General features: G+C 65.6%; 51 protein-coding genes and 1 pseudogene. 24 read left to right on the top strand and 28 right to left on the bottom strand.

Features of this window, described 5'->3' with window-relative positions; all coding sequences use genetic code 11:
* Positions 1-159: pseudogene (locus tag AC1DIO_RS29815) on the top strand (IS481 family transposase); the annotation flags it as partial.
* Between the two features lie 172 nt (positions 160-331).
* Here AC1DIO_RS29815 and AC1DIO_RS29810 read toward each other — a convergent pair.
* Positions 332-529, bottom strand: coding sequence for a Trm112 family protein (locus AC1DIO_RS29810; RefSeq protein WP_441508236.1), 198 nt, complete (start codon positions 527-529; stop codon positions 332-334).
* A 9-nt stretch (positions 530-538) separates the two neighbouring features.
* Complete coding sequence (locus AC1DIO_RS29805) at positions 539-5,383, bottom strand: NAD-glutamate dehydrogenase (RefSeq protein WP_476776987.1); 4,845 nt, start codon at positions 5,381-5,383, stop codon at positions 539-541.
* A gap of 224 nt (positions 5,384-5,607) precedes the next feature.
* Between AC1DIO_RS29805 and AC1DIO_RS29800 the strand changes: the two genes are divergently transcribed.
* Positions 5,608-6,156, top strand: a complete 549-nt coding sequence (locus AC1DIO_RS29800; RefSeq protein ID WP_441493328.1) for a peroxidase-related enzyme — start codon at positions 5,608-5,610, stop codon at positions 6,154-6,156.
* A 336-nt stretch (positions 6,157-6,492) separates the two neighbouring features.
* Positions 6,493-6,861, top strand: a complete 369-nt coding sequence (locus tag AC1DIO_RS29795) for a DUF2794 domain-containing protein (RefSeq protein WP_113513467.1) — start codon at positions 6,493-6,495, stop codon at positions 6,859-6,861.
* On the opposite strand, the gene AC1DIO_RS29790 is transcribed toward AC1DIO_RS29795, so the two are convergent.
* The 4 genes from AC1DIO_RS29790 to AC1DIO_RS29775 all read right to left on the bottom strand — a co-directional run bounded on the left by AC1DIO_RS29790 (position 6,845) and on the right by AC1DIO_RS29775 (position 11,773).
* Positions 6,845-7,393 carry a GNAT family N-acetyltransferase gene (locus AC1DIO_RS29790; RefSeq protein ID WP_441493294.1) on the bottom strand — a complete coding sequence of 183 codons (549 nt, stop codon included), beginning with the start codon at positions 7,391-7,393 and terminating at the stop codon, positions 6,845-6,847. The genes AC1DIO_RS29795 and AC1DIO_RS29790 overlap by 17 nt on opposite strands.
* Positions 7,394-7,479: 86 nt before the next feature.
* Positions 7,480-8,253 carry a Bax inhibitor-1/YccA family protein gene (locus AC1DIO_RS29785; protein WP_476776988.1) on the bottom strand — a complete coding sequence of 258 codons (774 nt, stop codon included), beginning with the start codon at positions 8,251-8,253 and terminating at the stop codon, positions 7,480-7,482.
* A gap of 220 nt (positions 8,254-8,473) precedes the next feature.
* Positions 8,474-11,062, bottom strand: coding sequence for an ABC transporter permease (locus AC1DIO_RS29780; RefSeq protein WP_441508238.1), 2,589 nt, complete (start codon positions 11,060-11,062; stop codon positions 8,474-8,476).
* Positions 11,063-11,071: 9 nt separating this feature from the next.
* The gene (locus tag AC1DIO_RS29775) at positions 11,072-11,773 is read right to left on the bottom strand and encodes an ABC transporter ATP-binding protein (protein WP_069878613.1); all 702 of its coding nucleotides are present in this window, start codon (positions 11,771-11,773) and stop codon (positions 11,072-11,074) included.
* A 192-nt stretch (positions 11,774-11,965) separates the two neighbouring features.
* On the opposite strand from AC1DIO_RS29775, the gene AC1DIO_RS29770 reads away from it, so the two are divergent.
* From AC1DIO_RS29770 to AC1DIO_RS29755, 4 genes are all read left to right on the top strand, one after another.
* Positions 11,966-12,553: an arylesterase gene (locus AC1DIO_RS29770; RefSeq protein ID WP_441493297.1), complete on the top strand. Its 588-nt coding sequence runs from the start codon at positions 11,966-11,968 to the stop codon at positions 12,551-12,553.
* 122 nt (positions 12,554-12,675) lie between these two features.
* Positions 12,676-13,731 carry an aldo/keto reductase gene (locus AC1DIO_RS29765; protein WP_476854486.1) on the top strand — a complete coding sequence of 352 codons (1,056 nt, stop codon included), beginning with the start codon at positions 12,676-12,678 and terminating at the stop codon, positions 13,729-13,731.
* 109 nt (positions 13,732-13,840) lie between these two features.
* Complete coding sequence (gene thpR, locus AC1DIO_RS29760) at positions 13,841-14,419, top strand: RNA 2',3'-cyclic phosphodiesterase (RefSeq protein ID WP_441493299.1); 579 nt, start codon at positions 13,841-13,843, stop codon at positions 14,417-14,419.
* A gap of 2 nt (positions 14,420-14,421) precedes the next feature.
* On the top strand, positions 14,422-14,712 hold the full coding sequence (locus AC1DIO_RS29755; protein WP_043237017.1) for a 4a-hydroxytetrahydrobiopterin dehydratase: 291 nt from the start codon (positions 14,422-14,424) through the stop codon (positions 14,710-14,712).
* Here AC1DIO_RS29755 and AC1DIO_RS29750 read toward each other — a convergent pair whose 3' ends face one another.
* The 3 genes from AC1DIO_RS29750 to AC1DIO_RS29740 all read right to left on the bottom strand — a co-directional run bounded on the left by AC1DIO_RS29750 (position 14,713) and on the right by AC1DIO_RS29740 (position 17,363).
* Complete coding sequence (locus tag AC1DIO_RS29750; protein WP_441508240.1) at positions 14,713-15,876, bottom strand: GNAT family N-acetyltransferase; 1,164 nt, start codon at positions 15,874-15,876, stop codon at positions 14,713-14,715.
* A complete protein-coding gene (locus tag AC1DIO_RS29745; protein ID WP_441508241.1) occupies positions 15,876-16,514 on the bottom strand; it encodes a DUF6875 domain-containing protein in 639 nt (212 codons plus the stop codon). Before AC1DIO_RS29745 ends, AC1DIO_RS29750 begins: the two co-directional genes overlap by 1 nt.
* Before the next feature lie 63 nt (positions 16,515-16,577).
* The gene (locus AC1DIO_RS29740; protein WP_441508242.1) at positions 16,578-17,363 is read right to left on the bottom strand and encodes an RluA family pseudouridine synthase; all 786 of its coding nucleotides are present in this window, start codon (positions 17,361-17,363) and stop codon (positions 16,578-16,580) included.
* Positions 17,364-17,434: 71 nt separating this feature from the next.
* Between AC1DIO_RS29740 and ftsY the strand changes: the two genes are divergently transcribed.
* Together ftsY and AC1DIO_RS29730 are read left to right on the top strand one after the other, a co-directional pair.
* Entirely contained in the window at positions 17,435-18,658 is a 1,224-nt protein-coding gene (gene ftsY / locus AC1DIO_RS29735; RefSeq protein WP_476776989.1) for a signal recognition particle-docking protein FtsY, read from the top strand.
* Positions 18,655-19,281, top strand: coding sequence for a septation protein A (locus AC1DIO_RS29730; RefSeq protein WP_441493304.1), 627 nt, complete (start codon positions 18,655-18,657; stop codon positions 19,279-19,281). The genes ftsY and AC1DIO_RS29730 overlap by 4 nt, the downstream gene beginning before the upstream one ends.
* 195 nt (positions 19,282-19,476) lie before the next feature.
* Here the strand turns inward: AC1DIO_RS29730 and AC1DIO_RS29725 are convergent, their stop codons facing one another.
* A complete protein-coding gene (locus AC1DIO_RS29725) occupies positions 19,477-20,262 on the bottom strand; it encodes an SDR family NAD(P)-dependent oxidoreductase (RefSeq protein WP_441493305.1) in 786 nt (261 codons plus the stop codon).
* A gap of 177 nt (positions 20,263-20,439) precedes the next feature.
* Here AC1DIO_RS29725 and AC1DIO_RS29720 point away from each other — a divergent pair, with 177 nt between their 5' ends.
* Complete coding sequence (locus AC1DIO_RS29720; protein ID WP_069878622.1) at positions 20,440-20,814, top strand: YkvA family protein; 375 nt, start codon at positions 20,440-20,442, stop codon at positions 20,812-20,814.
* A 7-nt stretch (positions 20,815-20,821) separates the two neighbouring features.
* Here AC1DIO_RS29720 and AC1DIO_RS29715 read toward each other — a convergent pair whose 3' ends face one another.
* Positions 20,822-21,796: an NADPH:quinone oxidoreductase family protein gene (locus AC1DIO_RS29715; protein ID WP_441508244.1), complete on the bottom strand. Its 975-nt coding sequence runs from the start codon at positions 21,794-21,796 to the stop codon at positions 20,822-20,824.
* Positions 21,797-22,039: 243 nt separating this feature from the next.
* On the opposite strand from AC1DIO_RS29715, the gene AC1DIO_RS29710 reads away from it, so the two are divergent.
* The 3 genes from AC1DIO_RS29710 to AC1DIO_RS29700 all read left to right on the top strand — a co-directional run bounded on the left by AC1DIO_RS29710 (position 22,040) and on the right by AC1DIO_RS29700 (position 24,445).
* Entirely contained in the window at positions 22,040-22,633 is a 594-nt protein-coding gene (locus AC1DIO_RS29710; protein WP_084651246.1) for a hypothetical protein, read from the top strand.
* Between the two features lie 102 nt (positions 22,634-22,735).
* A complete protein-coding gene (rlmN, locus tag AC1DIO_RS29705) occupies positions 22,736-23,959 on the top strand; it encodes a dual-specificity RNA methyltransferase RlmN (protein WP_441508245.1) in 1,224 nt (407 codons plus the stop codon).
* Positions 23,960-24,019: 60 nt separating this feature from the next.
* The gene (locus AC1DIO_RS29700; RefSeq protein ID WP_441493308.1) at positions 24,020-24,445 is read left to right on the top strand and encodes a hypothetical protein; all 426 of its coding nucleotides are present in this window, start codon (positions 24,020-24,022) and stop codon (positions 24,443-24,445) included.
* 193 nt (positions 24,446-24,638) lie between these two features.
* Here the strand turns inward: AC1DIO_RS29700 and ggt are convergent, their stop codons facing one another.
* Entirely contained in the window at positions 24,639-26,411 is a 1,773-nt protein-coding gene (gene ggt / locus AC1DIO_RS29695) for a gamma-glutamyltransferase (RefSeq protein WP_441508246.1), read from the bottom strand.
* A gap of 166 nt (positions 26,412-26,577) precedes the next feature.
* Between ggt and AC1DIO_RS29690 the strand changes: the two genes are divergently transcribed.
* The 3 genes from AC1DIO_RS29690 to AC1DIO_RS29680 all read left to right on the top strand — a co-directional run bounded on the left by AC1DIO_RS29690 (position 26,578) and on the right by AC1DIO_RS29680 (position 28,655).
* On the top strand, positions 26,578-27,186 hold the full coding sequence (locus AC1DIO_RS29690; RefSeq protein ID WP_441508247.1) for a LemA family protein: 609 nt from the start codon (positions 26,578-26,580) through the stop codon (positions 27,184-27,186).
* A gap of 90 nt (positions 27,187-27,276) precedes the next feature.
* The gene (locus AC1DIO_RS29685; protein WP_441493310.1) at positions 27,277-28,050 is read left to right on the top strand and encodes a TPM domain-containing protein; all 774 of its coding nucleotides are present in this window, start codon (positions 27,277-27,279) and stop codon (positions 28,048-28,050) included.
* Positions 28,050-28,655, top strand: a complete 606-nt coding sequence (locus tag AC1DIO_RS29680; RefSeq protein WP_476854485.1) for a TPM domain-containing protein — start codon at positions 28,050-28,052, stop codon at positions 28,653-28,655. The genes AC1DIO_RS29685 and AC1DIO_RS29680 overlap by 1 nt, the downstream gene beginning before the upstream one ends.
* 4 nt (positions 28,656-28,659) lie before the next feature.
* On the opposite strand, the gene AC1DIO_RS29675 is transcribed toward AC1DIO_RS29680, so the two are convergent.
* The 9 genes from AC1DIO_RS29675 to acnA form a co-directional block, all read right to left on the bottom strand.
* Positions 28,660-29,400, bottom strand: a complete 741-nt coding sequence (locus tag AC1DIO_RS29675) for a DUF1223 domain-containing protein (protein WP_441493312.1) — start codon at positions 29,398-29,400, stop codon at positions 28,660-28,662.
* Positions 29,401-29,467: 67 nt separating this feature from the next.
* Complete coding sequence (locus AC1DIO_RS29670; protein WP_441493313.1) at positions 29,468-30,448, bottom strand: lipid A biosynthesis lauroyl acyltransferase; 981 nt, start codon at positions 30,446-30,448, stop codon at positions 29,468-29,470.
* Between the two features lie 103 nt (positions 30,449-30,551).
* Complete coding sequence (locus AC1DIO_RS29665) at positions 30,552-31,574, bottom strand: zinc-binding dehydrogenase (protein ID WP_113513425.1); 1,023 nt, start codon at positions 31,572-31,574, stop codon at positions 30,552-30,554.
* 39 nt (positions 31,575-31,613) lie between these two features.
* The gene (locus AC1DIO_RS29660) at positions 31,614-32,360 is read right to left on the bottom strand and encodes an SDR family NAD(P)-dependent oxidoreductase (protein ID WP_441508249.1); all 747 of its coding nucleotides are present in this window, start codon (positions 32,358-32,360) and stop codon (positions 31,614-31,616) included.
* Entirely contained in the window at positions 32,357-33,640 is a 1,284-nt protein-coding gene (locus tag AC1DIO_RS29655; protein ID WP_476854484.1) for a beta-ketoacyl-ACP synthase, read from the bottom strand. Before AC1DIO_RS29655 ends, AC1DIO_RS29660 begins: the two co-directional genes overlap by 4 nt.
* A 10-nt stretch (positions 33,641-33,650) precedes the next feature.
* Positions 33,651-34,781, bottom strand: coding sequence for a beta-ketoacyl-ACP synthase (locus AC1DIO_RS29650; protein ID WP_441493316.1), 1,131 nt, complete (start codon positions 34,779-34,781; stop codon positions 33,651-33,653).
* Position 34,782: 1 nt separating this feature from the next.
* Positions 34,783-35,244 carry a 3-hydroxyacyl-ACP dehydratase FabZ family protein gene (locus AC1DIO_RS29645; protein ID WP_069878634.1) on the bottom strand — a complete coding sequence of 154 codons (462 nt, stop codon included), beginning with the start codon at positions 35,242-35,244 and terminating at the stop codon, positions 34,783-34,785.
* A 146-nt stretch (positions 35,245-35,390) separates the two neighbouring features.
* A complete protein-coding gene (locus AC1DIO_RS29640; protein ID WP_043242327.1) occupies positions 35,391-35,672 on the bottom strand; it encodes an acyl carrier protein in 282 nt (93 codons plus the stop codon).
* 221 nt (positions 35,673-35,893) lie between these two features.
* Positions 35,894-38,593, bottom strand: coding sequence for an aconitate hydratase AcnA (gene acnA / locus AC1DIO_RS29635; RefSeq protein ID WP_441508250.1), 2,700 nt, complete (start codon positions 38,591-38,593; stop codon positions 35,894-35,896).
* A gap of 195 nt (positions 38,594-38,788) precedes the next feature.
* On the opposite strand from acnA, the gene ccmA reads away from it, so the two are divergent.
* The 5 genes from ccmA to AC1DIO_RS29610 all read left to right on the top strand — a co-directional run bounded on the left by ccmA (position 38,789) and on the right by AC1DIO_RS29610 (position 41,721).
* A complete protein-coding gene (gene ccmA, locus AC1DIO_RS29630; RefSeq protein ID WP_441508251.1) occupies positions 38,789-39,445 on the top strand; it encodes a heme ABC exporter ATP-binding protein CcmA in 657 nt (218 codons plus the stop codon).
* Positions 39,442-40,110 (top strand): heme exporter protein CcmB, encoded by a 669-nt coding sequence (gene ccmB / locus AC1DIO_RS29625; RefSeq protein WP_441481041.1) that lies wholly within the window; start codon positions 39,442-39,444, stop codon positions 40,108-40,110. The genes ccmA and ccmB overlap by 4 nt, the downstream gene beginning before the upstream one ends.
* An 89-nt stretch (positions 40,111-40,199) precedes the next feature.
* Positions 40,200-40,958: a heme ABC transporter permease gene (locus tag AC1DIO_RS29620; RefSeq protein WP_441508252.1), complete on the top strand. Its 759-nt coding sequence runs from the start codon at positions 40,200-40,202 to the stop codon at positions 40,956-40,958.
* Positions 40,955-41,128, top strand: coding sequence for a heme exporter protein CcmD (ccmD, locus tag AC1DIO_RS29615; protein WP_441493321.1), 174 nt, complete (start codon positions 40,955-40,957; stop codon positions 41,126-41,128). The genes AC1DIO_RS29620 and ccmD overlap by 4 nt, the downstream gene beginning before the upstream one ends.
* Complete coding sequence (locus AC1DIO_RS29610; RefSeq protein WP_113513409.1) at positions 41,125-41,721, top strand: DsbE family thiol:disulfide interchange protein; 597 nt, start codon at positions 41,125-41,127, stop codon at positions 41,719-41,721. The genes ccmD and AC1DIO_RS29610 overlap by 4 nt, the downstream gene beginning before the upstream one ends.
* 69 nt (positions 41,722-41,790) lie before the next feature.
* Here the strand turns inward: AC1DIO_RS29610 and purQ are convergent, their stop codons facing one another.
* From purQ to purC, 4 genes are all read right to left on the bottom strand, one after another.
* Positions 41,791-42,486 carry a phosphoribosylformylglycinamidine synthase subunit PurQ gene (purQ, locus tag AC1DIO_RS29605; RefSeq protein WP_441508253.1) on the bottom strand — a complete coding sequence of 232 codons (696 nt, stop codon included), beginning with the start codon at positions 42,484-42,486 and terminating at the stop codon, positions 41,791-41,793.
* 4 nt (positions 42,487-42,490) lie between these two features.
* The gene (purS, locus tag AC1DIO_RS29600; RefSeq protein WP_043242342.1) at positions 42,491-42,733 is read right to left on the bottom strand and encodes a phosphoribosylformylglycinamidine synthase subunit PurS; all 243 of its coding nucleotides are present in this window, start codon (positions 42,731-42,733) and stop codon (positions 42,491-42,493) included.
* A gap of 84 nt (positions 42,734-42,817) precedes the next feature.
* Positions 42,818-43,402 (bottom strand): hypothetical protein, encoded by a 585-nt coding sequence (locus AC1DIO_RS29595; protein WP_441508254.1) that lies wholly within the window; start codon positions 43,400-43,402, stop codon positions 42,818-42,820.
* Between the two features lie 14 nt (positions 43,403-43,416).
* Positions 43,417-44,214: a phosphoribosylaminoimidazolesuccinocarboxamide synthase gene (gene purC, locus AC1DIO_RS29590; protein WP_043242352.1), complete on the bottom strand. Its 798-nt coding sequence runs from the start codon at positions 44,212-44,214 to the stop codon at positions 43,417-43,419.
* A 309-nt stretch (positions 44,215-44,523) separates the two neighbouring features.
* On the opposite strand from purC, the gene AC1DIO_RS29585 reads away from it, so the two are divergent.
* Both AC1DIO_RS29585 and AC1DIO_RS29580 read left to right on the top strand, forming a co-directional pair.
* The gene (locus AC1DIO_RS29585; RefSeq protein WP_113513401.1) at positions 44,524-44,847 is read left to right on the top strand and encodes a DUF1476 domain-containing protein; all 324 of its coding nucleotides are present in this window, start codon (positions 44,524-44,526) and stop codon (positions 44,845-44,847) included.
* Positions 44,848-45,009: 162 nt separating this feature from the next.
* Complete coding sequence (locus AC1DIO_RS29580; RefSeq protein ID WP_113513399.1) at positions 45,010-45,795, top strand: HpcH/HpaI aldolase family protein; 786 nt, start codon at positions 45,010-45,012, stop codon at positions 45,793-45,795.
* A 70-nt stretch (positions 45,796-45,865) separates the two neighbouring features.
* On the opposite strand, the gene AC1DIO_RS29575 is transcribed toward AC1DIO_RS29580, so the two are convergent.
* Positions 45,866-46,507 carry a DNA-3-methyladenine glycosylase family protein gene (locus tag AC1DIO_RS29575; protein ID WP_441508255.1) on the bottom strand — a complete coding sequence of 214 codons (642 nt, stop codon included), beginning with the start codon at positions 46,505-46,507 and terminating at the stop codon, positions 45,866-45,868.
* 119 nt (positions 46,508-46,626) lie between these two features.
* On the opposite strand from AC1DIO_RS29575, the gene gluQRS reads away from it, so the two are divergent.
* On the top strand, positions 46,627-47,523 hold the full coding sequence (gluQRS, locus tag AC1DIO_RS29570) for a tRNA glutamyl-Q(34) synthetase GluQRS (protein ID WP_441508256.1): 897 nt from the start codon (positions 46,627-46,629) through the stop codon (positions 47,521-47,523).
* A gap of 89 nt (positions 47,524-47,612) precedes the next feature.
* On the opposite strand, the gene AC1DIO_RS29565 is transcribed toward gluQRS, so the two are convergent.
* Both AC1DIO_RS29565 and AC1DIO_RS29560 read right to left on the bottom strand, forming a co-directional pair.
* A complete protein-coding gene (locus tag AC1DIO_RS29565) occupies positions 47,613-48,530 on the bottom strand; it encodes an AEC family transporter (RefSeq protein ID WP_476854483.1) in 918 nt (305 codons plus the stop codon).
* 134 nt (positions 48,531-48,664) lie between these two features.
* Positions 48,665-50,689, bottom strand: a complete 2,025-nt coding sequence (locus tag AC1DIO_RS29560) for a M23 family metallopeptidase (RefSeq protein WP_441508257.1) — start codon at positions 50,687-50,689, stop codon at positions 48,665-48,667.
* Positions 50,690-51,144: the final 455 nt, after the last annotated feature.

Genomic DNA, 51,144 nt, shown 5'->3' with positions numbered 1-51,144 from the left:
GCGCACCTCACAGACTTCGTTGTCGCCTACAATTTCGGCCGCCGGCTGAAGACCCTTAGGGGGCTCACACCCTACGAGTTCATCTGCAAATGCTGGACTTCAGAGCCAGAACGATTCAGGCTCGATCCAATCCATCAAATGCCGGGACTAAACATCTAGATCATCGGACCGGATATCGTATCCAGTCCGATGATCTAACTCTTTGTCTTTGCATCGGCCTTCCCGAAAACCGCAATCCACTTTTCGGGCCGATGCTTTAAGAAGAGGCGTCGTGGTCGGACAGGCCCGACCATGACACTGATCGCTCCGAAGTGGGCCTCGAGAGCGGGGTCTATCCCTCGATCTGCCGTGCCTCTTCCGGCAGCATGATCGGAATGCCGTCGCGGATCGGATAGGCGAGCTTGGCAGGGCGGCTGATCAGCTCCTGCCTTGCTGCGTCGTATTCGAGCGTGCTCTTGGTCACCGGGCAGACCAGGATCTCGAGCAGTTTCGGGTCGATCCGGGTGGCGGGCATGTCGCGTTCGGTCATGATCTCGTCTCAGTGCTTTCTCGGAAGATCGGCGAGCATGCCGGCTGCGACCATCAATTTCGGCAGGGACAGGCCCGACATCGTGATGGCCGAGACGGTCGCGCGGGTGCGATCGGCCTCCGCGCCACGCTCGGCCAGCCAGCCATCGAGGGTGTCGGATCCGGTTGCGCCCGAGGCGATCTCCTGAGTCAACCCGGCATGAGCATCGACCAGCGTTTCGATGGCGCGGTCGCGGGCCAGGCGCTCATAATCGTCGGTCGCCGGTACGGCTGCTGCTGCTGCCGCCAGGCTGGACAGGCCGAAGACCGAATCGGCGCCGAAATGAATCCGCGCCACCTCGGAAATCGACTGTTTGGTCCGGTCGGCGATGTCGACGATGTCGGTCGCCTGGGCAAGTGCGGGCAGGCTGGCAATCCGCGCAGCGAGGGTTTCGGGCACTGATTCCGAGACGAGAACGGCGATGCGGGCCGTACGCGCCTGGGCGGCTGCCTCGGGCAGCAGGCTGTCGAGTTCGCCGGCGAGTGCGGAGACGCCCCTCGCGTAATGCGCAACCGTTTGCTCGATGGAGCCCGGTTTGGCGACGCCCCGACGCAGGAACCAGCTCATCCGATCGGTGACGAGTTCCTGGGCCGCGGCATAGAGACCGATCTGGGTCTTGCCCGGGATCTTGGCGTCGAGCGCATCGATCGCCCCGTTCAGGGCGATCAGATCGAAGGAGTCACGCGCAATGGCGTAGGCCGCGGCGATCGCCGGTGCGTCGGCGCGTGTCTGGCCGGCCAGGGTCGAGACGATGGCCGGGCCGCCACGGTTGATGATGGCGTTGGCGAGCTGGGTTGCGACGATCTCGCGACGCAGCTTGTGGCTGGCAATCTCGGCGCCGTATTTGTCGCGCAGCGCCTTCGGGAAATAACGGGCGAGCTCGTTGTTGAGATAGAGATCGTCCGGAATGGCCGATTCGAGCAAGGCATCGTGCAGCGCGAGCTTGGCATAGGCCAGCAGCACGGCAAGCTCCGGCCGGGTCAGGCCCTCGCCGCGCTTCTCGCGCTCGGCCAGCACCATATCGGTCGGCAGGAACTCGACCGAGCGATCGAGGCGGCCCTGGGCTTCCAGCGTCAGCATCAGGCGACGCAGCGCGGGCGTTGCCGTCGCGCCCTGAGCCTCGGTCAGCGAAAGCGCCAGCGTCTGCAGGTAGTTGTTGCGCAGGACGAGGAGGCCGACCTCATCGGTCATGTCGACGAGCAGGGCGTTGCGCTTCTTCTCAGGCAGGCGCCCGTCGCGGACAGGGCCCGCGAGTGCGATCTTGATATTGACCTCGACGTCGGAGGTGTTGACGCCGGCGGAGTTGTCGATGGCATCGGTGTTGATCCTGATGCCGTTGCGGGCGGCTTCGATGCGTCCGCGCTGGGTGCAGCCCAGATTGGCGCCTTCGCCGACGACACGGGCCCGCAGATCGGCGCCCGCAATCCGGATCGCGTCATTGGCGCGGTCGCCGACCTGGGCATCGGTCTCGTCGGTGGCTCGGATATAGGTGCCGATGCCGCCGAACCAGAGCAGGTCGACCCGCGCCTTGAGGATTGCGGTCATCAGTTCGGGCGGGGTGACTTCCGCCTTGTCGAGATCAAGCAGCGCGCGCAGCACCGGGGAGAGTGGGATGCTCTTGGCCTGGCGCGAGAATACGCCGCCGCCCTTGGAGATCAGCGACTTGTCGTAGTCCTGCCACGAGGAGCGGGGCAGCGCGAACAGGCGCTGGCGTTCGGCGTGTGACGCTGCCAGATCGGGCTCCGGATCGAGGAAGATGTCGCGGTGGTCGAAGGCGGCCACAAGCCTGATCGCCGGCGAGAGCAGCATGCCGTTGCCGAAGACGTCGCCCGACATGTCGCCGACACCCGCCACCGAGAAGGGGGTCGACTGGATGTCGATGTCGATCTCGCGAAAATGCCGCTTCACGGCCTCCCAGGCGCCACGTGCGGTGATGCCCATCTTCTTGTGGTCATAGCCCTGGCTGCCGCCAGAGGCGAAGGCATCGCCGAGCCAATGTCCCTTCTCGATCGAAAGCGCGTTCGCGATATCGGAGAAGGTTGCGGTGCCCTTGTCGGCGGCGACGACGAGATAGGGATCATCGCCATCATGGCGCACGGTGTCGGCCGGCGGAATGACCGTCTCGCCGTCGAGATTGTCGGTGAGCTCCAGCAGGGTGCGGACGAAGATGCGGTAGCTCTCGGTGCCTTCCGCGATCCAGGCCTGGCGATCACTCGCCGGCGGCAACTGCTTGGGGAAGAAGCCGCCCTTGGCGCCGACCGGAACGATCACGGCGTTCTTCACCTGCTGAGCCTTGACCAGGCCCAGCACCTCGGTGCGGAAATCCTGCGGCCGGTCGGACCAGCGCAGGCCGCCGCGCGCGACCTTGCCGAAGCGCAGGTGCACACCCTCGACGCGGGGCGAATAGACGAAGATCTCGTAGAGCGGATGCGGCAGCGGCAGATCGTCGAGCCTGGCGCATTCGAATTTCAGTGAGATCGTGCTGCGCGGATAGCCATCCGGGCCGATCTGGAAGAAATTGGTGCGCAGCGCCGCTTCGATCAGGTTGACCAGGCGCCGCAGAATGCGGTCCTCGTCTAGGCTGGTGACGTCGTTGAGCGCGGCTTCGATGCTGTCACGCTCGGCCTGCATCGCCTTCTCGCGCTTGCTCGCATCGAAATGCGGGTCGAATTTGGCGACGAAATAGGCGATCAGCTTCGAGGCGATGCCGGGGTGTCGGGTCAGCGCATCGGCGATGTAGTCCTGGGCGTAGGGCGCGCCGACCTGCCTGAGATAGCGCCCGAGCGCACGCAGCAGCGCCGCCTCGCGCCAGGCGATTCCGGCGGCAAGGACGAGCTGGTCAAAACGGTCCGATTCCGCCAGCCCACGGAACTGGGCCATCAGCGCTGCTTCGATCGTCGGATCGAGGCGGGCGACATCGATTTCGCCTCCGCCGGCACGCTCAAGCGTCATGTCGTGCAGCCAGACACGGGCGGCCTCAGGCGCTTCAACTCCATTGGCTGCCGGCGTCAGGTTGAAGGTCCGCTCGTTGACGACGCGGAAGCCCATGTTCTCGAGCACCGGCACGCGGGCGGAGAGGGAGATCGGCGAACCACTCGAGAAGACCTTGAGATTGGCCCGCGCCGCGGTATCGCCCTCGCGGCGATAGAGATTGACCGCGCGCGACCGCTCCGGGGTGAGCTTCTGCAGCATGTCGATGTCTTCGAGCGCATCGGTTGCCGAGAAGCGCTCGCGATAGGCCGCGCCAAAGGCCTCGGCATAGCGCTCGGTCAGCGACCGCGCTGCCGGGCCCGCCTTCTGCTCGTCGAGAACGTCCTTGAGGCCATCCGCCCAGGTTCGGACGATCGCAGCAATGCCGGCTTCCAGCGTGGCGCGATCGACCCTTGGTGTGCGGCCTTCGTCGCGGCCGATGATGTAATGGGTGCGGGACAGCGGGCCTTCCGGATAGGCCGGGTAAGCGGCCGACAGGCGCCCCTCATAGATCCGCGCCAGGAATTCGCCGACGCGACGGCGGACCTGCGTGTCGTAGCGATCCTTCGGAATGAAGACGAGGATCGAGACGAAGCGGTCGAACTCGTCGACCCGGGCCAGCGCGCGGATGCGCGGGCGCTCGGTCAGCTGCAGGATATCGAGCGCGAAGCGTTCGAGTGTCTCGCCGTCGATCTGGAAAAGCTCGTCGCGCGGAAAGGCATCGAGCACGTTGAGCAGCGCGCGGCCGGAATAGCTCGCCGCGTCGAAGCCCGTGTTCTTGGCGACGCGCGCGACCTTGAGCCGCAGATAGGGAATGGCGCGGGCGCTGCCCGTATAGGCATTGGAGGTCAGCAGGCCGACGATGCGCATCTCGCCGTCGAGATGGCCATCAGGTGTGAACAGCTTGACGCCGATATAGTCGAGATGGACGCGGCGATGCACGCGGCTCTTGACGTTGGCCTTGGTGATGATCAGCGCCTGCGGTTTGGCGAGGAAGGCGCGAATCTCCGGCGTCATCACCACCATTTCGCGATTCTTGCGCAGCATGCGCACGGAGGGATCGCGCAGGATGCCGAGACCCGAGCTGTCGATCGGGTCGGCAGCCGCATCACCGCCCGGGAAACGGTAGGCTCGAATGCCGAGAAGCGTGAAATTGTCGCCGGCGATCCATTCGAGGAATTGCAGGGCCTCAGCGACCTCGTCCTCGGCAAGCGGGGGCGGGTTGGAGCGATAGGCTTGAATCACCTCGGTGATTCGCCCGCGCATGGCCGCCCAATCGTCGACCGCTAGGCCGACATCGACATAGACCCGCTCAAGACCGGTCTTCAGGCGCTCGCGCGCCTCGGGCGTGTCGATACGGTCGAGATGGATATGGATCAGGCTTTCGCGGCGAGCGCCTTCCGGAGCCCGTCCGGTCGCTTCGCCTGCAAGCGAGTGAAAAGCGCCGTCGGCATCGCGCACGACCGCCAGGATGGGGTGGGCGACGAGGCGAGGCTCGTAACCCTGCTCGGTCAGCTCAGCCAGCGTCGAATCGAGCAGGAAAGCCTTGTTATCGTTCACGACCTCGAGAATCGTGATCTGGCGTTCGCGGCCATGCTCGCTGAACGCCTCGTCCCGGAAACGCAGATTCGGCGTGCCGGGCCGGCGCTTCGCGGTCAGATGCTTGTAGGCGGCGGCAGCGGCACGGGCGAGGAGATCCGGCGGGAGTGCGACGATATCTTCGGCAACGACGCGGCCATAGAGCAGCTTCGGAAACTCCGCCGGCATGCCGGTTCCGCTCTGGGAGGCTGCGGCCTCGACCGCGGCCAGAGCCTCGATCGTTGCATTCGTCACTCGTTTAACCATCCCCAGAACCCTCAGTTATTTTGCCGCAGCGATGACATAGGCTGCGGCGCCTTTCAACTTTCGTCGCATCATGCACACGAACAAGGGCGCCCGTGCGAACATCGCGGCAGATCCTGTCGAAAGTTCAACCCCGCCGACACATCAGGAAACGGACCATGTCGAACAAGCATGACAAATCGAAGGTCGGAGAGCTTCCGACTCGGCAGGATGAGTCGCCAAGGGTGATGGCGCTGGCGTTGCCGGAAGTCGAACTGTCGGCCGAGAATCGGGCCTATTTCGCCAAATGCCAGGAGAAGCTCGGCTTCGTGCCGTATGTGCTGCTGGCCTACGCCCATGACGATGCCAAGCTCACGGCCTTCGCCGCGTTCTACAACGACCTGATGCTCGGCCCTTCGGGTCTCTCCAAGCTCGAGCGCGAAATGATCGCCGTCGCCGTGTCGAGCGTGAACCGTTGCTATTACTGCCTGACGGCACATGGCGCCGCGGTCCGTCAGCTCTCGGGGGATCCGGTGCTCGGCGAGCTGATGGCCATGAACTATCGCGCTGCCTCGCTCTCGCCCCGCCATCGTTCGATGCTCGATTTTGCGGTGAAGCTGAGCGAGACGCCCTATCTCGTCGAGGAAGGTGATCGCGAGGCGTTGCGGGCGGCGGGATTCGGCGAACGTGACATCTGGGATGTCGGTGCGGTCGCTTCGTTCTTCAACATGTCGAACAGGATGGCCTCGGCCGTCGATATGCGGCCAAATGCCCAGTATCACGGACAAAACCGCTGAAGAGCCTGCATTTTCGCCAAAAGAAAACGGCCAGCGGAAACCGCCAGCCGTTGAGGTAGCCTCGAACCGATAGGCCCGACCTCACCAAGCCCGGGGGGCTGGGGGGCTGACGTATCCGGAACTCAATGAGGCCGGGCCGTCGAGGCAACGAGGGGAGTTGAGCCCGGCAACTTGGCCATCGCTTGGCGCGTTCGCGGCGAAAATGCGGCGTGGCTGACGAAGGCGTGATTCTTTTCGGCCTGCCTCGATCTCTTGCCAGCGCAGCATCCGGGGCGCATCATCCTGCCCAACGGGAAGTGCGATCGGGCCCTGCTCGACCGCCGATCGGGAGGCGCTATGAGCGAAAGCGAAACGCCGCAATCGCACGGGGCCGGGGCGGTGGTTGCCTTCCCCGGTCCGGCCAAGCCGGCGGCCGTTACTTTTGATCGCCGGGAACTCTCTGAGCTTCTCAATCTCTACGGCCGGATGGTCGCTGCCGGCGAATGGCGCGACTACGCCATCGATTTCCTGAAGGACAAGGCACAGTTCTCGGTTTATCGCCGAACCTCCGAGGTCCCGCTCTACCGGATCGTCAAGGATCCCGCCCTTGCCAAGCGCCAGGGCGCGTACTCGATCGTCGCGGCGACCGGGCTGATCCTGAAGCGCGGCTCGGATCTCAGCCGTGTCCTGCGGGTGGTCGACAAGAAGCTCAGCGTGGTGAGTTGAGGGGCGGCGCGGTTCGGTTGCCGTCGCCGATTTCCTTCTGCATCAGCATCTGGTCGAGCCAGCGGCCGTGCTTGTAGCCGACGGCCCTGGCGACCCCGATGAGCGCGAATCCGGCGTGTTCATGCAGCCGGCGCGAGGCGGCCGAGGCGCCGTTCCCATCGCCAATGACCGCGACCATCTGCCGGAAGCCCCTGACTTCGCACGCGGCGATCAGCGCGCTCAGCAGAGCGCGGCCGATGCCGAAGCCCTGTGCTTGCCGCGAGAGATAGATCGAGTCCTCCACCGTGCTGCGATAGGCCGGGCGCGGGCGATAGGCACCGGCATAGGCATAACCGAGCAGATCCTCGCCTCTGGTCGCGACGAGATAGGGATAGCCATCGGCAACGAGCGCCTCGAAGCGCCGCTGCATCTCGCCGGTCGAGGGCGGTTCAAGCTCCCAGGAGGCGGTGCCGTTCGAGACGGCATCGGCATAGATCGTGGTGATGACGGGGATGTCGTCGATGCGACCGTCCCTGATCGTGATGGGGTCCATCCGATCAAGATGGACCGCGAGGAACGCAAAAGAAAAGCCCCGGCTTTGCAGCCGGGGCTCGCTTGATCCGCAAGGCGGACGATCGATCAGCGACGATCGCCAAACAGCTGAAGCAGCATCTGGAACATGTTGATGAAGTTCAGGTAGAGCGACAGAGCGCCGTTCACCGAGAGCTTCGCAGCCGATTCGGCGTCCAGATCCGAGTAGAGAAACATCTCCTTCAGGCGCTGGGTATCCCAGGCGGTCAGGCCGGCGAAGACCAGCACGCCGATCGCCGAGATGGCGAAAGAGAGCGCGCTCGAGGCCAGGAAGATGTTGACCACCGAGGCGATCACCAGACCGATCAGGCCCATGATCAGGAAGGAGCCCATGCCCGAAAGCGACTTCTTCGTGGTGTAGCCGGCAAGGCTGAGCGCGCCGAAGGCGGCGGCCGTGATGAAGAAGACCTGAGTGACCGACGCGCCGGTGAAGACGACGAAGATCGAGGACATCGACACGCCCATCACCGCCGCGAAGGCGAAGAACATGGTGCGCGCGGTCGAGGAGCTCATGCTCTCGGCCTTGAACGAGAAGAAGAAGATGAAGGCGAGCGGGGCCAGCATCACAACCCATTTGAGCGGGCTGAGATAAAGGGCCTGGCCGAGCGGGGTCAGTGCGGTGATCTTGCCTTCCGCCGAGACGCCGCCGATCGCGAGCATGCTGATGCCGAGGGCGGCAAGGCCGGTGATGGCCAGACCGATCGACATGTTGTTGTAGACGCCGAGCATGAACGAGCGCAGGCCCTGATCCATCTCGACGGCGCTGGTCTGCTGTGCGCGGCCGGCACCCCAGACTGGAGCATTGCGGTCGAAGTTGCTCATAGAGCGATTTCCCTCACAGGTAGAATTCCGGGGCGGACATCGCCTCCGCGATCTCCACCATCGCCCAAAATCGTGGCGACAACGCGGAATATGAGGGGGATTGAGCGACCTTACAAGAGGCCGCCATGGTTAAGAGCGCCGCCTGAATAGATCACGGGCCCCAGAATGATGCAATGCGGCGAACGCTCCATGTCTATTTCGGAGGCAAGAGCGACAGTTCTCATAAATTCCGCAGATGAGAAGCTGGCGCCTTCGATAGTATTTTTAGGGTTCCGAACAATCCGAACAGGACGGTGACCATGATCGCGGCAGTCGCAGCGAGGATCGCGCCGGTTGGATCGCTGACGAATTCTATCTTCATCACTTGGGTGACGACCCCCCAGCCTGCCAATGCGCCGGCGACAACGCCGAACAGGGCGGAGACAAAACCTATTCCGGCATATTCGAGGGCGTACGACGAAAGTATGAAGCGACGTGTCGCGCCGAGCGTCTTCAGGATCATCGCGTCGTATAGCCGCGCATGCTGCCCGGCCGCGAGAGCGCCTGCCAGGACCAGCAGGCTGGAGGCGATCGCCAGGCCCGAGGCGCCGCGAATCGCGGTCGCGAGCTGGCTGACGATGGTGTTGACCGCTTCGAGCGCGTCCTTCACCCGCACGGCGGTGACCGATGGGAATTCGACCGCCAGCCGGCGCAGCAGCTGCGCATCGGCGCCGGCCGTCGCGTCGGTCCCGGAGGTGACAGTTGCGAGATTGGTGTGCGGCGCGCCGGCAAAGGTGTTGGGCGAGAACACCATGACGAAATTGATGCCGAGCGAGCGCCATTCGATGGTGCGCAGATTGGCGATCCGCGCCGTGATGTTGCGGCCCAGCACGTTCACGGTGACGCTATCGCCGACCTTGAGCCCAAGCCCGGCGGCGATCGGCGCATCGAAGGAGACGAGCGGTTCGCCGCGGTAGCCTGCCGGCCACCATTCCCCGGCAGTGATGATCGAGCCCTCGGGCATGGTTTCCGCATAGGTGATGCCGCGATCGCCATCCAGGACCCAGGCTGCCTGCTCGGAGGCCTTGATCTGCTCGGCACGCACGCCGTTGAGACTGGTGATGCGGCCGCGCATCATCGGGACGCGTTCGAGCGTGGCGCCTGGCCTCGTTTCGGCGATGAAGCTGTCAAAGCGCGCGCTCTGGCCGTTCGGGATATCGAGGAAGAAGAAACTCGGCGCCTTGTCCGGCAGCGACTGGGTCAACTGCCGGGTGAGGCTGACATCGATGAAGGCGAGCGCCGAGAGCAGGGCGACTCCGAGGCCCAGCGAGAGCACGAGCGACGGCGTCAATGCGCCGGGGCGATGGGCATTGGCGAGCGCCATCCGCAGGGCCGGGTTCCGCGGTCGCGGGCTGCGGCGAGCGAGAGCCATCAGACTCCAGGCGACGAGGCGCAGCAGCAGGAAGATGCCGGCGGCCACGGCGATATAGATCAGTGCGATGCGGCGGTCATAGGCGAAGGCGACCGCGACGCCGACGAGGCCGATGAGAGCCGCAAGGAAAACACCGAGATAGACCAGCCTGGGCCGGCGCAGATCCGGCTCGATCTGGTCGCGGAACAGGGCCGAGACTGGCACGTCATGCGCCCGGCCGAGCGGCAATATCGCAAAGACCAGCGCGGTCAGCAGGCCATAGAGCGCCGCGATCACCAGCTCTCCTGGCGCCAATGTCGGCTCGAAGGGCAGGGGCAGCAGGTCGCGAAGCGCATAGCCGAGCGCGAAGGGCGCGGCGGCGCCCAGCAGAAGACCGATCGCGATGCCAAGCGCCGCAACGATCATGACCTCGGTCAGATGGATCGCGACGACATGCCCGCCGGTTGCGCCGATCGCCTTCAAGGTCGCGAAATCGAGCTTCTTGGCCTCGACGAAGCGGCGCACCGCATTGGCGACGCCGACACCGCCAACCAGCAGGGCGGTCAGTCCGACCAAGGTCAGGAACTGCGTGAAACGCTCGAGATTGCGCTGAAAGCTCGGCGCGGCATTGGCGCGCGAGCGGATTTCCCAACCAGCGTCCGGCTGTTGGTGACCGGCATCGGCGGTGAGGCGCTCGAGGGCCGCATCATCGGACGCCGTGGGGGGCAGCGAGACGCGATAGGTCCAGCGCACCAGGCTGCCCGGCTGGAGCAATCCGGTGGCACGCAATGCGTCCTGGGACACCAGAAGACGAGGACCGAAGCCGACGCCCGACGCGATCTTGTCCGGCTCTGAGACGAGGCTGGCGCGCAATTGCACGCGCGCGCTGCCGACCGAGATCGTGTCGCCGATCTTCAGGTCGAGGCGACCAAGCAGCACGGGATCGGCAATGGCGCCAAAGCTGCCATTGCTCTGGGACAGCAGATCGGAAAGCGGGCCAGCCGGCTCGCTGACGACCTCGCCGATGCTCGGATAGGCGGAATCCACCGCCTTGAGCTCGATCAGGGCCGCGCCCTTGTCGCCGGCATTGGCCATGCCGCGCATCGTGGCGATGGTCGAGAGGGCGCCACGTCCTTCGAGAAAGCTCCGCTCGACGGCGGTGGCCTCGCGATGGATCAGGCTGAAGGCGACGTCACCGCCGAGAATGCGTCGCCCTTCGCGATGCAACCCTTCCGTCAGGCCGCGCGACGCCGAGCCGACGGCTGCGATGGCCATGACGCCGAGAGCGAGACAGGCGATGAAGACGCCGAAACCGCGCAGGCCACCACGCAGATCGCGCCAGGCGAGCCGCAGGGCGAGTGCCGGGCCAAAAGGGGAGCGGGGAGGGGTGGCAGCGGTGGGCTTGACCGGAGCGTGCATGGCGAGGGCTCAGGCGACGGCGAGATCGGCATCGGCTTCGATCCGCCCGGCGCGCAGGCGCACCGTCCGGTCGCAGGCCGCGGCAAGCGAGAGGTCATGCGTGACCAGCACGAGGGTGGCGCCCCGCTCGCGGCGCAGCGCGAAGATCAGATCGACGATCGAGCGGCCGGTGCTCTCGTCGAGATTGCCGGTCGGTTCGTCGGCGACGAGAATGGCCGGATCAGGCGCGACGGCGCGAGCGATCGCGACACGCTGCTGCTCGCCGCCGGAGAGCTGGGCCGGATAATGGTCCATGCGATCGCCGAGCCCGACATTGCGCAGCTCGGCTTCCGCCCGGGCGAACGCATCGTCTGCGCCCGCAAGTTCGAGTGGCAGAGCGACATTCTCGCGCGCCGTCATGGTCGGAACGAGATGGAAGGACTGAAAGACGATGCCGATCTGGCGCCCACGAAAAACCGCAAGGCCATCTTCCCCGAGCTGACCAAGATCCTGGCCCGCTACCTTCACCAGTCCGGAATCGGGTCGTTCGAGCCCGGCCATCGTCATCAACAGGGTGGATTTGCCTGATCCCGAAGGACCGACCAGCCCGGTCGCCTCGCCGGCAGCCAGTGACAAAGAAACGCCCTTCAGGATATGGACGCGGGCGGCTGCACGCCCCAGACTAAGATGGACATCCCGCAATTCGATCGCCGGGGCTGACTTATCACTCATCGCCACATGATCCTGTCTTCAATGCCATCGACGCCGTCCATCCGCATCGCATCGCGATGGGGATGGGGTCTCGGCGCGTTGCGCCCCGCCGCCCGATATGGGCGCGGTCGCGCGCTTGTCCAATCATTTGCCCGTGCTTTTTGCGCTGCGGCCTTTTGGCTGGCGCTTTTGATGCTCCTTCCGGTTTCAGCCATGGCACAAGCCCAGACACCGCGCCCGCTCAAGCTTGTCGTGCTGGGCGACAGCCTCAGCGCCGGCTATGGCCTGCCAGCGAGCGCGGCATTTCCGGCGGTGCTGGAGCAAGCCTTGCGCCAGAAGGGACATGCCGTCGATATCGCCAATGCCGGTGTCTCGGGCGATGTCGCCCAGGGGGGCCTCGAGCGGCTCGACTGGTCGGTGCCTGACGGGACCGATGGTGTGATTGTCGAGCTTGGCGCCAATGACGCGCTGCGCGGTTTCGATCCGGCGGTGACGGAAAAAGCGCTCGAGGACATCATCACGCGGCTGAAAGCGCGCGGTATCCCGGTGCTGCTGGCCGGGATGTATGCGCCGCGCAATCTCGGCGCGGAGTACACCGGCCGTTTCGACGGGCTGTTCAGGGCACTCGCCGAGAAACACGCGCTGGTGTTCTATCCGTTCTTCCTAGAGGGCATTGCGGGCGATCGTGCGCTGAACCAGCCGGATCTGCTGCATCCGACAGCCGAAGGCGTGCGCGTCATCGTCGAGCGGATTCTGCCGACGGTCGAGCGTTTCCTGGAGACCATCCGCTCGAAATCCTGATCCCTTCCGTTCCGGACCGATGCGCCGCCACGGAGCAGGGCGTTCGCATCATGCCGGTCGGCCCGAAAATCGCTTCCCACCCCATGAGCGCCCCTGCGCGCAATCTCCGGAGTTGTCTGACCATGCAATATCGCCGTCTTGGGCGCACCGACCTCCAGGTTTCGGTCATTTGCCTTGGAACCATGACCTGGGGCCAGCAGAACACCGAAGCCGAGGGCCATGAGCAGATGGACTACGCTCTCGCGCAGGGCGTGAATTTCTTCGATACGGCAGAAATGTACTCGATTCCGCCGCGGCCGGAGACGCAGGGCTCGACGGAGCGGATCATCGGCAGTTGGTTCAAGGCGCGGAAGAACCGCGACAAGGTCATCCTGGCCTCCAAGATCGTCGGCCGCTCGGCCAATGACTGGTTCCGGGACGATCGCGGACCGACCCGCATCAACCGCAAGCAGATCTTCGAGGCTGTCGACAAGAGCCTGAAGCGGCTTCAGACGGACTATATCGACCTCTACCAGCTGCATTTCCCCGAGCGTGCGATGCCGTGGGGCTCGAATCCAACGCGCTTCAACAAGGCCGCTTTCGAAACGCCCGATGGCGAGACGCCGATCGCCGAACAACTCGACGCCTTCGGCGAGATCGTGAAGGCTGGCAAGATCCGTCATCTCGGGCTCTCCAACGAGAGCGCCTGGGGCACGATGAGCTTCGTGCGCGATTCCGAAGCGCGCGGAGGGCCTCGCGTCCAATCGATCCAGAATGCCTACAACCTGCTCAACCGTACCTTTGAGACGGGGTTGGCCKAGATAGCGATGCGTGAGCAGGTCGGCCTGCTGGCCTATTCGCCGCTGGCCCAGGGCTACCTCACCGGCAAATATCTGGACGGTGCCAAGCCGGCCGGCGCGCGCTCGACGCTGTTCAATCGCGGCCAGCGCTACGAGGCTGTCGGCGCGGAAGATGCGGTGAAGCGCTATATCGCGGTTGCCCGCGAGGCTGGTCTGGATCCGGCGCAAATGGCGCTGGCCTACGTCAATTCGCGCCCCTTCGTGACGGCCAACATCATTGGCGCGACGACAATGGAACAATTGCGGGCCGATATCGGTTCGATCGATGTCGCACTTTCGCCCGAGGTCGAAGCAAAGATCGACGCGATTCACCAACTGGTCGGAAACCCCTGTCCCTGAAACCAGCGCGGCTCATGGCGGGGCGGGAGGGCGAAGGTTTGCAGAGGTTTTCCTGCGCTCCATCGCTTTTCGTCTCGCCAGAGTCACAAAAACTTGGCACTGATTCGCCATGCCGAGGCTGTTCACAGCTCTGGAGATACCCGCCGAGGTCGCCTCGACGCTGACGCTGCATCGGGGCGGACTCGTTGGTGCGCGCTGGATCGAGCCGGCCGACTATCACGTTACCTTGCGCTTCCTCGGCGATGTCGACCGCCGCATGGCCCATGATGTCGACAGCTTTCTCGCCGATCTGCAGACACAGCCCTTCGAGGTGACGCTCGACGCATTGGGCAGTTTCGGGGGCGACAAGCCGCGCGCCGTGTTTGCGCGGGTGCAACCCAGTCGCCAGCTCAGCGAGCTCCAGGCCGATATCGAGCGCCTGATGCGCCGCCTCGGATTACCGGCGGAAGGGCGCAAATTCGTGCCGCATGTCACGCTTGCCCGGCTGCGCGATACCTCGCCTGTCGAGGTTGCGCATTATCTGGCGATGCATCCTATCGTCCGGCCGATCGCCTTCACGGCCCGGCGCTTCACCCTGATGTCATCGCGGGATTCGATCGGCGGCGGGCCTTATGTGCTTGAGGCCGCCTATCCGCTTGGCCCATCCTACCCCAACCGGCTGCCGCGAAGCGATTTCCAGCGGAGATGATCATGCGCAAGCGACTGAGTGCCGAAGCTCGCAACGAAGCGCTCATGACGCTGGTGGGCTGGAAACTGGTCGAGGGTCGTGAGGCCATCGCCAAGCGCTTCATCTTCCATGATTTCAATGAGGCCTTCGGCTGGATGAGCCGCGTCGCGCTGCTGGCCGAAAGGATGGACCATCATCCGGAATGGTCGAATGTCTACAAGACGGTCGAGGTGACGTTGGCTACGCATGATGCCGGCGGGCTGACCGAGCTCGACGTCAAGCTCGCCCGCGCCATGGACGCCATGGCCGGCTGATCAGCCAGCCCTGCCCCAGATCGCGACACGGCGCGCAATACCGGGTGGAAGTCGCTTGGCCGCGCTCTTCAGAACGGGCCGCAAGCGTTGGAAACCGACGCTGCAGGCGAGCCGCCCCTTGAGGGAGAGCGGCAGCAGGAGGTCGCTGACACCGGTCTGCCCGTCGGCGTGTTCGAGCTTGTAGGCATCCGACGGGGCCAGCAGGTCGAACACGGCATTGCCGCGTGCCCTGGCGCTGGCGAAGCTGTGATGAATCAGGATGCTGCCGACGCCGCCCCGCTCGAAATCGGGATGGGCTGCGAGGACATGGCCGAAGCTGCGGCCCTTGCAGTCAAGCGAGAGGTCGATGCCGACCGGGGCGCCATCGCAGCATATTGCGGAGACGCGCAGCGAACTCCCCCCGTCCGCATCTCCGGCAAAATCCCGAAAGAAGGCCGCGAAGCGAGGATCGTCGATCGTCGGCGCGACGGTGCCATGGCGCAGCAGCGAGGCTTGCTTGAACGCCACGGCGTCGCCGGCGAGGGCTGCGGCGGCGGGACCGGGCGGCGGCGCCTCGAAGCTGATCGTGCCGCGTTCCTCGAGCCGGCGCAGGCGCCGACGGTAATTCGAGCGCTCGCGGGCCGGGTAGGCGCTGCTCGGGCCGTTCGTGCCGACCCGCCAGACCAGATCGGCAAAGGGGGCGTTGAGCTGCTCGATCGGCATCGCTTCACCGAGCAGGCCGGAGGCGGCGAGAATGGAGTCTGCTCGCAGTTTGCGCGCCTCGAACAGATCGGCGCCCAGTGCGCGCACGGCGCGCCATGCTGCCCGCACCAGAGTATCGCGGTCGGGGCCGGGCTCGACGAGGATGTCACCGAACTGCGCGACCGGGATGCCCATGAAGCGGAGCGTCTCGAGGCTGCAGCGGCGCTGCCGGACGAGTGGCCAGATCATCGCAAGGACACCGTGGCGGCGTGCAATGACGATACTGAGCCGGCCATGCCCCTCGAGATAATGCGCGGCCCAGTGCTTCAGGAAGACGTGGCTCTGGAAGACCTGATGCGGCAGGGCCGCACGTGCAAAGAACGCGTCCCATTCCGGCTGGAGTGCGAGGAAACCATCGCGCTCGGTTATGACCTCTGTCGTCACGGCTCCGCCGATCTCAGAGCCTTCCCGCCGCTTGCTCATCATTGGGCTCCGGCGCGCAGATGCGCGATCAGCCGCCTCGACCCTGTGATCGGGAAGCGGGCGAGATAGGGCAGGAGCAGCAGGGGGTGCCTGGCCGCGAAGGGCGCGTCATGCTCGACCATGTGGCGGATGGCGATGACAGGCAGAGGCGCGCGCAGCGGCCGGAAATCCGAATTCCAAAGGCCTGGCGCCTCCGACGTCGCATGCATCAGCCCGATCATGCGGTTGCGCCGCAGCGAGTAGAATTTGTGACGGTCCTGGACGCGCTTGAGCATGGCGATGCCGTCCGGGCTGTCGCATTTCGGAAAGCCGATGATCACCGTGCGGAAGTGCTGCATGCCGGCCTTGCAGGGGATGGCGTCGAGTGCACCGAAACCGCTCCGAACCAGGGCGAAGGCCGCATCCTCATCCGTGGCGCGTTGATTGGAAATGCCGAGGCGGACCGTATCGAGCCGGGCCGCCTGGCGTGTGAAGGGGCAGACGGCGCCGGTCCTGCCGAGATCGGCATGACCTCTCATCAGATAGTCTTCGACCCAGGAGAGCAATGTCGCCAGTGGTGCATCCGGGGCGGCCTCACGCGCGGATTGGCGTGCAGCTTCGAGCGTCATGAGCCCATCGGGGCTGGCTCTGCTGCTCAAGGTCGCTGTCTCCGGCATCAATGCACGCTCCGGTTGCTGTTCCCTAGCGATAGCAAGCTCAAATTAGCGAAGGGTTGATGACGGTTCGCCCTGTTCGACAGCGGCGTTAGGATTCCCGAAAGATTTGCTCCAGCCGCAGCGCCCAAGCGCCTCCAGCATGTGCGAAGGCGGGGGCGCCTCGACTCTGACCGGCTCGCGCTTGCGATAGAGCGGAACGCTGACAGCGCGGGCATGGAGCTGGAGTCCAGGTCCGCCGTCCCGCGGCGCCGAGCCGTAGACTTCGTCGCCCAGCATCGGCCAGCCGGAGGCCGCGCAATGCACCCGCAATTGATGCGTGCGGCCGGTGAGCGGCTCGAGTTCGAGCCATGTCAAACCCTCCGCGCGACCCAGCACCCGATAACGGGTTTGTGAAGGCAATCCCTCCGGGTCGACCTTCATCCACCAGCCGCGTTCGGGAGAGCGCCTGGCGAGGGGCAGATCGATCATGCCTTCGTCGTCCTGCGGGGCGCCCTCGACGATAGCCCAATAGGTCTTGTCGATGCGGCCGTCGCGGAACAGCTGGTTGAGCTCGGCCATTGCGCGTGGGTGGCGGCCGAGGATGAGGCAGCCGGACGTATCCTTGTCGAGCCGGTGGGCGGCTTCTGGCCGTCGCGGCAGACCAAAGCGCAGGGCGTCGAGATAATCGGTCAGCACGGGAATGACGCGGCGCTTTGCCTGCGGGCCGCGATGCGAGGGCAGGCCGGCGGGCTTGTCGATCACCAGCATCATCGCGTCGCGATAGAGCAGTGGCACCGGCAGGGCGGCTTCTGGGGTCTCGCGCGAAATTGCTGGTTGATCCGGTCTGCTCATGGCATTGCGCTATCCAAACCAGCGGTGTGGCGCAACTCGGGCGCCTGGCCTGCAGGATGACGGGACGAGTGATGAGCGAGAGCGAACCGAAAAAGCGCGGCTTCTTTTCGAGGCTGTTCGGGCTGGAGCAGGAACAGTCCAAGCCCGCTCCTGAGAGCGCAGCCGAGCCCTCCCCGGATTTGCCGGATGCCGCAGCCGAGCCGGCTCCTGACGCTGTACCCGATGCCCCAATCGCCCCCGATCTGCTGATCGGCGAGGCTGCGCCCTTGCCGATCGCGACGCCGGAGGTTGAAGCCGAACCGGAGCCCGCGCCGGTTTCGCCCATGGCATCCGGACAGACCGCGGAGCCGAGCCCGGCGCCGCAGCCGAAGCGCAGCTGGTGGCGCAGGCTGGCGGACGGGCTCTCCCGTACCTCCTCGGCGCTGACCACCGGCATCACGGAGCTCTTCACCAAGCGCAAGCTCAATGCCGCGACGCTGGAGGATCTCGAAGACATCCTGATCCAGGCCGATCTTGGCCTCGCCACCTCGGCGCGCGTCGCCAAGGCGGTGGGCGAGGGACGCTATGACAAGCAGATCGAGCCGGAGGAGGTGAAGGCCATCCTGGCGCGCGAGGTCGAGAGCATTCTGACGCCGGTGGCGCACCCCTTGACGATCGATGCCACGAAAAAGCCGTTCGTGATCCTGATGGTCGGGGTTAATGGCTCCGGCAAGACGACGACGATCGGCAAGCTGGCTGCGAAATTCCGTGCCGAAGGCAAGTCGGTGATGCTCGCTGCGGGCGATACGTTCCGCGCAGCTGCGATCGAGCAGCTCAAGGTCTGGGGCGAGCGCACGGGTGCGGAGGTTGTATTTGGTCAGCAGGGTGCGGATGCGTCGGGTTTGGCCTTTGAGGCGCTGCAGAAAGCCAGGGCCAACGGGGTCGATATCCTTCTCGTGGACACGGCCGGCCGGCTGCAGAACAAGGCAGGGTTGATGGACGAGCTCGCCAAAGTGGTGCGGGTGATCCGCAAGCTCGACGCGGAGGCGCCGCATGCAGCCTTGCTGGTGCTCGACGCGACGGTGGGCCAGAATGCGATCTCGCAGGTCGAGGCCTTTCGCGAGACGGCTGGCGTGACCGGGCTGGTGATGACGAAGCTCGACGGCACGGCGCGTGGCGGCATCCTCGTGGCGCTCGCCGCCCAGTTTGGCTTGCCGGTGCATTTCATCGGCGTCGGCGAGAGTGTCGAGGATCTGGAACCATTCTCCGCACGTGATTTTGCACGAGCGGTTGCTGGATTGGGAGAAGCCGCGTGAGCGAGAGTCTGGCCGAGACGACTAAGGACAAGGGCGTTAACCCGCTGCTCAAGCTCGGCCTCGAGTTCGGGCCGCTGGCCATCTTCTTTTTCGCCAACTCCTATGGCGACCGCCTGTTCGGCGTCGCCGAAGACCGGCGCATCTTTGTTGCGACCGGCATCTTCATCGTGGCGTCGCTTGTCTCGCTCGCCCTGTCGCGTGTGTTGCTCCACCATCTGCCGCGCATGGCGATCGTAAACGCGGTCGTGGTGACGGTCTTTGGTGGGCTGACGCTGGCGCTCGACGATGCCTTCTTCATCAAGGTGAAGCCGACCATCGTCAACACGCTGTTCGGCTGCATCCTGCTTGGCGGACTGTTCTTCGGGCGTTCGCTGCTGGCGCTGGTGCTCGAAACTGTCCTGCAGCTCGACGAGGAGGGCTGGCGCAAGCTCACCTTCCGCTGGGGCCTGTTCTTCTTCGTCCTTGCCGCGTTGAACGAGATCGTCTGGCGTACGCAGACGCAGGATTTCTGGGTCGCCTTCAAGGTCTGGGGCGTGATGCCGCTGACCATGGCCTTTGCCCTGGCTCAGACGCCGCTGATCCTGAAGCATGAGATCAAGCCGCCAGCGACGCCCGGAAAATAGGGCGTCCCTGCAAGGGGCGGCACGGCTGCCCGCTGCGTTGTGGCCTCGTCCGCCAGCGATGAAGAGGCTGGCGCCATGTTCTGCGCCGCGCTCCCTTGAGCCTCGGGCGTAAGCACGAGGCGGCGACGCGATGCGGTGGGACCTCTACCGCGACAAGACGGGTGCAAGGTCTTCAGGATTATTTGACGCAGCGCGCTATTTCGGTGCCAGCCGGATCGCGCCATCGAGGCGGATTGCCGTGCCGTTCAGCATGTCGTTCTCGACGATGCTCCTGACCAGCGCGGCATATTCGGCGGGGCGGCCGAGGCGCGAGGGATGCGGGATCGAGGCTTCCAGCGCCTGGCGATAGTCGTCCGGTACCGACGCGAACATCGGAGTCTCGAACAGGCCGGGCATGATCGTCATGACGCGGATGCCAAGCTGGGCGAGGTCACGCGCGATCGGTAGGGTCATGCCGACAATGCCGCCCTTCGAGGCGGAATAGGCCGCCTGGCCGATCTGGCCATCCTCGGCCGCGACCGAAGCCGTGCAGATGAAGACTCCGCGCCCGCCATCGGGCGTGACCGGTGGCTCCGCGGCGAGTGCGAGCGCCGAGCGTGCGATCATGCGGAAAGTGCCGGCGAGATTGACGGCGAGCGTCTTCTCGAAGGTCGCGAGGTCGTGGGCCACGAGTTCGCCGGTCTCCCGCTTCTTCGAGACGACACGGCGGCCCGGGGCGATTCCGGCGCAATTCACCAGGATGCGCTCGATGCCATGCGCCTGACGAGCCGTGAGCAGGGCTTCGTCGACCGAGGCATCGTTCGAGACATCGCAAAGGGCAAAGATGCCGCCGATTTCGCTCGCCACCTGTTTGCCGCGCTCGGCATTCATGTCGAAGATGGCGACCTTCGCGCCCTGGGAGGCGAGCATGCGTGCGGTGCCTTCGCCGAGGCCGGACGCGCCGCCGGTGACGACGGCCGCGATGGACGAATCGAGCTTCATGTCAGGTCCCTGTTCGCAAAAATGGCTGGACCAGCCTTAATCCGCGCCATCGGCTGCTCCAAGGACGATTCTTGGCGCAACCCTTGTGCAGCCTTGCGTCCGGGGCCACATTTTCGGCGTGGGAAATGTGTATTCCGCACTGGGCCGGGGTTTTCAGGTCCTTCCACGGAGTGAGGAATGAGCGAGGGTTTCAGTTCGCGTTTCAGCGCCGAAGAGATGGCGGCGATCCGGCGGAGCCTGCGCGACGAAGCGCGTTTCGGCGCCGATCTGATGAGCCTTCTCAAGCGGGTCGCCAAGCGCATCCCCTTTGCCGAGGATCTGCTGGCAGCCTATTTCTGCACCCGCGATCCGGCGACGCCCCGGCGTGTCCGGCTGACATTGCTGGCCGCGCTCGGCTATTTCGTGCTGCCGATCGATGCGATTCCCGACATCATGCCGATCCTTGGCTTTAGCGACGATGCGGCCGTGATGGCGGCTGCGATCGCCGCGGTCGCGGGGTCGATCACGCCGGAGCATCGCCAGAAGGCGCAGGACACGCTGGCGGGGCTTTGAGCCCCGTTCAGGGCGTCAGGACGATTTTGCCCTGCGCCTTGCGATCCCCGATCATCGCAAACGCTTCCGCAGCGCGTTCGAGCGGGAAGGTGGCGTGGACATGGGCGCTGATGCGCCCGGCTGCGGCCCATTCCAGCAGTCGTTCCATGTTGCGGCGATGCGCCGCCGGTTCGCGCGCGACGAACTCACCCCAGAACACGCCGCGCAGGTCGCAGCTCCTGAGGAGCAGCAGGTTGAGTGGAATCTTCGGGATCGCGCCGCCGGCAAAGCCAACAACGAGGTAGCGCCCCTCCCAGGCCATGGCGCGCAATGCCGGCTCGGCGAGATCGCCGCCAACCGTGTCGTAGAGCACGTCGACGCCACGATTCTCCGTCAGGCGGCGCAGGCCCGCCTTCACATCCTCGATGCTGTAGTCGATCTCCTCCTGGGCGCCATGTTCACGTGCCAGCGCCAGCTTCTCCGGCGATGAGGCGCAGGCGATGACATGGCCGCCGAGCAAGGCGCCGATCTCGACGGCGGCCAGGCCGGCGCCGCCGCCTGCGCCGAGAATGGCCAGTGTTTCGCCGGCCTTGAGCCCGGCGCGCTGGATGAGACCGTGCATCGCGGTGCCATAGGTCACGAAAAGCCCGGCGGCCTGCGCGTCATCAAGGGTATCCGGCACGCGTACGATCGCCCGAGAGGAGACCGCGACCTTTTCACGCGCTCCACCATGCCCGAGCCATACGGCGACACGCTCGCCGATGCGCCAGCCTTCGACATCGCGGCCGATCGCGCTGATGATGCCCGCGCATTCGCCTGCTGGCGAGAAGGGCAGGGGCGGCTTGGTCTGGTAGCGATTCTGGATGATCAGCGTGTCGAAGAAGTTCAGCGCCGCCGCCTTGACGGTGATGACGACCTCGCCTGGGCCCGGCTTCGGATCGGGCAGTTCACGGATCACCAGGTTTTCTGCCGGCCCGTGGGTCTCGCAAAGCAGTGCTTTCATCTCGTCGCACCGTCCTCAGCCTGGCTTGTGCCCGCGATACCATCCGGACAACGCTGGTCACCGCCTGTTTCCCGGCGGATTGTGCCACGGCCCCGGTGCGGACGGAACCTTGTTCGCGGCAGCGTCATATTCGCATTTTCGCCAGGATCGTGACATCCTATGGTTCAGGCATTCTTGAGATTCCGCGCAAAATGCTTCGGAAATAGAGATGCTGTTAACATTTCTGCTGATTGATGGCGGTCGATGATTCTCAACTACTTCCGAACCGGCGTCACCGCCACCCGGCATGCGAAACTGGCTTCGGCGCTGGTCGCGCTGGCTTTGCCGTTTCTGATTTCCCCGGCCCAGGCGCAGCGAGCGCCTGCTCCGGCCCAACGCGCTGCGGCTTCGGGCCAGGCCCAGGCGATGCTGCTCGAGACGGCCGGAAAGTGGCAGGCTTTCTCGTCGCAGCAGGGGCGATCCAAGGTCTGCTACGCGCTTTCCAAGGCGGAAACCCGCATTCCCGCCAATCTCAAGGATGTCGAAGGCATGCTCTTCGTCTCCAGCCGCCCCACCGAAGGGGTGCGCAACGAGATCAGCCTGGTGATGAATTTCGACCTCAAGGAAGATGTCGAGCATCAGGCGATCATCGGCAATGAGCGCTTCGCGCTGGTCGCAAAGGGCCAGAACATGTGGCTCAAGAACCCGGCTGAGGAAGGCCGCATGCTCGACGCGCTGCGCAAGGGCGCGAGCCTCGAGGTCAAGGGCATGTCGAAACGCGGCAATCCGACCAGCGACAAATATTCGCTCGCCGGCCTCAACCAGATCGTCAAGCGCGCCGAAGACGCCTGCAAGTAGCGCGGGCAGGCGGCGCATTTCCGCCGATTTCGCGCTTTATGCGGATTATGATATGAGCCCGCTGAGCGCGGGCGCATGATGCCCGCTTGAGCCCGAGTTCCGATGTCCCTGTCCGTCCCTGCTTCCCCCGCTCCGGCGGCCGAACCCGTTTTGCGACCTGCCTCGCTGGTCGGGCGCACACGCGCCGGCCTGTCCGATGCGCTGGCTGAAATCGGCGTTTCCGAGAGGGAGCGACGCATGCGCGTCGGCCAGCTCTGGAACTGGATCTATCATTACGGCGTCCGCGATTTCTCCGCGATGACGACGATCAGCAAGGTCTTGCGCGCTGCGCTGGCCGAGCGCTTCACGCTCGATCTGCCGGAGGTTACAGCCGAGCAGGTCTCGAGCGACGGCACACGCAAATGGCTGCTGCGGATGCCTCCGGTCGGTGCACGCGATCGCGGTGCCGAGATCGAATGCGTCTATATCCCCGAGGTCGACCGCGGCACGCTCTGTGTCTCGAGCCAGGTCGGCTGCACGCTCAGCTGCACCTTCTGCCACACCGGTACGCAGCGCCTGGTGCGCAACCTCACCACCGAGGAGATCGTGGCGCAGCTGATGGTGGCGCGCGATCGTCTCGGCGACTTCCCCGGGCGCACCCCGCCCGAGGGTGCCTTCGTGCCGAATGATGGTGGCCGCTTCGTCTCGAACATCGTCTTCATGGGCATGGGCGAGCCGCTCTACAATTTCGACGGCGTCCGCGATGCGATCGACGTGATCTCGGACAATGAGGGCTTATCACTCGGCCGTCGCCGCATCACGGTTTCGACCTCCGGCGTGGTGCCGCAGATCGAAGCGCTCGGCGCGGAGATGGGCACGATGCTGGCGATCTCGCTGCATGCCGTGCGCGACGACCTGCGCAATGAACTGGTGCCGCTGAACAAGAAGTATCCGATCCGCGACCTGCTCGAAGCTTGCCGCAACTATCCCGGCCTGTCGAACGCCAAGCGCATCACCTTCGAATACGTGATGCTGAAGGGCGTCAACGACAGCGATGCCGAGGCGCGCGAGCTCGTCAGGCTGCTCAAGGGCATTCCGGCCAAGATCAACCTGATCCCGTTCAATCCCTGGCCCGGCACGCGCTATGAATGCTCTGACTGGGACCGGATCGAGCGCTTCTCCGAGATCGTCTACCGCGCAGGCTATGCCTCGCCGGTGCGTACGCCACGCGGGCGCGACATCCTCGCCGCCTGCGGCCAGCTCAAGAGCGAGACTGAAAAGCTCTCGGCGCGTGCCCGGCTGATGCTGGAGCAGAGCGAGGCCGAAGCTGCGGCGCTGGCGGGCTGACATATGCTGCGTTGGCTGCTGTTGATTCCATTCGCGTTGCTCGTTGCGATGGGATCGGGGATGTTTGCCCTGCTCATCGCCAGCGTGGTTTCGCCTGACATCGCCCTGCTGATCGGCGGCGGCTTCGAGCGCCTGCTCACAGCGCTCTTCGCCCAGGCCGAGAGCGGCTTCGATCCCGGCCCCACGGCGGAAGCTGCCTTCACACTGCTCGGCCGGCTGGGCTTTGCAATCATGGTCGCGCCGGTCGTGCTCGTCGCTATCGGCTCCGAGCTCTTCCGCATCCGCAGCGGGCTCATCCAGAGCGGGCTGACAGGCACCCTCGCGGCGCTGCTGCCGCTCGCCATGCTGCGGCTGTCACGCGCACCGACGGCGAGCGAGACACAGATCATCGCAGCGCTGTTCCTGGTCGGGGCCGCCACCGGCTTCGTCTACTGGCTGATCGCGGGGCGCGGCGCGGGTGGGGAGCGCCCGGTCGGGCAGGTTTAACGCCTGCCGCCTGTCTCGGGCGCAGCGCCGACCCGAGACACTCCGAAGCCGATGAGGCCCGGAATTCGCCCGGGCATGATGTGCCGGACCCGCTACATCATCGGACCGGATATCGTATCCGGTCCGATGATCTAACCTTCTGTGTTTGCATCGGCTTTTCCGAAAACCGCAATCCACTTTTCGGGCCGATGCTTTAGTCGCCGATCGCCACCCCCTCGCGCCGGCCATCGGCTCCCCCGACAAAGCCTTCAGGGGTCTTGACGATCGCCTGGATGCCGGAGGTCATTTCCAGCAGCCTGACCTCATGGCCCTTGGCCTCGAGCGCTGTCTTCCAGGCCTCGGCCTCAGTGCCCTTTTCAAGCTCGGTGGGGCCATTGCGGCTGCCGAAATTGGCGAAGTCGACGGCGGCCTGCGGATACATCTTCCAGTCCAGCAGGGCGACCAGTGTCTTGCCGACAAAGCCAATGATCTGGCTGCCGCCGGGGGAGCCGACCACGGCGTAGAGGCGGCCAAAGGCATCGAACACCAGGGTCGGCGCCATCGACGAACGCGGGCGCTTCCCGCCCTCGACGCGGTTGGCGACGGGCTTGCCCTCCTCCTCCGGAGCGAAATTGAAATCGGTCAGCTCATTGTTGAGCAGAAAGCCGCCCTTGGTCATCTGCCGCGAGCCGAAGCCATCCTCGATCGTCGTAGTCATTGAGACCGCATTGCCGTCGGCGTCGATCACCGAGATATGGCTCGTGCCGTTCTCGATGCCGTCCGAGGGGGCAAAGAGCTGAGCCCGCTTGTTGGGAGGATCGCCGGCTTTGGCGCGGCCCATCGACTTGTCGGGACTGACGAGCCCGGCGCGCGAGCGGATGTAATCGCGGTCGATCAAGCCGCTGACGGGCACGCTGACGAAGGCCGGGTCGGCGAGGAAGAGCGCGCGATCGGCGAAGGCGAGGCGACCTGCCTCGCTGAACCAGTGTGCACTTTCGGCAGAAGGGCCGAGCCGGGCCATGTTCTGGGTTTCGAGGATGCCGAGCATCTGCTGGACGGCGATCGCGCCGGAGCTCGGCGGCCCCATGCCGCAAATCCGCCAGACCCGATAGGAGCCGCAGACGGCCTCTCGCTCTTCGACCTTGTAGGCTTGCAGATCGGCCAGCGTCATATCGCCGGGGTTGGTCTTGTGACCGGTCACGGTCGAGACGATGTCCTCGGCGATCGGCCCGGAGTAGAAGGCGTCGGACCCTCTCTCGGCGATGGCACGAAGTGTTGCGGCGAAGGCCGGATTCTTCAGGACCGTGCCGACCGCCTTGGCCTTGCCGTCCGGCTCGTAGAAATAGGCGAAGGCGCGCGGGTCCTTTGCGAGATTTGTCTCACCGGAAAGCAGGCCGTTGAGGCGCGGAGAGATGGTGAAGCCCTCTTCCGCCAGCTTGATCGCGGGGGCTATGACGGTGGCCCAGGGCAGTCTGCCCCAGCGCTTATGCGCCTCCTCCAGCAGCTTGACCGTGCCGGGCACGCCGACCGATCGTCCGCCGACGACGGCGTCGATGAACTTCATCGGCTTGCCGTCGGCGCCGATGAAGCGGTCGGGCCTGGCTGCCTGGGGAGCCCGCTCGCGGCCGTCCAGCGTGACGAGTGCTCGTCCGGCCTCGTCCCAGTGCACGAAGAAGGCACCGCCACCGATGCCCGAGCTCTGCGGCTCGACCAGATTGAGAACGAGCTGGATCGCGATCGCAGCGTCGGTCGCGCTGCCGCCGGCGCGCAGGATCTCGCGGCCGGCGCTGGCGGCGAGCGGATTGGCCGCCGCCGCCATGTAGCGCTGCGCGGTGCCGACGGGTTTGGCGATGCGGCCGGTCGCAGCTTCGGGCGCGGGTGCAAGGGGCTGTGAGGCCGCTCCTCCTGCCCAAAGGGCACTGGCTGCGGCCAGCGCAAGGAGGGCTGATCGTCCGGCGGAGCGTGATGTGGAGAAGGAGAGGTTCATGCTGGCGATCTCCCGCTGCAGGCTGACGCCCATCCCAGCAGTGGAAGGGCTGCGGTGCAAGGCCCGGATAACGCAACGGGTGATTGTACGAGCTGCCTTTCACCCGCTCGAGCGGAGCGCTAAGCTCCGAATCGATCGCTCGATCATTGCCAAAAGGGGCATCGACATGTCGTTCGCGCTCTCCACCGTTCGTCGCCGCAGCCTTGCGCTTGCGGCCGTCACCCTCTTCGGCCTTATGCTCGCGGGCTGCGGTATCAACAATGTGCCGACACTCGAGGAGAGGGCCAAAGCGGCCTGGAGCGAGGTCCAGAACCAGTATCAACGCCGCGCCGACCTGATCCCCAATCTGGTCGAGACCGTGAAGGGCTATGCCTCGCAGGAGCGCGAGGTGCTGACCCAGGTGATCGAGGCGCGCGCCAAGGCGACGCAGGTCAAGGTCGACGCGTCGACCATCACAGATCCCGCGAAGTTCAAGGAGTATCAGGATGCGCAGAATGCCCTGACGGGCGCTCTGGGACGGCTCCTGGTCACGGTCGAGCGCTATCCTGAGCTCAAGTCGAACCAGAACTTTCTCGCCCTGCAGTCGCAGCTCGAAGGCACCGAGAACCGTGTTGCGGTAGCCCGGCGCGACTACATCCAGGCGGTGCAGAGCTTCAACACCGAGATCCGCACCTTCCCCGGCGTGATCTGGGCGCGGCTGTTCTGGGGCGCCAAGGCGATGGAAACCTTCTCCGCGGCGGCGGGCGCGGAGAAGCCGCCAGAGGTGAAGTTCTAAGCGGGCCCCGGGGTGCCCCGGCTCGCTCACCGAACAGGTCGGGTAGCCCCTCTTCCAGAAGGGAGAGGGGTTCTCCGTTATCTCTCCCTGTTGCTTGTCCTGCTCTGGGCCGGCTTCGCGCTTGCGGCCGATCCCAATTTTCCTGCCCTGACCGGCCGCATCGTCGACAACGCCAATCTGCTCGATGCCGCGGCGCGCAGCCGCATCGAGCAGAAGCTGCAGGCCCATGAGGCCAAGACCAGCGATCAGGTCGTGGTTGCGACCGTGCCGTCGCTCCAAGGCTACGCCGTCGAAGATTTCAGCAATCGCCTGTTCCGGCACTGGCAGCTCGGCGAGAAGGCCAGGAATAACGGCGTGCTGCTGCTCGTCGCGCCGAACGAGCGCAAGGTCCGCATCGAGGTCGGTTATGGGCTGGAGGGCGCGCTCACGGACGCGCTCTCGAAGGTMATCATCACCACCGCGGTGGCACCGAAATTCAAGACGGGTGATTTTGCCGGCGGCATCGAGGGCGGCGTCGACGCGATCCTAAGCATTCTGGCTGGAGATGCCGAGGAATGGCAGCGCCGCGCGACCGTCCGCAGTGACGAGAGCAGCTTTGGGGAGGATGTTGCCGTCATCCTGGTGATGTTCTTCATCTTCATCGTCGTGGTCAGCATCCTGCGTGGGCTGAACCAGCAAGGCGGCGGGCGCGGACACCGGATGCGCGATGGCCGCTGGGTGACGCTGCCGCCGACCAGCTCCGGCTGGGGGACGGGTTCCGGTTCCGGCTGGGGCGGTGGCGGCGGCTGGGGTTCGGGTTCGGGCGGCGGCTTTTCAGGCGGCGGGGGCTCGTCCGGCGGCGGCGGTGCTTCTGGGAGTTGGTGATGGATACGCAAGACCAGGAGGCGATCGCGGAAGCGGTGCGGCAGGCGGAAAGCCTGACCTCCGGCGAGATCGTCGTGGTGATCGACCGCGCTGCAAGCAGCTACCGCACCGTGCCTTTGGTGATGGCACTGGTGCTGGCGCTGTTCGTGCCCTGGCCGTTGCTGATACTGACGGCAACCAGCGCTCCGCGAATCTTCCTGATCCAACTCGTCTGCGCTGCGACTTTGATGGTGACGCTGCTCTGGTATGGGCGCRGTGGGCGATTCGTGCCTGGCTTCATCAAGCGCCGGCGGGCCCATGACGTTGCGCTGCGCGAGTTCACCGCACGCGGCCTTACCCGCACGCGTGGGCGCACCGGCGTCCTGCTCTACATCGCCCTGCAGGAGCGCTATGCCGAAATCGTCGCGGATATCGGAATAGACGAGACGATCGATCAGGCGGTCTGGCGCGGCATCATCGAGCCGCTGCTCGCGGCAGCGAAGGAGGACCGCCTGCGCGAAGGTCTGATCGATGCGGTTGGAGCGGTCGGCAGCGTTCTTGCCCGCCATGCGCCGCCAGCGGCAGACGACGTCGACGAGCTACCGAACAAGGTGGTCCTGCTCTGAAGCCTCAGCGCGGGCTGCGTGCGGCGCCCAGGATCACCCGATTGGGCTGGTCGCCCTGCACCAGGACGACATAAGCGTCGGCATTCGGAAGCTGTGTCGTCGCGAGCGGGACCGACATCGTCGTGGCCGCCCCGGTCCATTCGCCAACCTTGACGATGCCGCGCACGACATTGGCGTAGGTCACCGATTTGCCCTTGTTCTCACCGCGTTCGATGGGCACCGTGACAAGGCGCGAGATCGGCACCAGCCAGACGCCGCCGCCACGCTCGCTGCCGGTTCCGGTGGGATCGAGCTTGATGCTCAGGTGGCCGGAGGCTTCGGACAGGGTGACGGAGACCGGAAGCGCCGGGCTCGCGTGCTCCTTGAGCGATTGCTCGATCAGGGCCTTGTCGGAGCCGACCATGTGCGAAGCGCCGTTGATCACGGCCTGAGGCGTGTAGATCTGGCCGTCGCCGCGACCTTTGGCGTAATATTTCTGGCGCTTGCTGAAAACGTCCTGGCCGAGCGTGTCCTTCCAGCCGAGATAATCCCAATAGGTCACCGGCATGGTGAGGGCGATCAGGCTCGGGTCCTTGGCCAACTCGACGAAGAGGGCGTCGGCCGCGGGGCAGGATGAGCAGCCCTGGCTGGTGAAAAGTTCGATCACCGCCCTTGGCGGCTTGGCCGGCGTCTGGGCAAGCGCTGTCGCGCCGCCAAACGCGAGGGCAGCAAGGAAGGCAGAAAAGGCGCGTAACCGGCGGGTCATTCTCGAAACTCGGCTTCAAGCTGACTGCGAGACGTTACCAAAGCGCTCAATAAGCCTCACTTGGAAATCACGTTGCCTTGAATTTGGGCTGTGGCCAGGTCGTATCCCCGTAATTCGCCAGCGCAGCCGCCTTGATCATGTTCGGGCGCCAGCGCCGATGCATCCAGAGCCATTGCTCAGGGTGCTCGCGCACCCAGCCTTCCACCACCGCGGTCATCATCGCCATGGCGCCCGTGACGTCGATCTCGCCGGCTTCGTCGCGGGGCAGGTCGAGCGGCGGTGTCAGTTCCAGCCGGAAGCGCTGCCCCGGCAGCCGGATGACCCGCACGCCATGGACCGGGCAGTCGAAGCGGCGTGCGAACTTGCCGAGGATCGGGTTGGTCAGGGCCGGGCGGCCCAGGAAGGGGATCACCACGCCCCGGGTGAAATGCTGGTCGATCAGCATGCCGAGATGGCCATCCTTCTCAAGCACGCCCTGCATCGCGAAGGCAGCGCCCTGCTTCGCCGCGGCAAGCCCGCCCATGGCGCCGGAGCGAATCTCGTGCACCACGTTGGCGATTGCCGGGTCATTCGGCGCGCGGAAGACCGCGGTTGTGTCGAGCTTGTAGGCCGCGGCGCAGATCGCCGGGAGCTCCCAGTTGGCGAGATGCGCCGAGAAGATCAGTCCTGGCTTCTCGTCATCCTTCAGCGCGACGAAATGCTCGATGCCGGAGACCTCGACCCGCGAGGGAGCATCCCGGTTGTCGTCGTCATAGTCGAAGAGGGTCTTGAGATGCGCGTACTCGGCAGCGGTGCGGCCGAGATTCTCCCAGGCTCCGCGCGCGATCGTCCGGACTTCGGCCTCGTTCTTCTCCGGGAAGGCGGCACGGATATTGGCCAGTGCGACGCGATTGACCGGGATCAGCGGGCTGACGCTGCGCAGCAGCCAGCCTCCGAGATCACTGGCGCGTTCCGGCCCGAGCAGGCGCAGGAAACCGAACAGAGCCCGGATCAGGCCGATCATGACGGCCGCAACGAGCCGGCCCGCGAAGTGCTTCAAACGTCTCAATGCCGCGAGGGCCTCTTTCCGAAGAGCCGGAAAGGCCCGGCGCCAGCCGCGCGACTTGCGTCAGGAATACGCGCCGGTCAAGTCTGGCGCGCGAATTCCGGGCTCAGAAGGCGACAATGACCTTGCCGAAGACCTTGCGGCCCTCAAGTCGGGCGAGCCCCTTCTCGAAATCCTCGAGTGGGAAGACCGAGTCGATCACCGGCTTCATGCCGCCCGCCATCTTCTCCAGCGACTGCGCGATGTTCTCGATGCGGCAGCCGAAGGAGCCGAAGATGCGGTATTGCTGCTGGAAGAGCTGCATCAGGTTCATCGTGGTCGAGGGGCCCGACGTTGCGCCGCAGGTGACGAGCCTGCCGCCGCGCTTCAGGCAAAGCAGCGAGCCATTCCAGGTATCGGCACCGACATGCTCGAAGACGACATCGACGCCCTTGCGCTTGGTGAGCTGGCGCACTTCGCCCTCGAAGCGCTCGGTCTTGTAGTTGACCACGAAATCGGCGCCCAGCGCCTTGGCCTTGGCGCCCTTCTCGTCGTCGCCGACGGTGGTGTAGACGGTGCAGCCGATCGCCTTGGCCATCAGGATCGCGGCGGTGCCGATGCCGGAGCCGCCGGCGTGAACGAGAATGGATTCACCCGGCTCCAGCTTGGCATTGTCGAAGAGCATGTGCTGCACCGTGCCGAAGCCGATCGGCGCGCAGGCGGCCTCCTCGAAGGAGACGCCCTTCGGAGCCTTGATCACGAGGCGCTCGGGCCGGTTGATCAGCTCGCGGGCGAAGCCGTCGATATGGAAGCCCATGATGCCGGCGACATTCTCGCAGAGATTGTCGCGACCCTCGCGGCAGGCCTTGCAGTGGCCGCAGGTCTCGGCGCCGTACATGGTGACGGTGTCGCCCTCCCGGAAACGGCTGACACCTTCGCCGACAGCCACAACCTCGCCTGCGGCCTCGACACCGGCCGCCTGAGGCATCTTGCGCTTGGCGAAGGCCATGCCGCGGAAACCCCAGACATCGAGATAGTTCAGGCCGACGGCGCGCACGCGAATCTGCACCTCGCCGGCGGCGGGTGGCGGCGGCGGGTCGATTTCGGTCAGGCGCAGGTCACGGTCGCCGAAGAGCTGGAGGGAACGCATGTCGAGCCTTTCAAATACGCATCTACCGGCTGAGCGCGCTCAGCGATGCACGCCGAGCTGTGCCGTCAGGCCACCATCAATCGGCAGGACGGTGCCGGTGATATAGCCGGCCGGGGGGCTCATCAGGAAGGTGGCGAGCCCGGCGATCTCCTCGGGCTTCGCGAAGCGGCCGGCGGGGATCTGGCTTTCCATCTTTTCCCGATAGGCGGCGTAGGGGGCCATCATGTCGGTATCGATGAAGCCCGGCGCGATCACGTTGACGGTGACGCCGCGCTTGCCGGTTTCGACGGCCAGGGTGTTGGCATAGGAAATCAGCGCGCCCTTAGAGGCGGCATAGGCGGCGTTGCCCGGATTGCCGCGCAGCGCGGCCACGGATCCGATCGCGACGATGCGTCCGCTGCGGGCGCGGAGCATGCCGCGCATCAGGCTCTTGGCAAGACGCGTGAAGGCCCAGAAATTGACCTGCATGATCGCTTCGGCCTTGTCCTGCACCATCATCGCTGCGAGCGTGTCGTAGGGTTGTCCGGCGTTGTGGATGAAGCCGAAATAGCTGTCGCCCTCGACCGCCTCGCAGAATGTGTCCAGGGCTGGCTTGTCGGCGAGATCGAGCGGCAGCGCGCGAACGGCCTGGCCGGGATGTGCCGCGCCGATCTCGGCTGCCAGCGCCAGCGCCTGATCGGCCGATGACCGATAGGTGAAATCGACATCATGCCCTGCGGCTGCGAGCGCGCGCACGATCTCGGCGCCAACGCCCTTGGCGCCGCCGGTGACGAGAATGCGGGTCATGCCGCCTCCGGGGGGGCGGTCAGCACGAGACAGGTGTTCTGCCCGCCGAAACCGAAGGAATTGGAGATGACGGTCCTGACCTTGGCGTCGCGCGCCGTATTCGGCACGACATCGAGGGCAATGGCAGCGTCGGGCAGGTTGTAATTGATCGTCGGCGGGATGCGGCCGTTGGCGATGGTCAGAAGCGAGATCACTGCTTCGACGGCTCCGGCGGCTGTGAGCGTATGGCCGATCATCGACTTGTTCGAGGAGATCGGCAGGCGCGCCATGCGCTCGCCGAAGACGGCGGAGCAGCTCATCGCCTCCATCTTGTCATTCTCGGGCGTCGAGGTGCCGTGCGCGTTGATGTAGTCGACATCGTCCGGCGTCAGCCCGGCATCGGCCAATGCATCCTGCATGGCGAGGATCGCCGGCTTGCCGTCCGGGCTCGAACGCGTGCGGTGGAAGCCGTCGCCGCGCTCGCCGCAACCGGCGACGATGCCGAGGATGGTCGCGCCACGCGCCAGGGCGTGGTCGTAATCCTCGAGAACCAGCGCCCCGGCCCCTTCGCCCATGACGAAACCGTCGCGGTTCTTGGAAAAGGGCTTGGACGCGCCTTCCGGCGGATCGTTCTGCGTCGACAATGCCGAGAGCAGGGAGAAGCGGATCAGCGCCTCGGCATGGACCGAGCCGTCAGTGCCGACGCACAGCGCCGCGCTCGTCTCGCCGCGCCGGATCGCCTCCACGCCCATCTGGATGGCGGTTGCGCCCGACGAGCAGGCGGTCGAGAGCGAGATCGGCGAACCCCGGGTCCCAAACCGATCGGCGATGTGATCGGCGACGCCTCCGAACAGGAAGAGCTCATGCATCKGCTTGTGTTTGTGCGCGGCGGCGGCGCGCAGCAATCCGTCATAATCGACGTCGCCGTCGATGGCTTGGGCCAGTTCCTGCTTCTGCGGCCATTCCATCTCGACCGGAGGAACGGCCATGAAGAGTTCGCCGGGAAAATCACCGTCCGAGCCGAGCCCGCTCTGGCTCACGGCCTCCTCTGCGGCAAGCGTCGCGAGCTTCTCGGAAAGCTGAGGCGCCGTGAAAGGCGCATCGAAGAGGAAATCGACCGTGCCGGCGATGGTCGTGCGCAGCCCGTCGATCGGAAAGCGCTCGATGCGATGGATGCCCGAGCGCCCGGCGGTCAGCGCCTCCCAGTTGGTCTGCTTGCCCTGGCCGAGCGAGGTGACGACACCCAGTCCGGTGACGGCGACGACGGGGCGGCCCTTGGAGTCGCGATGCTGTGCGCTCATGGCGATATCCTCACGCTTTCACGAGGCGCGCCGCGCCTTCTCCGCGCCAATGGCCGGCGCCGGTGACGATCGCTTCGCTTGCCTGGCCATTGGCAAGGGCGATGGCGGCAAGGGCAACCGAAATGGGGAATGCAGCCTCGAGGCTGTGGCCAACGAGATCGCCTGTGGCAATGCGTTTGGCGGCGGGCAGGTTGGCGATGGCCGATGCCTCTTCGCCGGTGACGCCGGCTGCGCCGGTCGCCGCCGAGATGACGAGGGCTGAAGACGACACTGCGCCGAAGCCGGCAACCAGCTTGCGCAATGTGGCCTCGACCGCGCCCTGCTCGCTGCGGCGCGCGCGGGCGGCCGCGACATGGCTGAGGCCGGCCAGAACCTTGGCGCCACGCGCCTTGGCGCGCTCGGCTGATTCGAGGACGAGGAACGCTGCGGCGCTGCCGGTGATCAGTCCCGGCGCATCCTGCCGTTCGAAGACGGGTGCGAAATCACCCTTGCGCAAATAGCCACCGGCTTCGAGCAGCAGCAGCATGTCGCGACGCTCGGCATTGTAGGCGCCGCCGACCAGCATCACGTCTGCCTGGCTGGAGGCGACGCGGGCATGGGCGGTGCGGATCGCGTCGACGCCGGCCTGCTCTTCGCCCATGAAGGTACGCGAAGCGCCGGTGACGCCGTGGACGATCGCGATATTGCCGGCGAGAAGATTGGAGAGCTGCGCCAGGAAGAGCGTCGGGCGCAGGTCGCCCATCAGCCGCTCGTTCAGGAAGGCGCCAGGCTGGTTCGCGCCGCGCAAGCCGGTCAGAATCGCGGAATCGACGGCATGATCGCGTTCGCCACCACCGGCGGCGACGATGACCTGGAGCTCGCTCTTGGCGTCGACGTCGTCCTTCAGGCCGGCAGCGTCGAGAGCAAGACCGGCGGCATAGACGCCAAGCCGCTGCCATGGCTCCATCTGGCGCTGATCGGATTTCTTCGGAATCTGCCGATCGAGTTCGAGCGGCTTCAGCCGGTGCACGGGATAGGGCGCGAAACTCTCGGTATCGACGACCGGTTCAACGGAGGAGGCCAGAGCCGCTGCATGCGTCTCGATGCCTTCGCCCAGGCTGGAGGCCAGGCCGATGCCGGTAATGACGACGTCACGCATCATGTCAGTTCCGTTCCGGGACGAGGCCGATCGCCGCGATCCGTTGCTCCATCAACGTCCGCATGTCGGCCGGGAACGGCATCAGGCGGAAACGCAGCTCGGCATCGCAGATCGGCTTGCCGTCGATCGCGATTCTTGCCTTGGTGGCGGCGTAGCCCGAGCCTTCGTGAACGAGCTCGGCACTGACATCCAGCACCGCATCAGGTTCGACGAAGGTGCGGAAGCGCGCCTTGTCGACCATCATCAGGAACGGCATCTGCTGCAACTGGTTGAGAGCGAGCAGAAGATAGCCGGAAGCCTGGGCCATGGTTTCGGTGAGGAGCACGCCGGGAACAAGCGGGTGGCCGGGGAAATGCCCCTCGAAAACGGGGCTCGCGCTCGGCACGGTCGAACGTGTGGCGATGCGCTTCTGCGACGGATCGAAGGTCACGACCGTGTCGATCATGTCGAAATATTCGAGGCGCATGCGGGTCCTGACCGGGTGGCGAGCAACAGATGCGCCGAGCGGGCGAGGGAACGCCCGGCTCGGCTGCATCATGCTCTATCGGGAGAGGGTGTCCGTCTCAAGGCCGCCTCGCGAATTCATCGAAGCGGCGGCCCTGCGAGCGAAATTCAGGCCTTCTTGGCGGCGACGAGGTCGTCGATACGCTGGCACAGGTTCTCAAGCACGAAATACTGCTCGGCCGGCGCTTTGCCTTCGTTGACCTCCTGGGTCCACTGCTCGAGCGGCAACTTGATGCCGAAAGCCTTGTCGATCGCGAAGGCGATGTCGAGGAAAGCCAGCGAGTCGATGCCGAGGTCTTCGATGGCGTGGCTCTGGGGCGTGATCTTCTCGCGAGGAATATCGCAGGTCTCCGAAATGATACCGGCGACCGTCTCGAACGTGGCGGACATGCGGGTGCTCCCGTCGTCTTGGATTGTGGCGGCGGACATCCGGGCGCGCTGGCGCGCGCCTGCCCCAAGCCCCCCGCCAAGGATGGCTGTGACGCCCCATTACACCTACGCCTGCGCGAGGACAACTGGAGGCGCCGCAAGGCGAAACAGGGCCGGCCAGAGGCCGGCCCTGTATGTCGATGTCCCCGGCCCGGTCAGACGGAGCCAGGGCAGGGCGCGGACTACGCCGCGATGCCGCGCAGCACGTAGTGCAGGATGCCGGCGTTCTTGAAGTAATCGAGCTCGTCCAGCGTATCGATGCGGCAGAGAATCGGGACATTCTTGACCGTGCCGTCGGCGAAGGTGATCTCCGCCTCCAGCATCTGGCGCGGCTTGACCGTGGCCAGCCCCTTGATGGTGACGCTCTCGTCACCCTTCAGGCCCAGCGAAGCCCAGCTCGTGCCTTCCGCAAGCGTGAAGGGGACAACACCCATGCCGACGAGATTCGAGCGATGGATGCGCTCGAAGCTCTGCGCGATCACGGCCTTGACGCCGAGCAGGTTGGTGCCCTTCGCCGCCCAGTCACGCGAGGAGCCGTTGCCGTATTCGACGCCGGCGAAGATGACCAGCGGCACCTTCTCCTCCTGGTAGCGCATGGCGGCGTCGTAGATCGGCAGCTCTTCCTTGCTGGGATAGTGGATGGTGTAGCCACCCTCGCGCCCGTTCGGCCCCATCATGTGGTTGCGGATGCGGATATTGGCGAAGGTGCCGCGCATCATCACCTCATGATTGCCGCGCCGCGTGCCGTACTGGTTGAAGTCGGCGACGGCGACGCCGTGCTCGGTCAGGTACTTGCCCGCCGGCGAGGCGGCCTTGATCGAACCGGCCGGCGAGATGTGGTCGGTCGTGATCTTGTCGCCGAACAGGCCGAGGATGCGCGCGCCGACGATCTCGGTGACCGGCGAAGGCTTCCTGCCCATGCCCTGGAAATAGGGCGGGTTCTGCACATAGGTCGAGGCATCGTCCCAGGCGTAGGTCTGGCTCTCCGGGGTCTTCACGTCCTGCCAGTGCTGGTCGCCCTTGAACACGTCGGCATATTTCGCCTCGAAGATGGCGCGCGTGACGTTCTGGGCGATGAAGCTCTGGATCTCCTTGTTGGAGGGCCAGATGTCCTTCAGGAAGACGGGCTGGCCGTCCTTGCCCGTGCCGAGCGGCTCGGTCGTCAGGTCCTTCTGGACGCTGCCGGCCAGCGCATAGGCGACGACCAGCGGCGGCGAGGCGAGGTAGTTCGCCTGCACGTCCGGCGAGACGCGTCCTTCGAAATTGCGGTTGCCGGAGATCACGGCGCCCGCGATCAGGCCCTGATCATTGATCGCCTTCGAGATCGGGCCCGGCAGCGGACCGGAATTGCCGATGCAGGTGGTGCAGCCGAAGCCGACCAGGTTGAAGCCGAGCGTGTCGAGGTCGGTCTGGAGGCCGGACTTGGCGAGATACTCCGCCACGACCTGCGAGCCGGGGGCAAGCGAGGTCTTGACCCAGGGCTTCACCGTCAGGCCCTTGGCGACCGCGTTGCGGGCGAGCAGGCCCGCGGCCATCAGCACCGAGGGGTTCGAGGTGTTGGTGCAGGAGGTGATGGCGGCAATGACGACGTCGCCATGGCCGAGATCATGGGCGCGGCCTTCGACGGGAACCCGGCGGGCGATCTCGGCGCCCTTCTTGTATTCGGTGTCCATCGCTGCGGCGAAGCCCTTGGCGACGGCGCCGAGGTCGACGCGGCCCTCGGGGCGCTTCGGGCCGGCCATCGAAGGCTGGACCGTGGCCAGGTCGAGTTCCAGCGTGTCGGTGAAGACCGGGTCCGGCGTCTCGATGGTGGCGAACAGGCCCTGTGCCTTGCTGTAGGCCTCGACCAGCGCGATCCGGTCCGACTTGCGGCCGGTGGTGGTGAGATAGTCGATCGTCTCGGCGTCGACCGGGAAGAAGCCGCAGGTTGCGCCGTATTCCGGGCCCATATTGGCGATGGTGGCGCGGTCGGCGAGCGTCAGGTTGTAGAGGCCGGGGCCGAAGAACTCGACGAACTTGCCGACGACGCCCTTCTTGCGCAGCATCTGGGTGACGGTCAGCACGAGGTCGGTCGCAGTGATGCCTTCGCGCAGCGAGCCGGTGAGCTTGAAGCCGATGACCTCGGGCAGAAGCATGGACTGCGGCTGGCCGAGCATGGCAGCCTCGGCCTCGATGCCGCCGACGCCCCAGCCGAGCACGGCCAGGCCGTTGACCATGGTGGTGTGCGAATCAGTACCGACGACGGTGTCGGGATAGGCGACCTCGACCTCCTTGCCGTCGATCGTCTCGGTCCTGGTCCAGACGGTCTGGGCGAGGTATTCGAGATTGACCTGATGGCAGATGCCGGTGCCGGGCGGGACGACGCGGAAATTGTCGAAGGCGCCCTGGCCCCATTTCAGGAAGCGGTAGCGCTCGCCGTTGCGCTCATATTCAAGCTCGACATTCTGCGAGAGAGCCTTGGGCGTGCCGAACTCGTCGACGATGACCGAATGGTCGATGACGAGGTCGACGGGGACGAGCGGGTTGATCTTGGCCGGATCGCCGCCGAGCGCGACGACGCCATCGCGCATCGCGGCCAGGTCGACCACTGCCGGAACGCCGGTGAAATCCTGCATCAGCACGCGTGCGGGCCTAAAGCCGATCTCCTTGCCGGCCTTGCCCTTGTCGGACAGCCAGGCAACGAAGCCCTCGATGTCGGTCTTGGTGACCGAGCGGCCATCCTCGAAGCGCAGCAGGTTCTCGAGCAGAACTTTCATCGAGAAGGGAAGCTTCGAAATGCCGGGAAGGCCGTTCGCCTCGGCGTCGGGCAGGGAGTAATAGACGTAGCTCTTGCCGCCGACGTCGAGCGTCTTGCGGGACTTGAAGGAATCCTGGTTAGCCATGCGGGCATAATCCTGATCAAGGGGTTGCGGTCGCGATTCGGTCGCCCTTGCGGGCAGGCGAGATCGAAGGCCTAATGCGCATGACGCGCGCGCCGCCCCGGGAGTGCCCGAGCCCCGCGCCGGATCGGCGTGCGGCGTAGCCGAGCGTTCTATAGATCAATTCCAAGAAGCCCGCTACATGAACGAAACGCGTGCGTGGCAGCTTCTGACGCACGGGAAGATGCCCTGGCCTTGACGCAGTTTTCCTACGCCCCACTCACGCTGAGCGCCGAAGACCTGGCTTGCCGCCGAGGCGGGCGACTGGTTTTCGAAAAGCTTGAGTTCACGCTCGGGAGCGGGGAGGCGATTGCGCTCACCGGCCGCAACGGCGCCGGCAAGTCGAGCCTGATCGCCATGATCTGCGGGCGGTTGCGGCCCGCCGCCGGAGTTTTGCGAGTAACCGGCATCGGCGATGCGCCCCTGATGGAGCAGATCCATCTCGTCGGTCATCGCGACGGATTGAAAACGGCGCTGACGGCGCGCGAGAATCTCGATTTCGTCCAGGCCCTGCTCGGCGAGCCCGGGCTCGCCGCCGATGAGGCGCTTGCCGCTATTGGCTTGCCGCATGTCGCGGCTCTGCCGGTCGGCTATCTCTCGGCCGGGCAGCGCCGGCGCGTCGCGCTGGCACGGCTCCTGGTTTCACGACGGCCGCTCTGGCTGCTCGACGAACCGGCCTCGGCGCTCGATACGGCCTCCCAACACATGCTGATCGGGCTGATGCAGGCTCATCTCGATGCGGGCGGCGCGATCCTGGCGGCGACGCACGGCCCGCTTGGCCTGGAAACGGCGCGCGAGATGAGGATCGGGCCGTGAGCGGAGCTTTCCTGGCGATCCTGAAACGCGACCTCGCCCTGGCGGCTCGTGCCGGCGGAGGCGGGGAGCTCGCGCTGGTGTTCTTCCTGACACTGGTCGTGCTGGTGCCTTTCGCACTCGGGCCCGATCTCAATCTGCTCTCGCGGATCGGCCCGGCCATTCTCTGGCTCGGAGCGTTGCTTGCGACCCTGATCGGGCTCGACCGGCTCTTCCAGGGCGATGAGGAGGACGGTTCTCTCGACCTGATCCGCGCCTCGGCCCTGCCCCTGGAACTCGCCGTACTGGCCAAGGGGCTCGCCCATTGGCTGACGACCGGCCTGCCGCTGGCGCTGGCTGCCCCGCTGCTTGGCCTGCTGGTCGCGCTTCCCGCCGAGGCGATGCTGCCGGTCGCCGGGACGCTGCTGGTCGGGACGCCGGCGCTTAGTTTCATCGGCGCCACGGGAGCCGCGCTGACGGCCGGCCTCAAGCGGGGCGGCCTGATCCTGCCGATCCTCGTCGCGCCGCTGACGGTACCCGTGCTGATCTTCGGCGTCTCGGCTTCGAACAGCGCGCTTGGCGGCACGGTGCCCTTCCTGACGCCGTTTCTGATTCTGTGCGCCTTGTCGCTCGCGACGCTCGTGATCGGCACCATCGCCGCTGCTGCGGCGCTCCGGCAGGCGGACTAGGCTGCGACGCCATGGCCATCGGCTGCGATTGTGAAGCGTGAAGCCGGTTGCTACATCCTCACTCGTCAAATGAAGAGCAAAAGGGCCGCATGGCTAGCCTGATCGAACTGGCGAATCCGACGCGTTTCATGCGCCTGTCGAGCCGGCTGCTGCCCTGGCTTGGGGGCGCGGCCGCGTTGCTGCTTGCCGTCGGCTTCTATCTCGCTTTTTTCGTCGCGCCGGCGGATTACCAGCAGGGCGAAACCATCCGCATCATGTTCGTGCATGTGCCGGCTGCCTGGCTCGCGCTGATGTTCTACTCGATGATGGCGGTCTCGGCACTGGGCACCCTGGTCTGGCGCCATCCGCTTGCGGATGTGGCGCAGAAGGCGGCGGCTCCGATCGGAGCCTGCTTCGCGCTGATCTGCCTGATCACGGGGGCTCTCTGGGGCAAGCCGATGTGGGGGACCTATTGGGTCTGGGATGCGCGGCTCACCTCGGTGCTCGTGCTCTTCCTGATCTATCTCGGCATCATGGCGCTGTGGCGCACGCTCGACGATCCCTCGCGCGCCGGGCGGGCAGTGGCGATCCTGACACTGGTCGGCTTCGTCAATGTGCCGATCATCAAGTTCTCCGTCGATTGGTGGAATACGCTGCACCAGCCGGCATCGGTCTTTCGCGCCGGCGGGCCGACCATTCATCCCGCCATGCTCTGGCCGCTCCTGATCCTGGCAGTCGGCTTCACGCTGCTGGCGTTGGCGCTGCATCTCGTCGCCATGCGGGCCGAGATCATGCGCCGCCGGGTCCGGACGCTGACGATCTTCGAGGCCGAGAGGCTGGACCGGCTGGCGGCGGAGGTCGCGGTATGAGCGCGTTTGGGCCGCATGCCGGCTACATCCTGACCGCCTATGCGTCTGTCGTGATGATCCTCGGCGGGCTGATTCTGATGACCTGGCGCGATCACCGCGCGCAAAGGCAGGCTCTCGACGCGCTGGAACAGCGCGGCGCCGGCCGCCGTTCCGGGAAGGCATTGTCGTGAGCGAGGTCGAGAGCGCGCCAGGCCGGCGCTCGCCGCTGGTTTTCCTGATTCCCCTGATCCTGTTTGCCGGGCTGTCCCTGGTCTTCCTGGTCGGGCTGTTCAGCGGGGATGCCAGCAAGGTTCCATCGGCGCTGATCGGCAAGCCGGCTCCGACGATCGCGCTGACCGCGCTCGAAGGGTTGCAGCGCGACGGGCAGCCAGTCCCGGCCTTCACCATGGCCGACCTGGCCAAGGGGCGGGCCACCATCGTCAATGTCTTCGCGAGCTGGTGCGCGCCCTGCCGCGTCGAGCACCCGCATCTTGTCGCGATGGCTGAGGCGCCCGTGGTCAAGCAGGGCAAGGTCGCCGTGGTCGGGCTGAATTACAAGGACGAGGCCGAGAATGCCCGCCGCTTCCTGGGAGCGCTCGGCAATCCCTATTCTGCCGTGGGCGTCGATCGCGCCGGCCGTGGCGCAATCGAATGGGGCGTCTATGGCGTGCCGGAAACCTTCTTGATCGGCCCGGACGGGCGGATCGTCGACAAGCATGTCGGCGCGCTCGATGTGAACAGCGCGCAGAAGCTGCTGGCGAAGGCGGCTGCGCTGGCGAAGTGAGCCGGGCCGCCCGGCCCGGTCGTGTCCGTCATGCCGGGCCAAACCCAAGCATGACGGGGAGCGAGCCGGTCAGGCTGCCTTCTTGCCGTTGATCAGGCTCTCGAACATGCCGCGCCCATCGGTGCCGCCCGTGAGCGAATCGATCAGGTTTTCCGGATGCGGCATCAATCCGAGCACATTGAAGCCGGGCGAGTAGATGCCGGCAATGCCGTTCAGCGAACCATTGGGGTTGGCTTCGGCGGTGACCTGACCGTCGGCGTCGGCGTAGCGGAAGGCCACCAGGCCCTCGCCTTCGAGGCGCGCCAAGGTCTCGGGATCAACGATATAGTTGCCTTCGCCATGGGCGATGCAGACATCGATGACCTGGCCCTTGGTGTAGGCGCGGGTGAAGGCGGTATCAGCGCGTTCGACGGTGAGATGCTGGCGCTTGCAGACGAATTTCAGATTGGCGTTGCGGGCAAGGACACCCGGGAGCAACCCCGCTTCGCAGGCGATCTGAAAGCCGTTGCAGATGCCGAGCACATAGCCGCCGCGCGCCGCATGGGCTCGCGTCGCATCCATGATATGGGCCCGGCCGGCGATGGCGCCGCAGCGCAGATAGTCGCCATAGGAGAAGCCGCCCGGCAGCACGACGAGATCCGTGCCGGCCGGAAGCTCCGTGTCCGCATGCCAGACATGGGTGACGGTGGCACCGGCCTGCCGCAGGGCAGTGGCGACATCACCCTCGCGATTGGATCCGGGGAAAGTGACGACGGCGGCTTTCATCGTCTCACGCTCCGATTTCGACGCGGTAATTCTCGATGACGGTGTTGGCGAGCAGCTTCTCGCAGGCATCCTTGAGCGCGCTCTCGGCGGCGGCCTTGTCGCCGGCGGTGAACTCGATGTCGAAGACCTTGCCCTGACGCACCGAGCCGACACCGTCGATGCCGAGCGATTTCAGAGCGCCTTCGATCGCCTTGCCCTGCGGATCGAGCACGCCGTTCTTGAGGGTGACGGTGACGCGGGCTTTCATTGTGCTCTCCGGGCAGGGCTTCTGCGGGGTGCCTTAGCGGCGAATCGGTTCGGGCTCAACCACATGTCAGGGCTTCACGGCGAATCAGCGGCTGCGCCAGGCGGCGCGTGCATAGTTTTGCGCGGCCTCGGCATCGTTGCTGACCGCGATCGCCATGACGAGCTTGCCGGCTTCCCTGCCATAGAGGATCGCGGTTGCCGCAAGCAGTCCGGTCTCGCCCTTGCCGCGAATTTCGACGAGCAATCCGGACGGACCGCCGCCATCGAAGCGGGAAACGCTGGTGGTGCTCTTGACCGTGGCCGCTGTGGGCCTGGGCTTCGCGCCCTTTGCAGCATCGACCGGCTTCGAGAATTCACGCGCCAGACGGGCTGGGTCGGTGGCGAGGCCTCGTTCGAACTCGTCGGCCTTGCGGCCTTCAACGGCGATCAAGGCTGCGACAGCGGGGCGCAGGCAGGGCGCGCCGGCGCAATAGACGATGGTACGGGGCTCGAGGCCGTCATTGACGACCCAGGAGCCGATCGGCAGCGGCTGCCAGCCCCGATCGGCCGCCAGCTCGGCAAGGCCGGGTCCGAAATGGTTGCTGCAGGCGGTGAGCAGGCTCAGGCCGCCGAGCAGCGCAGCCAAAAGCAAACGGGAGCGCAGGCGCTCCCGTTTCCAATTCGCTGTCACGGCTCCGCCAGTGCTCACTGCACCAGGCGAGGTCCGGCGGCAGGGCCGGCCTTTTCGTTCTCGCCCATGATGCCGAGGCGGCGGGCCACTTCGGTATAGGCCTCGATCAGCCCACCCATGTCGCGACGGAAGCGGTCCTTGTCCATCTTGTCCTTGGACTTGATGTCCCAGAGCCGGCAGGAATCCGGGCTGATCTCGTCGGCGACGACGATGCGCATCATCTCGCCTTCCCAGAGCCGGCCGCATTCCATCTTGAAGTCGACGAGGCGGATGCCGGCGCCGAGGAACAAGCCGGAGAGGAAATCATTGACGCGGATGGCAAGCGCCATGATGTCGTCGATTTCCTGGGGCGTCGCCCAGCCGAAGGCGGTGATGTGCTCTTCCGAGACCATCGGATCGTTCAGCGCGTCGTTCTTGTAATAGAACTCGATGATCGAGCGCGGCAGCTGCGTGCCCTCTTCGAGACCGAGCTTAGTCGAGAGCGAGCCGGCGGCGACGTTGCGCACCACCACCTCGAGCGGAATGATCTCGACCTCGCGGATCAGCTGCTCGCGCATGTTCAGCCGACGGATGAAATGCGTCGGCACGCCGATATCGTTGAGATTGGAGAAGATGTGCTCGGAGATCCTGTTGTTCAGGACGCCCTTGCCGTCGATCACCTCATGTTTTTTGGCGTTGAAGGCGGTGGCGTCGTCCTTGAAGTGCTGGATCAGCGTACCGGGCTCCGGTCCCTCATAGAGGACCTTCGCCTTGCCTTCGTAAATGCGACGGCGGCGATTCATCGGGATGTACCGTGGCTTGAGGAAATCCAAAATCGGCCTTTCTCTGGTCGCGGTTGCCCGCGGCGGGATCGTGGCCCCTGTTCCGCCGGTCCTTCGCAAGCCTCGCCTTAGATCTGCGCTCGGACGCGATCGGCCTGGATTGCGGATTGGTCCGGTTCAAAGCGAGCATAGCCCAATCGGCCACCCTCGCGACCGCTATATGGCGCTTCTGCACTGCAAACGCAACAAACCGGGCGAAGGGCCCGATCGCCAGATTGCAATCCGCGCTGGCCCTGGGCGCTGCGGCACCCTATATCGCTTGGAGAAGCCACCCGGAGCCCGCAAGAGGACTTAACCCGCATGACGACATTCGATCAGCGCAAGGATGCCTTCGAGAACAGGTTCGCCCTCGACGAGGAGCTGCGCTTCAAGGCGACGGCCCGGCGTAACAAGCTTCTCGGCCTCTGGGCAGCCGAGAAGCTCGGCAAGAGCGGCGCTGAAGCGGACGCTTACGCTAAGTCCGTAGTCTTGGCCGATTTCGAGGAGGCCGGCGACGATGACGTGCTGCGCAAGGTGAGGTCCGATTTCGCAACTGCGAGCGTCGCGGTTGCGGACGAGGAGATTCGCCGCGTGATGACCGAGCTCCTGATCAGGGCCGCAGAGGAAGTCCAGGCCGGGCGCTAGTGGCGAATCCCTGTTTCACGTGAATCGGCACGGCCGGTTCACCAAACGCAGGACGTGGTTGAAACGGGCGCATGAGCGCCCGTTTGTTTTTGTGCGAGTTTGCTGCCCACTGTCCTCGTCCCGCCGTGTCTCAAGAGCGGGCTCAACCGGATGAAAACGCCGATGTCTTCCGCCAAGCCAACCGTCCTGTCCTCGCTCGCCGATCGTCTCGCCAAGGGCGATACGCTCCTGTCTGCCTGGTGCGGGCTTCCCGATCCGAGCATTGCCGGAGTGCTCGCGCAGGAAGGTTTTGACGCCGTCACGCTCGACATGCAGCACGGGCCGATCACGCTTGGCGAGGTCATCCGGGCGATCCCGCTGATCAATGCGGCCGGAAAGCCTGCTTTGGCGCGGATCGCGGTTGGCGAATTCCAGAACGTGTCGAAGCTGTTCGATGCCGGCGTCTCGGGCGTGATCGCGCCGATGATCAACACCATGGAGGATGCGCGCCGTCTGGCGGCCTATGCCAAGTATCCGCCGCTCGGAGAACGCAGCTGGGGCAGCTATGGCGGCCTGGGCGCTTCGGGGCTCGATGCCAATAGCTATCTCAAGGCCGCCAATCGTTTCTCGATGACCTTCGCGATGATCGAGACGCGCGAGGCCATGGCGATTCTCGACGATATTCTGGCGCTTGAAGGCATCGACGCGTTGTTCGTTGGCCCATCCGATCTTTCGATCGCATTGTCCGGCGGAGCGTCGGTCAACGCCTCGGCGAAGGAGGTCGACGAGGCCCTGCGTCACATCGTGGCCCGTGCGTCTGCCGTGAACAAGCCGGTCGCATTCTATGCCGCCACCGCCGAGAGGGCGAAGGAGGGTGTCGAGATGGGAGCCAGGCTTGTCACCGTGATGAGCGATTCGGGCTTCCTGCGCGCGGCCGCTCAGGCCGCGCTCAAAGTGGTTCGCGGCTAAGGTCCGATCCAACCTTCTGTATTCGCATCGGCTTTCCCGAAAGCCGCACTCCACTTCGCGGACCGATGCTTTAGGCGTTGATCCCCTCGCGGCGCTTCAGCGCGGCGTAGTAGGCCCAGAGCAGTCTGGCTGCCACGCCGCGCCAGGGGCGCCAGGCCTCGGCCATCTCCTGCAGCTCGCCCGGTTTCGGGCGGGCATCGAGGCCGAAGGCGACGCGTGCAGCCTCCTGGATGGCGAGATCGCCGGCTGCGAAGCCGTCGCGGTGTCCGAGGCAGAACAACAGATAGATATCCGCGGTCCAGGGTCCGATGCCGGAGACGGCGGTCATGTGCTCGTGGATATATTCCGGCGTACCGCCCTCCAGAGACCCCAGGTCGAGCGTTCCGTCGACCATTGCCGCGGCAACGGCGCGCAGGGTGCGCTGCTTCGGCCGCGAGAGACCGGACAGCCGCATATCCTCATCGCTTGCAGCGAGCACGCGCTCCGGCGTGAGCGGCGTCAGGACCGACTCGACCCGGGTCCAGACGGCGCGCGCGCTCGCCACCGAAAGCTGCTGCGCCACGATGATCGTTGCCAGCCCCTTGAAGCCGCCCTCGCGGCGACGCAGCGGCGGCAGGCCGGTCCGGTCGATGATGGCGCTCCAGCTCGGGTGAAGCGGGCGGAGCGCGGCCATGCCCTCTTCGAGGTCGGCGTCACAGGTGATTCTGGTCATCGTCGCTTCTTGAACCGGGATGGTGGCAGTGCGCGCGCGTCAGGAGAGTTGGCTGTGTCCGAAGACTTAGGCATTCCTGAAGACTTGGCCCAGTCATGGCCAGACCATAGAGAGGGCCCATGGCAACGTCCTCACGCGATTGCGACAGACCGGTGTTTCGTTTCGCGCCCAGCCCGAACGGCCGGCTACATCTCGGCCACGCTTTCTCGGCGCTGATGAACGAGCGCCTGGCCAAGCGATTGGGCGGCAGGCTGCTGCTGCGCATCGAGGATATCGACGTCGCGCGCTGTCGGCCGGAATTCGAGCAAGGCATCCATGACGATCTCGCCTGGCTCGGCATCCGCTTCGACGCCGCCATCCGCCGGCAGTCCGAACATTTCGACGATTATCGCGCCGCGCTCGGCCGGCTGCAGGCGAAGGCGCTGATCTATCCCTGCTTCTGCTCGCGCGGGCAGATCATGCGTGCAGTGGAGGTCAAGGAAGCAGAGGCGGGCCGGCCCTGGCCGCGCGATCCCGACGGATCGCCGCTCTATCCCGGGACTTGCTGCGCGCTGCTTCCCGATGACGCGGGCAAGCGCGCGGCGAGCGGCGAGGCCCATGTGTTGCGGCTGGCGATGGGGCGGGCGGCGGCAGGGATCGGCGGGGAGGTCGGGTATCCGCTCTTCGATGAGGATGGGCGAGTGACGCGTGTAGCGGCTGCTCCCGCGCGCTGGGGGGATGTGGTTCTGGCACGCAAGGACGTGCCGACCAGCTACCACCTTGCCGTAGTCGCGGATGACGCGCTTCAGGGCGTCACGCACGTCGTGCGCGGACGGGATCTCGAAGCGGCGACCGATATCCATCTCGTGCTGCAACACCTGCTCGACCTGCCGGTGCCGCGTTACCACTTCCATCGGTTGTTGCAGGACGAGACCGGCCAGAAGCTCGCCAAGAGCCGGATGTCGGAAGGCCTCGCGGAGCTGAGGGCACAGGGTGTTACGGCCGCAGACATCCGCGCGCGGCTCGGTTTTGCCTAGATCGGGCCGGATCCCATATCCGGTCCGCGGGCTATGTTTGGATCGGCCCGAAAGCGGCAACCCATTTTTTGGGCCGATGCATCGGCGGTTCAGCCGACGCCGAGCCAGGTCAGCCAGGCCGCGGTGGTAAAGAGCGAGAGCATGGTCGAGAGCGCGATCGCGCTCGAGGCATCGGCGACACCCTGCCGATAGCGCTCGGCGAAGAGATAGGCGTTGATCCCGCAGGGGCAGGCGGCGAAGAGCACTGCGACGCCTGACCAGTGCGCCGGCATCTCGAAGACGCGGGTCGCCAGCAGATAGACGATCAGCGGGTTAAGGCCGAGCTTGAGGGCGCTCAATACGGCCGGCAGACCGAGACCCGATTCCAGCCCGTAGCGCCGCATGGCGATGCCGAGGCTGATCAAGGCGCAAGGGACCGCGGCACCGGCGAGCAGGTCGACCAATGTCCAGACCGGGGCTGGGATGAAGCCGATCACCGGCCGCACCGCCGAGCCGAGCAGGATGCCGATGATGATGGGATGGGTGAAGAGCCTGCGGGCCATCATCTTCAGCGACGCCGAGCGGCCCTCGGCGAGCAGGGTTGCCGCCGTCATCGTCACAGGCAGGTGGATCGCCAGCAGCAGGCCGAGCGGCACCGCGCCGGCATCGCCATAGGCCTTCAGGATCATCGGCACGCCGACGAAGACCGTGTTGGACTGGGCCGCGGCGAAGCCCGAGACCACCAACTCCGGTCCCTTACGGCTGAAGACGCGGTGCGCAATCAGCATGGCCAGGGCCCAGACGATGGTGAGGCCGGTGAAATAGGAGATCCAGTAGCCCCAGGGTTGGCTCGCCGGGATGTCGGCCTTGGCCAGCGTCCGGAACAGCAGGCAGGGCACGGCCAGAACGAAGACGAAGTCGGAAAGACCTTCGCCGGTCGTCTCGCGGACCAGCTTCGTCCAGCGGGCGACATAGCCGAGGCCGATCAGGCCGAAGACGGGCAGGACGACAAGCAGGGAGGAGAGCATCGGCGCGACAGATTCGATGAGCGGGAGCGGGAAGGCGCCCCTCGCGATCGGTCTTGCAGCAGGCAAAGTCAAGGAAGCGGTGGCGCAAATAGCGGCATAGCCGTGCCGCGTTTTCGGTCAGTCCCGCGAGGGCACTAGCGCGCCTGGGCCAGCACGCCGCCCGAGCGCACGATCAAGCCCTGGATCTCGTCGCGCTGGCGCTTGAACTCGGCCAGCGTCTTGCCTTCGAGCTCGCGTCCTCGCGGAACGCGGATCTTCATCGGATTCACGAAGTTGCCGTTGACCATGACCTCGTAGTGCAGATGCGGTCCGGTGGAGAGGCCGGTATTGCCGAGATAGCCGATGACCTGGCCCTGGCGCACTTTCACACCGGCAGCGATGCCCTTGGCAAAACCCGACTGGTGCGAATAGGTCGTGACATACCCGTTCGCGTGCTGGAGTTCGATCCGCCGACCGTAGCCGGAGGCCCAGTCGGCCTTGATCACCGTGCCGTTGCCGGCGGCCAGGATCGGCGTGCCGATGCGGTTGGCCCAATCGACGCCGGTATGCATCTTCGAATAGCGCATGACCGGGTGGTAGCGCATGCCGAAGCCGGAGCGCATCTCGGCATCGGTGATCGGCTTGCGCAGCAGGAACTTCTTCAGCGAGCGACCTTCCTCGTCAAAATAGTCGATCAGGCCGTCTTCAGGGGACTGATAGCGAAAGACCCGGCGGGTATCGCCGTTGATGGTGAGCGTTGCCGACAGGATTTCACCGCGCTCGCCTTCCTCGTCCTCGGTGAAGATCACCTCGAGATTGTCGCCGCCGCGCACGCGCTGCTGGAAGTCCAGGTCGTAGGAGAAAATCCGAACCAGCTCGTCGATCATCGGGCGCGGCAGGTCGTGGCGCAATCCGGTCTCGTAGAGGCTCTCATAGAGCCTGGCGCCGCCGGTATCCTCCTCGTCCTCTTCGTCTTCCGTGGTTGCCCTGCGGGGCGTGCCGACGATCTCCTGCTTCGGCAGCGAGACCGGAACGAAAGCGCCCTGGTCGTTGACCGCAATCGTCGCCTCGGGCTGGCCGTTGGTGAGCAGCGAGACGCGAACGATCTGGCGCGGATCGCCTGGCCGCGGACCGGGTGCAAACAGCGCTTGCAGGACTTGGCCATCCGGCAAGGCGGCAACGCGCACCTTGCCGCTGAAGGCCTGGATCATCGCCCTGATCTGCTCGGCCGGAGCTCCGGCATTGCGCATGACCTGTTCGAAATTCTCGCCGCGCCGGGTGATCAGCAGCTTGTCCTCGACAAGCGGCTCGCGGGATGCGGGGATGGGCGTCTTCAGTGCGTTGGTGACATTTTCAGGGACGACGCGCACCTCGATGCCGGAGAAGCGCGTGTCCGTGGCCGGAGAATAGGCAAGAAGATCGTTCGTGGCGCTGGGCGCCGCACCGCCGCCCAGCGTGCGGCTGAGCATCAGCTGTGGTGGGATCGGCAAGGGGCGTTGCCGGCCCGCCACGGCCTGGTTGGCGCGCTCTTCCTCGACCTGCTTGATCACGTCGGGGTCGCCGAGGCGTGGGCGCGCGGGCGGAATCGCGATCGTGGTGAGGTCGCGCTTGACGATGGTGACATCGGCATCCGGCATGTCGCCGGCCGGTTCGGCATAGCGCTCGGCGGGCTGGCCACCTTCCGCAAACAGGCGCAGCGGATTGAAGGGCGGGATGCTCGTCGCGTAGACGCCGGTAGTCAGCGACAGGTTGGAGGCAAGCCGTACGAAGGGGCGCACGCGGATGACCTCACGGTCACCGACGCGTTGGGACATGGGCGCGCGAGCGCTGTGTCGGGCCGCCATGACAGGCTGGTCCGCCACCAGCTTGTCCGCCTTGCGCGCCCCGCCACCCAGGCCGGCAGAGGACGGGCCGCGCGCGGTCACCATTTCGGGCTGCTCGGGGAAACTCGTATCCCCGCGGGTCGAGACCAGGATCGCCCCACCGAGCAGGGCTGCGCCGCAGGAGCCGACCAGCGCGCAGGCGGCCAACCAGCGCAGCGAGACGCCACGCCGGTCCAACGCCTGATGCGGAGCACCATCCGGCCGGATCGGCGGCTCGATACCGAGATCGACCAGAAGCGCGGCGGCTTCCGGCGATAGCGGTTCTGCTGGCGTGCTGAGCTCGGGATGGGCGTTCATCGCTGGTCGTCAGAGAATCCTGATCCTGGTCCGGTGCCCGGGCGGGCCGGAATTCCGAAGAAGCCGCATCTGCTGCACGCGTACGCGCCTGGTTCCGACCATGCCCGGGTCGCAGCCCGGAATCAATCCGCGGTCGGAGCCGCTGCGGGGCTTTGGCCGTCGATTACGGCTCTTTGCGGGCGCCACGCACGTAGGGCGCGCGCCGCGCTCGTACGCGCGCGACGGATAAAGTCGGGATCGGCGAGCCGGGACAAAAAGTCATCGAACTGTCGGAAAAGTTTTGTTTTGGCGTTGACAGGTCGAGATGGTGGGGCCTATAACGCAGCCATCGAGACGGCGCCGCCGCTGGCGGGGCCGCTCTACTGCGCTTCATGAGAGCTTCGGGCCTTGTAGCCGAGAGATCGGTTGGCCTGCTTGTCTTTGTTAGACGCCCCGCTGTTTGAAAACTGAAGACA

This window comes from Allobosea sp. 05T439 (assembly GCF_056396005.1).
This window is presented reverse-complemented; position numbering and strand designations above follow the sequence as displayed.

What these genes read in the sequence shown, in the direction of transcription:
- AC1DIO_RS29795 (WP_113513467.1), top strand. Translation starts at nt 6,493, where the DNA reads ATGAGCGAAAGCGAAACGCCGCAATCGCACGGGGCCGGGGCGGTGGTT.
- AC1DIO_RS29720 (WP_069878622.1), top strand. Translation starts at nt 20,440, where the DNA reads ATGAGCGAGGGTTTCAGTTCGCGTTTCAGCGCCGAAGAGATGGCGGCG.
- AC1DIO_RS29700 (WP_441493308.1), top strand. Translation starts at nt 24,020, where the DNA reads ATGTTTGCCCTGCTCATCGCCAGCGTGGTTTCGCCTGACATCGCCCTG.
- AC1DIO_RS29640 (WP_043242327.1), bottom strand. Translation starts at nt 35,672, where the DNA reads ATGTCCGCCACGTTCGAGACGGTCGCCGGTATCATTTCGGAGACCTGC.
- thpR (WP_441493299.1), top strand. Translation starts at nt 13,841, where the DNA reads ATGCCGAGGCTGTTCACAGCTCTGGAGATACCCGCCGAGGTCGCCTCG.
- AC1DIO_RS29645 (WP_069878634.1), bottom strand. Translation starts at nt 35,244, where the DNA reads ATGCGCCTCGAATATTTCGACATGATCGACACGGTCGTGACCTTCGAT.
- AC1DIO_RS29755 (WP_043237017.1), top strand. Translation starts at nt 14,422, where the DNA reads ATGCGCAAGCGACTGAGTGCCGAAGCTCGCAACGAAGCGCTCATGACG.
- AC1DIO_RS29800 (WP_441493328.1), top strand. Translation starts at nt 5,608, where the DNA reads ATGGCGCTGGCGTTGCCGGAAGTCGAACTGTCGGCCGAGAATCGGGCC.
- AC1DIO_RS29620 (WP_441508252.1), top strand. Translation starts at nt 40,200, where the DNA reads ATGGCTAGCCTGATCGAACTGGCGAATCCGACGCGTTTCATGCGCCTG.
- AC1DIO_RS29750 (WP_441508240.1), bottom strand. Translation starts at nt 15,876, where the DNA reads ATGAGCAAGCGGCGGGAAGGCTCTGAGATCGGCGGAGCCGTGACGACA.
- ccmD (WP_441493321.1), top strand. Translation starts at nt 40,955, where the DNA reads ATGAGCGCGTTTGGGCCGCATGCCGGCTACATCCTGACCGCCTATGCG.
- purS (WP_043242342.1), bottom strand. Translation starts at nt 42,733, where the DNA reads ATGAAAGCCCGCGTCACCGTCACCCTCAAGAACGGCGTGCTCGATCCG.
- AC1DIO_RS29790 (WP_441493294.1), bottom strand. Translation starts at nt 7,393, where the DNA reads ATGGACCCCATCACGATCAGGGACGGTCGCATCGACGACATCCCCGTC.
- AC1DIO_RS29805 (WP_476776987.1), bottom strand. Translation starts at nt 5,383, where the DNA reads ATGGTTAAACGAGTGACGAATGCAACGATCGAGGCTCTGGCCGCGGTC.
- AC1DIO_RS29785 (WP_476776988.1), bottom strand. Translation starts at nt 8,253, where the DNA reads ATGAGCAACTTCGACCGCAATGCTCCAGTCTGGGGTGCCGGCCGCGCA.
- AC1DIO_RS29580 (WP_113513399.1), top strand. Translation starts at nt 45,010, where the DNA reads ATGTCTTCCGCCAAGCCAACCGTCCTGTCCTCGCTCGCCGATCGTCTC.
- AC1DIO_RS29565 (WP_476854483.1), bottom strand. Translation starts at nt 48,530, where the DNA reads ATGCTCTCCTCCCTGCTTGTCGTCCTGCCCGTCTTCGGCCTGATCGGC.
- ftsY (WP_476776989.1), top strand. Translation starts at nt 17,435, where the DNA reads ATGAGCGAGAGCGAACCGAAAAAGCGCGGCTTCTTTTCGAGGCTGTTC.
- rlmN (WP_441508245.1), top strand. Translation starts at nt 22,736, where the DNA reads ATGTCCCTGTCCGTCCCTGCTTCCCCCGCTCCGGCGGCCGAACCCGTT.
- AC1DIO_RS29740 (WP_441508242.1), bottom strand. Translation starts at nt 17,363, where the DNA reads ATGAGCAGACCGGATCAACCAGCAATTTCGCGCGAGACCCCAGAAGCC.
- AC1DIO_RS29810 (WP_441508236.1), bottom strand. Translation starts at nt 529, where the DNA reads ATGACCGAACGCGACATGCCCGCCACCCGGATCGACCCGAAACTGCTC.
- AC1DIO_RS29675 (WP_441493312.1), bottom strand. Translation starts at nt 29,400, where the DNA reads ATGACCCGCCGGTTACGCGCCTTTTCTGCCTTCCTTGCTGCCCTCGCG.
- AC1DIO_RS29775 (WP_069878613.1), bottom strand. Translation starts at nt 11,773, where the DNA reads ATGAGTGATAAGTCAGCCCCGGCGATCGAATTGCGGGATGTCCATCTT.
- AC1DIO_RS29660 (WP_441508249.1), bottom strand. Translation starts at nt 32,360, where the DNA reads ATGACCCGCATTCTCGTCACCGGCGGCGCCAAGGGCGTTGGCGCCGAG.
- AC1DIO_RS29770 (WP_441493297.1), top strand. Translation starts at nt 11,966, where the DNA reads ATGGCACAAGCCCAGACACCGCGCCCGCTCAAGCTTGTCGTGCTGGGC.
- AC1DIO_RS29715 (WP_441508244.1), bottom strand. Translation starts at nt 21,796, where the DNA reads ATGAAAGCACTGCTTTGCGAGACCCACGGGCCGGCAGAAAACCTGGTG.
- AC1DIO_RS29560 (WP_441508257.1), bottom strand. Translation starts at nt 50,689, where the DNA reads ATGAACGCCCATCCCGAGCTCAGCACGCCAGCAGAACCGCTATCGCCG.
- AC1DIO_RS29690 (WP_441508247.1), top strand. Translation starts at nt 26,578, where the DNA reads ATGTCGTTCGCGCTCTCCACCGTTCGTCGCCGCAGCCTTGCGCTTGCG.
- acnA (WP_441508250.1), bottom strand. Translation starts at nt 38,593, where the DNA reads ATGGCTAACCAGGATTCCTTCAAGTCCCGCAAGACGCTCGACGTCGGC.
- purQ (WP_441508253.1), bottom strand. Translation starts at nt 42,486, where the DNA reads ATGAAAGCCGCCGTCGTCACTTTCCCCGGATCCAATCGCGAGGGTGAT.
- AC1DIO_RS29575 (WP_441508255.1), bottom strand. Translation starts at nt 46,507, where the DNA reads ATGACCAGAATCACCTGTGACGCCGACCTCGAAGAGGGCATGGCCGCG.
- gluQRS (WP_441508256.1), top strand. Translation starts at nt 46,627, where the DNA reads ATGGCAACGTCCTCACGCGATTGCGACAGACCGGTGTTTCGTTTCGCG.
- AC1DIO_RS29780 (WP_441508238.1), bottom strand. Translation starts at nt 11,062, where the DNA reads ATGCACGCTCCGGTCAAGCCCACCGCTGCCACCCCTCCCCGCTCCCCT.
- ggt (WP_441508246.1), bottom strand. Translation starts at nt 26,411, where the DNA reads ATGAACCTCTCCTTCTCCACATCACGCTCCGCCGGACGATCAGCCCTC.
- AC1DIO_RS29585 (WP_113513401.1), top strand. Translation starts at nt 44,524, where the DNA reads ATGACGACATTCGATCAGCGCAAGGATGCCTTCGAGAACAGGTTCGCC.
- AC1DIO_RS29665 (WP_113513425.1), bottom strand. Translation starts at nt 31,574, where the DNA reads ATGCGTTCCCTCCAGCTCTTCGGCGACCGTGACCTGCGCCTGACCGAA.
- AC1DIO_RS29710 (WP_084651246.1), top strand. Translation starts at nt 22,040, where the DNA reads ATGATTCTCAACTACTTCCGAACCGGCGTCACCGCCACCCGGCATGCG.
- AC1DIO_RS29725 (WP_441493305.1), bottom strand. Translation starts at nt 20,262, where the DNA reads ATGAAGCTCGATTCGTCCATCGCGGCCGTCGTCACCGGCGGCGCGTCC.
- AC1DIO_RS29650 (WP_441493316.1), bottom strand. Translation starts at nt 34,781, where the DNA reads ATGATGCGTGACGTCGTCATTACCGGCATCGGCCTGGCCTCCAGCCTG.